This window comes from Bradyrhizobium sp. ORS 86 (genome assembly GCF_045571475.1).
GTDB lineage: Bacteria > Pseudomonadota > Alphaproteobacteria > Rhizobiales > Xanthobacteraceae > Bradyrhizobium.
The window spans coordinates 3,695,722-3,753,392 of sequence record NZ_CP120699.1; the positions used below are offsets into that span (position 1 = coordinate 3,695,722).

Annotated in this window: 53 protein-coding genes (2 of these 53 only partly in view); 45 read left to right on the plus strand and 8 right to left on the minus strand. The window is 64.4% G+C overall.

What is annotated here, in order from left to right; all coding sequences use genetic code 11:
- The 19 genes from P6U25_RS17030 to mtnK form a co-directional block, all read left to right on the plus strand.
- Positions 1–23, plus strand: the 3' end of a protein-coding gene (locus P6U25_RS17030; protein ID WP_407152270.1) for an NADH-quinone oxidoreductase subunit C. Its footprint begins 595 nt before the window's first position; only the last 23 of its 618 coding nucleotides appear in the window; its start codon lies off the left edge, out of view; the stop codon is at positions 21–23.
- The gene (locus tag P6U25_RS17035; protein WP_407152271.1) at positions 20–1,216 is read left to right on the plus strand and encodes an NADH-quinone oxidoreductase subunit D; all 1,197 of its coding nucleotides are present in this window, start codon (positions 20–22) and stop codon (positions 1,214–1,216) included. Before P6U25_RS17030 ends, P6U25_RS17035 begins: the two co-directional genes overlap by 4 nt.
- Positions 1,216–2,175, plus strand: coding sequence for an FkbM family methyltransferase (locus P6U25_RS17040; RefSeq protein ID WP_407152272.1), 960 nt, complete (start codon positions 1,216–1,218; stop codon positions 2,173–2,175). Before P6U25_RS17035 ends, P6U25_RS17040 begins: the two co-directional genes overlap by 1 nt.
- An 11-nt stretch (positions 2,176–2,186) precedes the next feature.
- Positions 2,187–2,798: an NADH-quinone oxidoreductase subunit NuoE gene (gene nuoE, locus P6U25_RS17045; RefSeq protein WP_407152274.1), complete on the plus strand. Its 612-nt coding sequence runs from the start codon at positions 2,187–2,189 to the stop codon at positions 2,796–2,798.
- Complete coding sequence (locus tag P6U25_RS17050) at positions 2,798–3,010, plus strand: hypothetical protein (protein WP_407152275.1); 213 nt, start codon at positions 2,798–2,800, stop codon at positions 3,008–3,010. The genes nuoE and P6U25_RS17050 overlap by 1 nt, the downstream gene beginning before the upstream one ends.
- Positions 3,011–3,029: 19 nt before the next feature.
- Positions 3,030–4,352, plus strand: a complete 1,323-nt coding sequence (gene nuoF / locus P6U25_RS17055) for an NADH-quinone oxidoreductase subunit NuoF (RefSeq protein ID WP_407152276.1) — start codon at positions 3,030–3,032, stop codon at positions 4,350–4,352.
- A gap of 30 nt (positions 4,353–4,382) precedes the next feature.
- Entirely contained in the window at positions 4,383–6,458 is a 2,076-nt protein-coding gene (gene nuoG / locus P6U25_RS17060; RefSeq protein ID WP_407152277.1) for an NADH-quinone oxidoreductase subunit NuoG, read from the plus strand.
- Positions 6,459–6,468: 10 nt separating this feature from the next.
- Complete coding sequence (gene nuoH / locus P6U25_RS17065) at positions 6,469–7,539, plus strand: NADH-quinone oxidoreductase subunit NuoH (RefSeq protein WP_407152278.1); 1,071 nt, start codon at positions 6,469–6,471, stop codon at positions 7,537–7,539.
- Positions 7,540–7,546: 7 nt separating this feature from the next.
- Positions 7,547–8,041, plus strand: a complete 495-nt coding sequence (gene nuoI, locus P6U25_RS17070; RefSeq protein WP_407152279.1) for an NADH-quinone oxidoreductase subunit NuoI — start codon at positions 7,547–7,549, stop codon at positions 8,039–8,041.
- Between the two features lie 9 nt (positions 8,042–8,050).
- Entirely contained in the window at positions 8,051–8,689 is a 639-nt protein-coding gene (locus tag P6U25_RS17075) for an NADH-quinone oxidoreductase subunit J (protein WP_407152280.1), read from the plus strand.
- Positions 8,686–8,994: an NADH-quinone oxidoreductase subunit NuoK gene (gene nuoK / locus P6U25_RS17080; RefSeq protein ID WP_027537255.1), complete on the plus strand. Its 309-nt coding sequence runs from the start codon at positions 8,686–8,688 to the stop codon at positions 8,992–8,994. The genes P6U25_RS17075 and nuoK overlap by 4 nt, the downstream gene beginning before the upstream one ends.
- Before the next feature lie 8 nt (positions 8,995–9,002).
- Complete coding sequence (gene nuoL, locus P6U25_RS17085; protein ID WP_407152281.1) at positions 9,003–11,075, plus strand: NADH-quinone oxidoreductase subunit L; 2,073 nt, start codon at positions 9,003–9,005, stop codon at positions 11,073–11,075.
- Positions 11,076–12,590 carry an NADH-quinone oxidoreductase subunit M gene (locus P6U25_RS17090; RefSeq protein ID WP_407152282.1) on the plus strand — a complete coding sequence of 505 codons (1,515 nt, stop codon included), beginning with the start codon at positions 11,076–11,078 and terminating at the stop codon, positions 12,588–12,590. It abuts the gene before it with no gap.
- A 10-nt stretch (positions 12,591–12,600) separates the two neighbouring features.
- Entirely contained in the window at positions 12,601–14,037 is a 1,437-nt protein-coding gene (gene nuoN / locus P6U25_RS17095; RefSeq protein WP_407152283.1) for an NADH-quinone oxidoreductase subunit NuoN, read from the plus strand.
- Between the two features lie 61 nt (positions 14,038–14,098).
- Entirely contained in the window at positions 14,099–14,902 is an 804-nt protein-coding gene (locus P6U25_RS17100; RefSeq protein ID WP_407152544.1) for a biotin--[acetyl-CoA-carboxylase] ligase, read from the plus strand.
- Positions 14,902–16,575 (plus strand): ribonuclease J, encoded by a 1,674-nt coding sequence (locus P6U25_RS17105; protein ID WP_407152284.1) that lies wholly within the window; start codon positions 14,902–14,904, stop codon positions 16,573–16,575. The genes P6U25_RS17100 and P6U25_RS17105 overlap by 1 nt, the downstream gene beginning before the upstream one ends.
- Positions 16,576–16,666: 91 nt before the next feature.
- Entirely contained in the window at positions 16,667–17,071 is a 405-nt protein-coding gene (gene mce, locus P6U25_RS17110) for a methylmalonyl-CoA epimerase (protein WP_407152285.1), read from the plus strand.
- 6 nt (positions 17,072–17,077) lie between these two features.
- Entirely contained in the window at positions 17,078–17,362 is a 285-nt protein-coding gene (locus tag P6U25_RS17115; RefSeq protein WP_407152286.1) for a DUF1467 family protein, read from the plus strand.
- A gap of 76 nt (positions 17,363–17,438) precedes the next feature.
- Positions 17,439–18,743 (plus strand): S-methyl-5-thioribose kinase, encoded by a 1,305-nt coding sequence (gene mtnK / locus P6U25_RS17120; protein ID WP_407152287.1) that lies wholly within the window; start codon positions 17,439–17,441, stop codon positions 18,741–18,743.
- A gap of 388 nt (positions 18,744–19,131) precedes the next feature.
- Here mtnK and P6U25_RS17125 read toward each other — a convergent pair whose 3' ends face one another.
- A complete protein-coding gene (locus tag P6U25_RS17125) occupies positions 19,132–19,572 on the minus strand; it encodes a hypothetical protein (RefSeq protein ID WP_407152288.1) in 441 nt (146 codons plus the stop codon).
- 9 nt (positions 19,573–19,581) lie between these two features.
- Between P6U25_RS17125 and P6U25_RS17130 the strand changes: the two genes are divergently transcribed.
- A complete protein-coding gene (locus P6U25_RS17130; protein WP_407152289.1) occupies positions 19,582–22,509 on the plus strand; it encodes an autotransporter domain-containing protein in 2,928 nt (975 codons plus the stop codon).
- A 370-nt stretch (positions 22,510–22,879) separates the two neighbouring features.
- Here the strand turns inward: P6U25_RS17130 and P6U25_RS17135 are convergent, their stop codons facing one another.
- The 4 genes from P6U25_RS17135 to P6U25_RS17150 all read right to left on the minus strand — a co-directional run bounded on the left by P6U25_RS17135 (position 22,880) and on the right by P6U25_RS17150 (position 26,988).
- Entirely contained in the window at positions 22,880–23,917 is a 1,038-nt protein-coding gene (locus P6U25_RS17135; RefSeq protein WP_407152290.1) for an ABC transporter permease, read from the minus strand.
- Positions 23,918–23,926: 9 nt separating this feature from the next.
- The gene (locus tag P6U25_RS17140; RefSeq protein WP_407152291.1) at positions 23,927–25,429 is read right to left on the minus strand and encodes a sugar ABC transporter ATP-binding protein; all 1,503 of its coding nucleotides are present in this window, start codon (positions 25,427–25,429) and stop codon (positions 23,927–23,929) included.
- A 9-nt stretch (positions 25,430–25,438) separates the two neighbouring features.
- Positions 25,439–26,461 (minus strand): sugar ABC transporter substrate-binding protein, encoded by a 1,023-nt coding sequence (locus P6U25_RS17145; RefSeq protein ID WP_407152292.1) that lies wholly within the window; start codon positions 26,459–26,461, stop codon positions 25,439–25,441.
- Positions 26,462–26,580: 119 nt separating this feature from the next.
- Positions 26,581–26,988 carry a globin gene (locus P6U25_RS17150; RefSeq protein ID WP_407152293.1) on the minus strand — a complete coding sequence of 136 codons (408 nt, stop codon included), beginning with the start codon at positions 26,986–26,988 and terminating at the stop codon, positions 26,581–26,583.
- A 455-nt stretch (positions 26,989–27,443) separates the two neighbouring features.
- Here P6U25_RS17150 and P6U25_RS17155 point away from each other — a divergent pair, with 455 nt between their 5' ends.
- From P6U25_RS17155 to P6U25_RS17200, 10 genes are all read left to right on the plus strand, one after another.
- Positions 27,444–27,815, plus strand: a complete 372-nt coding sequence (locus P6U25_RS17155; protein ID WP_407152294.1) for a DUF2946 family protein — start codon at positions 27,444–27,446, stop codon at positions 27,813–27,815.
- Positions 27,816–27,901: 86 nt separating this feature from the next.
- On the plus strand, positions 27,902–30,301 hold the full coding sequence (locus P6U25_RS17160) for a TonB-dependent receptor domain-containing protein (RefSeq protein ID WP_407152295.1): 2,400 nt from the start codon (positions 27,902–27,904) through the stop codon (positions 30,299–30,301).
- Positions 30,298–31,539 (plus strand): sialidase family protein, encoded by a 1,242-nt coding sequence (locus P6U25_RS17165; protein WP_407152296.1) that lies wholly within the window; start codon positions 30,298–30,300, stop codon positions 31,537–31,539. Before P6U25_RS17160 ends, P6U25_RS17165 begins: the two co-directional genes overlap by 4 nt.
- Entirely contained in the window at positions 31,536–32,033 is a 498-nt protein-coding gene (locus P6U25_RS17170) for a TlpA family protein disulfide reductase (protein WP_407152297.1), read from the plus strand. The genes P6U25_RS17165 and P6U25_RS17170 overlap by 4 nt, the downstream gene beginning before the upstream one ends.
- Before the next feature lie 37 nt (positions 32,034–32,070).
- Positions 32,071–32,598 (plus strand): copper chaperone PCu(A)C, encoded by a 528-nt coding sequence (locus P6U25_RS17175; RefSeq protein ID WP_407152298.1) that lies wholly within the window; start codon positions 32,071–32,073, stop codon positions 32,596–32,598.
- Positions 32,599–32,606: 8 nt separating this feature from the next.
- Positions 32,607–33,131, plus strand: a complete 525-nt coding sequence (locus P6U25_RS17180) for a YcnI family protein (RefSeq protein WP_407152299.1) — start codon at positions 32,607–32,609, stop codon at positions 33,129–33,131.
- A gap of 4 nt (positions 33,132–33,135) precedes the next feature.
- Positions 33,136–34,704, plus strand: a complete 1,569-nt coding sequence (locus P6U25_RS17185) for a copper resistance CopC/CopD family protein (RefSeq protein ID WP_407152300.1) — start codon at positions 33,136–33,138, stop codon at positions 34,702–34,704.
- Positions 34,705–34,869: 165 nt separating this feature from the next.
- Positions 34,870–36,189 carry a proline--tRNA ligase gene (gene proS / locus P6U25_RS17190; protein ID WP_407152301.1) on the plus strand — a complete coding sequence of 440 codons (1,320 nt, stop codon included), beginning with the start codon at positions 34,870–34,872 and terminating at the stop codon, positions 36,187–36,189.
- A gap of 71 nt (positions 36,190–36,260) precedes the next feature.
- Entirely contained in the window at positions 36,261–37,541 is a 1,281-nt protein-coding gene (locus P6U25_RS17195) for a lipoprotein-releasing ABC transporter permease subunit (RefSeq protein WP_407152302.1), read from the plus strand.
- 8 nt (positions 37,542–37,549) lie between these two features.
- A complete protein-coding gene (locus tag P6U25_RS17200; protein ID WP_407152303.1) occupies positions 37,550–38,248 on the plus strand; it encodes an ABC transporter ATP-binding protein in 699 nt (232 codons plus the stop codon).
- Between the two features lie 3 nt (positions 38,249–38,251).
- On the opposite strand, the gene P6U25_RS17205 is transcribed toward P6U25_RS17200, so the two are convergent.
- A complete protein-coding gene (locus P6U25_RS17205) occupies positions 38,252–38,518 on the minus strand; it encodes a DUF3551 domain-containing protein (protein ID WP_407152304.1) in 267 nt (88 codons plus the stop codon).
- Between the two features lie 119 nt (positions 38,519–38,637).
- Positions 38,638–38,931 (minus strand): DUF3551 domain-containing protein, encoded by a 294-nt coding sequence (locus P6U25_RS17210; protein ID WP_407152305.1) that lies wholly within the window; start codon positions 38,929–38,931, stop codon positions 38,638–38,640.
- Positions 38,932–39,226: 295 nt separating this feature from the next.
- On the opposite strand from P6U25_RS17210, the gene P6U25_RS17215 reads away from it, so the two are divergent.
- The 13 genes from P6U25_RS17215 (at position 39,227) to fabZ (ending at position 56,033) form a co-directional block, all read left to right on the plus strand.
- Positions 39,227–39,982 carry an outer membrane protein gene (locus P6U25_RS17215; RefSeq protein WP_407152306.1) on the plus strand — a complete coding sequence of 252 codons (756 nt, stop codon included), beginning with the start codon at positions 39,227–39,229 and terminating at the stop codon, positions 39,980–39,982.
- 464 nt (positions 39,983–40,446) lie between these two features.
- On the plus strand, positions 40,447–43,968 hold the full coding sequence (dnaE, locus tag P6U25_RS17220; RefSeq protein WP_407152307.1) for a DNA polymerase III subunit alpha: 3,522 nt from the start codon (positions 40,447–40,449) through the stop codon (positions 43,966–43,968).
- A 219-nt stretch (positions 43,969–44,187) separates the two neighbouring features.
- Positions 44,188–45,183 (plus strand): 30S ribosomal protein S2, encoded by a 996-nt coding sequence (locus P6U25_RS17225; RefSeq protein WP_407152308.1) that lies wholly within the window; start codon positions 44,188–44,190, stop codon positions 45,181–45,183.
- 127 nt (positions 45,184–45,310) lie between these two features.
- Positions 45,311–46,234, plus strand: a complete 924-nt coding sequence (gene tsf / locus P6U25_RS17230) for a translation elongation factor Ts (RefSeq protein WP_407152309.1) — start codon at positions 45,311–45,313, stop codon at positions 46,232–46,234.
- 67 nt (positions 46,235–46,301) lie between these two features.
- Entirely contained in the window at positions 46,302–47,018 is a 717-nt protein-coding gene (gene pyrH, locus P6U25_RS17235; RefSeq protein WP_407152310.1) for a UMP kinase, read from the plus strand.
- 51 nt (positions 47,019–47,069) lie between these two features.
- Positions 47,070–47,633: a ribosome recycling factor gene (gene frr / locus P6U25_RS17240; RefSeq protein WP_407152311.1), complete on the plus strand. Its 564-nt coding sequence runs from the start codon at positions 47,070–47,072 to the stop codon at positions 47,631–47,633.
- 78 nt (positions 47,634–47,711) lie between these two features.
- Complete coding sequence (locus P6U25_RS17245) at positions 47,712–48,470, plus strand: isoprenyl transferase (RefSeq protein ID WP_407152312.1); 759 nt, start codon at positions 47,712–47,714, stop codon at positions 48,468–48,470.
- Entirely contained in the window at positions 48,467–49,315 is an 849-nt protein-coding gene (locus tag P6U25_RS17250) for a phosphatidate cytidylyltransferase (RefSeq protein WP_407152313.1), read from the plus strand. The genes P6U25_RS17245 and P6U25_RS17250 overlap by 4 nt, the downstream gene beginning before the upstream one ends.
- Before the next feature lie 4 nt (positions 49,316–49,319).
- Positions 49,320–50,543, plus strand: coding sequence for a 1-deoxy-D-xylulose-5-phosphate reductoisomerase (gene dxr / locus P6U25_RS17255; RefSeq protein ID WP_407152314.1), 1,224 nt, complete (start codon positions 49,320–49,322; stop codon positions 50,541–50,543).
- A gap of 43 nt (positions 50,544–50,586) precedes the next feature.
- Positions 50,587–51,738, plus strand: coding sequence for an RIP metalloprotease RseP (gene rseP / locus P6U25_RS17260; RefSeq protein ID WP_407152545.1), 1,152 nt, complete (start codon positions 50,587–50,589; stop codon positions 51,736–51,738).
- Between the two features lie 175 nt (positions 51,739–51,913).
- Positions 51,914–54,481 carry an outer membrane protein assembly factor BamA gene (bamA, locus tag P6U25_RS17265; RefSeq protein WP_407152546.1) on the plus strand — a complete coding sequence of 856 codons (2,568 nt, stop codon included), beginning with the start codon at positions 51,914–51,916 and terminating at the stop codon, positions 54,479–54,481.
- 32 nt (positions 54,482–54,513) lie between these two features.
- Positions 54,514–55,575, plus strand: a complete 1,062-nt coding sequence (gene lpxD, locus P6U25_RS17270; protein WP_407152315.1) for a UDP-3-O-(3-hydroxymyristoyl)glucosamine N-acyltransferase — start codon at positions 54,514–54,516, stop codon at positions 55,573–55,575.
- Positions 55,575–56,033, plus strand: a complete 459-nt coding sequence (fabZ, locus tag P6U25_RS17275) for a 3-hydroxyacyl-ACP dehydratase FabZ (protein ID WP_407152316.1) — start codon at positions 55,575–55,577, stop codon at positions 56,031–56,033. The genes lpxD and fabZ overlap by 1 nt, the downstream gene beginning before the upstream one ends.
- Positions 56,034–56,046: 13 nt before the next feature.
- Here fabZ and P6U25_RS17280 read toward each other — a convergent pair whose 3' ends face one another.
- Entirely contained in the window at positions 56,047–56,367 is a 321-nt protein-coding gene (locus tag P6U25_RS17280) for a KTSC domain-containing protein (protein ID WP_407152317.1), read from the minus strand.
- Positions 56,368–56,503: 136 nt separating this feature from the next.
- Between P6U25_RS17280 and lpxA the strand changes: the two genes are divergently transcribed.
- A complete protein-coding gene (gene lpxA, locus P6U25_RS17285) occupies positions 56,504–57,298 on the plus strand; it encodes an acyl-ACP--UDP-N-acetylglucosamine O-acyltransferase (RefSeq protein ID WP_407152318.1) in 795 nt (264 codons plus the stop codon).
- A gap of 19 nt (positions 57,299–57,317) precedes the next feature.
- On the plus strand, positions 57,318–57,671 hold the 5' portion of the coding sequence (locus tag P6U25_RS17290) for an LpxI family protein (protein ID WP_407152547.1). 504 nt of this gene lie beyond the right edge of the window; 354 of the gene's 858 nt are visible here — the first part of the coding sequence; its start codon is at positions 57,318–57,320; its stop codon lies off the right edge, out of view.

Consider the following 57,671-nt stretch of genomic DNA (forward strand, 5'->3'; position numbering starts at 1 on the left):
CGAAGGCCGAGCCCAAATCATGAACGAGCAACCGCAAAACCTCCGCAACTTCACCATCAATTTCGGCCCGCAGCATCCTGCGGCGCACGGCGTGTTGCGTCTCGTGCTGGAGCTCGACGGCGAAGTCGTCGAGCGCGTCGATCCGCATATCGGGCTGCTTCACCGCGGTACCGAGAAGCTGATCGAGCACAAGACCTATCTGCAGGCGATTCCCTATTTCGACCGGCTCGACTACGTCGCGCCGATGAACCAGGAGCATGCGTTCTGCCTGGCGGCGGAGAAGCTGCTCGGCATCACGGTGCCGCGCCGCGGCCAGCTCATCCGCGTGCTCTATTGCGAGATCGGGCGCATCCTCTCGCATCTGCTCAACGTCACCACGCAGGCGATGGACGTCGGCGCGCTGACCCCGCCGCTCTGGGGCTTCGAAGAGCGCGAGAAGCTGATGGTGTTCTATGAGCGTGCCTCCGGCTCGCGCATGCACGCGGCTTTCTTCCGCGTCGGCGGTGTGCACCAGGACCTGCCGCCGAAGCTGATCGACGACATCGAGGCGTGGTGCGATCCGTTCCTCAAGGTGGTCGATGACCTCGATACGCTGCTTACCGGCAACCGCATCTTCAAGCAGCGCAACGTCGACATCGGCGTGGTGTCGCTGAAGCAAGCCTGGGAGTGGGGCTTCTCCGGCGTCATGGTGCGCGGCTCGGGTGCCGCCTGGGACCTGCGCAAGGCGCAGCCCTATGAGTGCTATGCCGAGATGGAATTCGACGTCCCGATCGGCAAGAACGGCGACTGCTACGACCGCTACCTGATCCGCATGGAAGAGATGCGGCAGTCGGTGCGCATCATGAAGCAGTGCATACAGAAGCTCAGAGCACCCGACGGGCAGGGGCCGGTCGTGGTCGCGGACAACAAGATCGCGCCGCCGCGCCGCGGCGAGATGAAGCGTTCGATGGAAGCGCTGATCCATCACTTCAAGCTCTACACCGAGGGCGTGCACGTGCCGCCCGGCGAAGTGTATGCCGCGGTCGAGGCGCCGAAGGGCGAGTTCGGCGTCTATCTGGTCGCTGATGGCACCAACAAGCCCTACAAGTGCAAGATCCGCGCGCCGGGCTTCGCCCATCTGCAGGCGATGGATCACGTCTGCAAGGGCCATCTGCTCGCCGACGTCTCGGCGATCCTCGGCTCGCTCGATATCGTGTTCGGAGAGGTCGATCGGTGATGGCGCAGCCGCCTATCCAGTTTGACCGTGCCTCGGGCGCCCTGGAAGGGGCCAACGCCTGGGAGCGCACGGCTGCGCTGGCGCTGGTGACGGGCGCGAAGATCTCCTCGCATTTCTCGCACATGGGCTTCATCGCGTGCGCCAACCTGCTGCGCAAGACGCTGCCGGAGCGTAACATCGCGGTGAAGCTCAACGAGGATGCGGTGTTCGAGTTTCCGTATGGCGACGGCTACTGGAGCAAGCTGCTCAATCGCGACTACACCTATGAGGACGAGCTCGAACTGCTATTCGAGGACTCTGCCGACGTGGACTATATGCTGGTCGATTGCGGCGCCAATTATGGCTACTGGTCGGTGCTGGCGTCGAGCAGGCCGTTCGGCGCCCACAAGGCGATCGCGATCGAGCCGTCAGAGCAGAACTATTCGAAGCTCACCAACAATGCGCGCGTCAACGGCAGTCGCTTCGAGACCATGAAGTGCGCGATCGGCGCCAGTCGCGGCACCGCGCGGCTGTCGGGCACCAAGCACGAGGCGTTCAGCATCGCCGGCGACAGCGCCGACGGCGAGGAAGTGCCGGTCATCGCGCTCGATGATCTGATCGAGGACCAGAAGATCCCGCCCAAGGGCAAATACCTGGTCAAGCTCGACGTCGAGGGCGTCGAGATCGATGCGATCAAGGGCGGACAGCGCCTGATGGAAACCGACAGCGTGCTGCTCTGCGAGGAGCACGGCAGCGACCGCAAGCACACCGTGTCCCGCTATATCCTCGAACAGACGCCCCTGAAGCTGACCGTCTTCGACCGCAGCACCCGTCGCCTTGAGACTGTGAACGAGCTTTCGATCCTCGATCGCATCAAGGTTTCCACCCATGTCGGCTACAACGTGTTCGGCACCGCGAGCGCCTTCTGGCAAGACCGGATCGATGCGCTGAGCGCCAAAGCCGCACGCCGTGTGCAATGAGAGACTGAACGATGTCCGTCCGCCGCCTTGCCCCGAAGGAATTGCAGCCCGCGAGCTTCACGTTCACGGACGAGAATCTGGCCTGGGCCAAGAAGGAGATTGCAAAGTATCCGCCCGGGCGTCAGGCCTCGGCCGCGATCGCCATCCTCTGGCGCGCGCAGGAGCAGCATGACGGCTGGATCTCGGAAGCCGCGATCCGCGCCGTCGCCGATCTGCTCGAGATGCCGCATATTCGCATGCTCGAGATCGCGACCTTCTACACGATGTTCCAGCTCTCGCCGGTCGGCAAGAAGGCGCATGTGCAGGTCTGCGGCACCACGCCGTGCCGGCTGCGCGGCGCCGGCGATCTGATCGAGGTGTGCAAGCATCGCATCAATCACGAGCCGTTCCATCTGTCGAAGGACGGCAACTTCTCGTGGGAGGAGGTCGAGTGCCTCGGCGCCTGTGTGAACGCGCCGATGGTGCTGATCTGGAAGGATACCTATGAGGATCTGACCAAGGAAAGCTTCGGCAGGGTGCTCGACGGCTTTGCCGCGGGCAATCCGCCGAAGCCCGGTCCGCAGGTCGATCGTCAGTTCTCGGCGCCGGCGGGCGGTCCGACCACGCTGAAGGAAACCACCTGATGCGCGGCGTCCAGGTGCAGGCGATCGGGACGGGGAGGGGCAGTGCGATGAAGGGCTGGCGCTACATCGCCCTGCACACGGCTGTGGCTGCGTGCTTCATCTTCCTGCTGCAGCGCTACGGGCTGAACGCCTCGCTGGAGAGCAGTCTGTTGTGGGCCGTTGTGTTCGGCGGTTGCGCCGCGGGGCTCGCCTATACCCAAGCCAATCGGTGATGTTCGGAAAGTTTTGAGCATGCTCGACGACAAGGACCGCATCTTCAAGAACCTCTACGGCCTCCACGATTGGGGCCTGGAAGGCGCGCGCCGTCGCGGTGCCTGGGACGGCACCAAGGCGATCATCGACAAGGGCCGCGACTGGATCATCAACGAGATGAAGGCCTCCGGTCTGCGCGGCCGTGGCGGCGCGGGCTTCCCGACCGGCATGAAGTGGTCGTTCATGCCGAAGGAATCCAAGGACGGCCGTCCGAGCTATCTCGTCGTCAACGCCGACGAGTCCGAGCCGGGCACCTGCAAGGACCGCGAGATCATGCGGCACGATCCGCATCTGCTGGTCGAAGGCTGCCTGCTCGCGAGCTACGCGATGGGCGCGCATGCCTGCTACATCTATATCCGCGGCGAGTTCATTCGCGAGCGTGAGCGCCTACAGGCCGCGATCGACCAAGCCTACGACGCCAAGCTGATCGGCAAGGACAACGTCAACGGCTGGCCGTTCGACCTCTACGTCGCCCACGGCGCCGGCGCCTATATCTGCGGCGAAGAGACCGCGCTGCTCGAGAGCCTCGAGGGCAAGAAGGGGCAGCCGCGGCTGAAGCCGCCGTTCCCGGCCAATGTCGGCCTCTACGGCTGCCCGACCACGGTGAACAATGTCGAATCGATCGCCGTCGCGCCCGACATCCTGCGCCGGGGCGCGGCCTGGTTCGCCAGCATCGGCCGTCCCAACAATGTCGGCACCAAGCTGTTCTGCATCTCCGGCCATGTCGAGCGGCCCTGCAACGTCGAAGAGGCGATGGGCATCCCGTTCCGCGAGCTGATCGAGAAGCATTGCGGCGGCATTCGCGGCGGCTGGGGTAACTTGAAGGCGGTCATCCCCGGCGGTTCGTCGGTGCGCATGGTGCCGGCCGAGCAGATCATCGACACGCCGATGGATTTCGATTCCCTGAGCAAGCTGCGCTCCGGTCTCGGCACGGCGGCCGTGATCGTGATGGACAAGTCGACCGACCTGATCCGGGCGATCGCCCGCATCTCCTATTTCTACAAGCATGAGAGCTGCGGCCAGTGCACGCCGTGCCGCGAGGGCACCGGCTGGATGTGGCGCGTGCTGACGCGCATGGCCGAAGGCCGTGCCCACAAGCGCGAGATCGACATGCTGCTCGAGGTGACCAAGCAGGTCGAGGGCCACACGATCTGCGCGCTCGGCGATGCCGCGGCCTGGCCGATCCAGGGTCTGATCGCGCATTTCCGTCACGAGATCGAGGAGCGCATCGACCAGTATTCGCACAGGGCCGATCTCGACGATGCCGGCGTCCGCGATCCCGTGCAGGTGGCGGCGGAGTGATGGCGGCGAAGCTGGGAAAGACTTGAAGACATGACCAAGATCATCATCGATGGCAAAGAGATCGATGTCGCCCCGGACTTCACGCTGTTGCAGGCGTGTGAGGCGGCCGGCGCCGAGATTCCGCGCTTCTGCTATCACGAGCGGCTGTCGATCGCCGGCAATTGCCGCATGTGCCTCGTCGAGGTGAAGGGCGGTCCGAAGCCGGTCGCGAGCTGCGCCTGGGCCGTGCGCGACTGCCGTCCGGGCCCGAAGGGCGAGCCGCCGGAAATCTCGACCCGTTCGCCGATGGTGAAGAAGGCGCGCGAAGGCGTGATGGAATTCCTGCTGATCAACCATCCGCTGGATTGCCCGATCTGCGACCAGGGCGGCGAGTGCGACCTGCAGGACCAGGCGATGGGCTATGGCGTCGACACCAGCCGTTTCGCCGAGAACAAGCGCGCGGTCGAGGACAAGTATCTCGGCGCGCTGGTCAAGACCTCGATGAACCGCTGCATCCAGTGCACGCGCTGCGTCCGCTTCTCCGCTGAGATCTGCGGCGCCCCCGAGATGGGTGCGACCGGACGCGGCGAGGACATGGAGATCACCACTTATCTGGAGTCCGCGCTGAGCTCCGAGCTGCAGGGCAATCTCGTCGACATCTGCCCGGTGGGTGCGCTGACCTCGAAGCCCTATGCATTCGCGGCACGGCCCTGGGAACTCGGCAAGACGCAGTCGATCGACGTCATGGACGGCCTCGGCTCGGCGATCCGCGTCGATACCCGCGGCCGCGAGGTGATGCGCATCCTGCCCCGCATCAACGAGGCGGTGAACGAGGAGTGGATCTCCGACAAGACCCGCCACATCGTCGACGGTTTGCGCACGCAGCGCCTCGATCGCCCCTATGTGCGCGAAAACGGCCAGCTCAGGCCGACGACCTGGCAGGACGCCTTCGCGGCGATCGCGGCCAGGACTGGGCGCAGCGACGGCAAGCGGATCGGCGCCATCGCGGGCGATCTCGCCGCGGTCGAGGAGATGTACGCGCTGAAGGAGCTGCTGGCGAAGTTTGGCTCGGTCAATCTGGCGGTTCAGGGCGGCGACGCATTCGACGCCAAGGCCGGCCGCGCCTCCTATATCTTCAATCCGACGATATCGGGAATCGAGCAGGCCGATGCGCTGCTGATCATCGGCTCGCACCCGCGCAAGGAAGCCGCCGTGCTGAACGCGCGAATCCGCAAGCGCTGGCGGACCGGCGGGCTCAAGGTCGGCATGATCGGCGCCAAGGCTGACTTCACCTATGACCTCGACTATCTCGGTGCGGGCCCCGAGACGCTCGCCGAGCTCGTGGCCGGCAAGCACTCTTTTGCCGACGTGCTGAAGAACGCCAAGAACCCGATCATTCTGGTCGGCGCCGGCGCCTATACCCGGCACGACGGCGCGGCGGTGCTGGCGCAGGCCGCCAAGCTCGCGGTCGACGTCGGCGCGCTCAAGGACGGCTGGAACGGTTTTGCGGTGTTGCAGGATACGGCGTCGCGGGCGGGCGCCCTCGACATCGGCTTCTCGCCGGCGGCCGGCGGCTTGACTGCGGCGCAGATGACGACCTTCGGCACGCTCGACGTGCTGTTCCTGCTCGGCGCCGACGAGATCAGCGCGCCGGACGGCACTTTCGTCGTCTATATCGGCACCCATGGCGACCGCGGCGCGCATCGCGCCGACGTCATCCTGCCGGCGGCGGCCTATACCGAGAAGTCCGGCATCTACGTCAATACCGAGGGCCGGGTGCAGATGGCCAACCGTGCCGCGTTCCCGCCGGGCGAGGCCCGCGAGGACTGGGCGATCATCCGCGCGCTGTCTGACGAGGTCGGCAAGAAGCTGCCGTTCGACTCCATGCAGGCGCTGCGCCAGGCGATGTTCAAGGCCTATCCGCACCTGATGCGGCTCGACCAGATCGAGGCCGGCAAGGCTGAAGACATCAAGGCGCTGGCGGGCAAGGGCGGCAGCGTCGACAAGGCGGCGTTCAAGCCGGCCGTCGAGGATTTCTATCTGACCAACCCGATCGCCCGGGCCTCTGCCGTGATGGCGGAATGCTCACGGCTGGCATCGGGCCGAATGCTGGCGGCGGCGGAGTGAGCGTGATCTGATGGCTGAATTCTTCGCAAGCTCGTTCTGGACCGGCTTTCTCTGGCCGCTGATCATCATGGTCGCGGAGAGCCTGTTGCTGCTCGTCGTGCTCCTGATCGCGATCGCCTACATCCTGCTCGCCGACCGCAAGATCTGGGCAGCGGTGCAGATCCGCCGCGGCCCCAATGTGGTCGGCCCGTTCGGGCTGCTGCAATCCTTCGCCGACCTGCTGAAGTTCGTGCTGAAGGAGCCGACGATCCCGGCCAGCGCCAACAAGGGCGTGTTCCTGCTGGCGCCGCTCGTCTCCTGTATCCTGGCGCTCGCCGCCTGGGCGGTGATCCCGATGGATTTCGGCTGGGTGATCTCCGACATCAATGTCGGCATCCTCTACATCTTTGCGATCTCGTCGCTGTCGATCTACGGCATCATCATGGCCGGCTGGTCGTCGAACTCGAAATATCCGTTCCTGGCCGCGTTGCGCTCGGCGGCGCAGATGGTGTCGTACGAGGTCTCGATCGGCTTCGTGATCATCACCGTGCTGCTCTGCGTCGGCTCGCTGAACCTGTCGGCGGTGGTGGAGGCGCAGAACACCCGCGGCTTCGCCAGCTTGATCGGGCTGCCGCAGCTCACCATCCTGAACTGGTATGTGTGGCCGCTGTTCCCGATGTTCGTGGTGTTCTACGTCTCGGCGCTCGCGGAGACCAACCGTCCGCCGTTCGACCTGGTCGAAGCGGAATCCGAGCTCGTCGCCGGCTTCATGGTCGAATACGGCTCGACGCCGTATTTGCTGTTCATGCTCGGCGAGTACGTCGCTATCACCACGATGTGCGCGATGGCGACGATCCTGTTCCTCGGCGGCTGGCTGCCGCCGGTGGCGCTGCCGCCGTTCACCTGGATCCCGGGGATCGTGTGGTTCGCGCTGAAGCTGTTCTTCATGTTCTTCCTGTTCGCGATGGCGAAGGCGATCGTGCCGCGCTACCGCTACGATCAACTGATGCGGCTCGGCTGGAAGGTGTTCCTGCCGCTGTCGCTGGCGATGGTGGTGATCGTGGCCGCTGTGCTGCAGTTCGCCGGCATCGCGCCGAAGTGAGGCCGTCATGAGTGTTAACGTCAACGCAACAGCCCGCTCGCTTCTGCTGTCGGAATTCGTCTCGGCGTTCTTTCTCGCCATGCGCTATTTCGTCCAGCCGAAGCCGACGCTGAACTACCCCTTCGAGAAGGGCCCGATCTCGCCGCGCTTCCGCGGCGAGCACGCGCTGCGCCGCTATCCGAACGGCGAGGAGCGCTGCATCGCCTGCAAGCTGTGCGAGGCGATCTGCCCGGCGCAGGCGATCACGATCGAGGCCGGCCCGCGCCGCAACGACGGCACCCGCCGCACCGTCCGTTACGACATCGACATGGTGAAGTGCATCTATTGCGGCCTATGCCAGGAGGCATGCCCGGTCGACGCCATCGTCGAGGGGCCGAACTTCGAATTCGCGACCGAGACCCGCGAGGAACTTTATTATGACAAGGCCAAGCTGCTCGCCAATGGCGACCGCTGGGAGCGCGAGATCGCGAAGTCGATCGCGCTCGACGCGCCGTACCGGTGAGGTGAGGGCATGATCCTTCCGGCGTTGTTCTTCTATCTGTTTTCCGCCGTCTGCGTGGCGTCGGCAGTGATGGTGATTGTCTCGCGCAATCCCGTGCACTCCGTGCTGTTCCTGATCCTGGCGTTCGTCAACGCGGCAGGCCTGTTCATCCTGATGGGGGCCGAGTTTCTCGGAATGATCCTGATCGTCGTCTATGTCGGCGCGGTCGCGGTGCTGTTCCTGTTCGTGATCATGATGCTCGACGTCGATTTCGTGGAGCTGCGTGAGGGCTTCATCCAGTACCTGCCAATAGGCATCGTGATCGGCGGCATCTTCATGTTCGAGCTGCTTTTGGTGGTCGGCGCTTGGGTGATCAATCCGGCGGTCACCAAGACGATCACGGCGGCGATCCCGACCAATGTGAGCAACACCGAGGCGCTGGGCCTCGTGCTCTACACGAAGTACATCCATTACTTCCAGCTCGCCGGCATGGTGCTGCTGGTCGCGATGATCGGGGCCATCGTGCTGACGCTGCGCCACAAGGCCAACGTCAAGCGTCAGAACATCAGCGTGCAGAACGCGCGCACGCCTGACATGGCGATGGCGTTGCGCAAGGTAGCGTCGGGGCAGGGACTGCAGGACGCCGACGCGGCGGAGTGGGTGAAATGACGATCGGGCTCGGGCACTATCTCGCGGTCGGCGCGATCCTGTTCACGCTCGGGATCCTCGGCATCTTCCTCAACCGCAAGAACATCATCGTCATCCTGATGTCGATCGAGCTGATCCTGCTCTCGGTCAACATCAACCTGGTGGCGTTCTCGACCTTCCTCGGCGACATCGTCGGCCAGGTGTTCGCGCTGCTGGTGCTGACGGTGGCGGCGGCCGAGGCCGCGATCGGCCTTGCCGTGCTGGTGGTCTATTTCCGCAACCGCGGTTCGATCGCGGTTGAAGACGTCAATCTGATGAAGGGCTAGGCGCAGTTATGGTACAGGCAATCGTATTCCTGCCTTTGCTGGGCGCCATCCTCGCAGGGATCATTTCGCTGGTCGGTGCGCATGCGCGCAATCCGAGCGGCGACATCGTCGAGCATCATGACGATGCACATGGCGATGCTCATGCCGCGGCGGCTCACGTCGAACACGGCCATGACGATCATGGTCACGACGACCACCATGTCTCGGACCCGCCAGCCGCCGGATCGCGGCTGGCCGAGCTGATCACCACCGGCCTCTTGTTCGTATCGGCGGCGCTGTCATGGTTCGCGCTCGTTGACGTCGGCTTCATGCACCATGACGCCCGCGTCGTGCTGCTGCCCTGGATCACCTCGGGCGACCTGCAGGTGGCCTGGACGCTGCGGGCCGACACGCTGACCGCAGTGATGCTGGTCGTGGTCAACACGGTGTCGGCGCTCGTTCACCTCTATTCCATCGGCTACATGGACGAAGACCCGAACCGGCCGCGCTTCTTCGGCTATCTCAGCCTGTTCACCTTCGCGATGCTGATGCTGGTGACCTCGGACAACCTCGTGCAGCTATTCTTCGGCTGGGAGGGCGTCGGTCTGGCGAGCTATCTGTTGATCGGCTTCTGGTATCAGAAGCCGTCGGCGAACGCCGCGGCGATCAAGGCCTTCGTGGTCAACCGCGTCGGCGATTTCGGCTTCGCGCTCGGCATCTTCGCGATCTTCGCGCTGGTGGGCTCGACCGATTTCGAAACCATCTTCCATACGGCGCCCGGGCTGACCGGCAAGACCATCGACTTCTTCGGCTGGCATGCCGATGCGCTGACGCTGACCTGCCTTCTGCTGTTCATGGGCGCGATGGGCAAGTCGGCGCAGTTCCTGCTGCACACCTGGTTGCCGGATGCGATGGAAGGCCCGACCCCGGTGTCGGCGCTGATCCATGCCGCGACCATGGTCACCGCCGGCGTCTTCATGGTGGCGCGCCTGTCGCCGCTGTTCGAGCTGTCGCCGACCGCGCAAGCCGTTGTGATGTTCTTCGGCGCGACCACCGCATTCTTCGCTGCGACCGTCGGTCTGGTGCAGAACGACATCAAGCGCATCGTCGCCTACTCGACCTGTTCGCAGCTCGGCTACATGTTCGTGGCGATGGGGGCGGGGGCCTATTCGGTCGGCATGTTCCACCTGTTCACGCACGCCTTCTTCAAGGCGCTGCTGTTCCTAGGATCAGGTTCGGTGATCTACGCGATGCATCACGAGCAGGACATCCGCAACATGGGCGGGCTGTGGCGCAAGATCCCGTACACCTTCGCGGTAATGTGCATCGGCACGCTGGCGCTGACCGGTTTCCCGCTGTTTGCAGGCTACTTTTCCAAGGACGCGATCATCGAGTCGGCCTATGCCGCGCATAATCCGATGGCGAGCTATGCCTATCTGCTGACGATCGCGGCCGCCGGCCTGACCTCGTTCTATTCCTGGCGCCTGATCTTCAAGACCTTCTTCGGCGAGCCGCACGACCACAAGCACTACGAGGCGGCGCATGAGAGCCCGATGTGGATGCTGGTGCCGATCGGCGTGCTGGCGGCCGGATCGATCCTGGCGGGCCTGCCGTTCAAGGAGCTGTTCGCCAGCCCCCACGGTGTCGAGGAGTTCTTCCGCGAGTCCGTGAAGATGAACCCGCATATCCTCGAGGACATGGAGCACATCCCGGGTTGGCTCGCGCCGCTGCCCACCGTCATGATGGTGATCGGCCTGTTCATCTCCTACATGTTCTACATCCGCAGGCCGTACCTGCCGGAAGAGCTCGCGAACCAGCAGCCGATGCTGTACCAGTTCCTGCTCAACAAATGGTACTTTGACGAGCTATACGACCTGATCTTCGTTCGCCCGGCGAAGTGGATCGGCTACACGCTCTGGAAGAAGGGCGACGGCTTCATCATCGACGGCTTCGGTCCCGACGGAGTCTCGGCCCGCGTGCTCGACGTCACCCGTAACGTCGTCAAACTGCAGACCGGCTACCTCTATCACTACGCCTTTGCGATGCTGATCGGGGCTGCCGGATTGATCACCTGGTTCATGTTCGGCTTGGGAGGCCAGTAAATGACAACCTGGCCAATCCTCTCCGTCACGACCTTCCTGCCGACCGTCGGCGCGATCCTGGTCTATCTGCTGGCGCGGGGCGGCGACGAGACCGCCAACCGCACGGCGCGCTGGATCGCGCTGTGGACGACAGTGATCACCTTCGTGATCTCGCTGATCCTGGTGGCGCGCTTTGATCCGACGCAGACCGACTTCCAGTTCGTCGAGAAGGCGTCCTGGCTTGCCACCGGCATCACCTATCACATGGGTGTCGACGGCATTTCGCTCCCGCTGCTGATCCTCACCACGGCAATCATGCCGCTGTGCATCATCGCGAGCTGGCGGGCGATCACGAGCCGGGTCGGCGAATACATGATGGCGTTCCTGATCCTGGAAACGCTGATGGTCGGCACCTTCTCGGCGCTAGATCTCGTGCTGTTCTACCTGTTCTTCGAAGGCGGCCTGATCCCGATGTTCCTGATCATCGGCGTCTGGGGCGGTCCGCGCCGGGTCTACGCGTCGTTCAAGTTCTTCCTCTACACGCTGCTCGGCTCGGTGCTGATGCTGCTTGCCATCATGGCGCTGTACTGGAACGCCGGCACGACTGATATCCCGACCCTGATGCAGACCGCGGTGCCGCGCGGCATGCAGACCTGGGCGTGGCTCGCCTTCTTCGCCTCGTTCGCGGTGAAGATGCCGATGTGGCCGGTGCATACCTGGTTGCCGGACGCGCACGTCGAGGCGCCGACGGCGGGCTCGGTGGTGCTGGCTGCGATCCTTCTGAAGATGGGCGGCTACGGCTTCCTGCGCTTCTCGCTGCCGATGTTCCCGCTGGCCTCGCATGACTTCGCGCCGTTCGTGTTCACGTTGTCCGTCATCGCCATCATCTACACCTCGCTGGTGGCGCTGATGCAGGAGGACATGAAGAAGCTGATCGCGTACTCGTCGGTCGCGCATATGGGCTTCGTCACCATGGGCATCTTCGCGGTCACGACGCAGGGTGTTGCAGGGGGCATGTTCCAGATGGTGTCGCACGGCATCGTCTCCGGCGCGCTCTTCCTCTGCGTCGGCGTGGTCTACGACCGCATGCATTCCCGTGAGATCGCGACCTATGGCGGCCTGGTGAATCGGATGCCGCTCTACGCGATGACGTTCATGATCTTCACCATGGCCAATGTCGGCCTGCCCGGCACCTCCGGATTCGTCGGCGAGTTCATGACGCTGCTCGGCACCTTCAAGGTCTCGCTGCCGACCGCGTTCTTCGCCACCACTGGCGTGATCCTGTCGGCGGCCTATGCGCTCTGGCTCTACCGCAAGGTGGTGTTCGGCGCCCTGGTCAAGCCGGCGCTGATGTCGATCAAGGATCTCACCTTCCGTGAGTGCGTGACGCTGTTCCCGTTGATCGCGCTGACCATCCTGTTCGGCGTCTATCCGAAGCCGGTGCTCGACATGTCGGCGGCCTCGGTCCAGCAACTCGTCAACAACTACAATACCGCCGTGACTGCCGTGAAGGCAGCCTCGCTGGTCGTGAAGTAAGGCCGCCGCCATGAGCTTTTCCAGTGCAGGTTATCAGTTGCAGCCGGTGCTGCCGGAGCTGGTGCTCGCGGTCGGCGCCATGGTGCTGTTGATGATCGGAGCCTATCGCGGGCAGGGGACGACGCGGCTGGTCACGGCGCTTGCCGTGTGCCTGCTGATCCTGACCGGCCTGTTGGAAGTGTGGCTGCCGGCCGGCAAGCTTGTCACCTTCGGCGGCAGCTTCATCGTCGACGATTTCGCCCGCTTCCTGAAGGTCCTGGCGCTGATCGGCTCGGCCGCGACCCTGCTCCTGGCGACCGAGTTCCTCTCGCAGCCGACCGGTCGTACCTTCGAGTTCTCCATCCTGGTGCTGCTGTCGACGCTCGGCATGATGGTGCTGATCTCCGCCGGCGACCTGATCTCGCTTTATCTCGGCCTCGAGCTGATGAGTCTCGCGCTCTATGTCGTCGCCGCGAGCCAGCGCGACAATGCCAAGTCGAGCGAGGCCGGCCTCAAGTATTTCGTGCTCGGCGCGCTGTCGTCGGGCATGCTGCTCTATGGCGCCTCGCTGATCTACGGCTTCACCGGCACGGTCAGCTTCGCCGGGATCGCCGCCGCGGCGACCACGGGCAGCATCGGCATCGTGTTCGGCCTCGTCTTCCTGCTCGTCGGCCTCTGCTTCAAGGTGTCGGCGGTGCCGTTCCACATGTGGACACCGGACGTCTATGAGGGCGCCCCGACGCCGGTGACGGCGTTCTTTGCGTCCGCGCCGAAGGTCGCCGCGCTAGCCGTGTTCACGCGCGCGACGCTCACCGCGTTCCCCGGCATCGTCACCGAGTGGCAGCAGATCCTGGTGTTCGTGTCGATCGCCTCGATGGCGCTGGGCTCGTTCGCGGCGATCGGCCAGACCAACATCAAGCGGCTGATGGCCTATTCGTCGATCGGCCACATGGGCTTTGCCCTGGTCGGGCTCGCTTCGGGCACGGTCGAGGGCGCGCAGGGCGTGCTGGTCTATATCGCGATCTATGTGGCGATGACGCTCGGTTCCTTCGCGATCATCCTGGCGATGAAGCGCAACGGCCAAGCGGTCGAGCAGATCAGCGATTTCGCCGGCCTGTCGCGCACCAATCCGCTGCTCGCCTTCTTCTTCGCGATGCTGCTGTTCTCGCTTGCCGGCATCCCGCCGCTCGCCGGCTTCTTCGCCAAGTGGTACGTCTTCGTCGCCGCGATCAAGGCCAACCTGTTCACGCTCGCGGTGATCGGCGTGCTGACCAGCGTGGTGGGCGCGTTCTACTACCTGTCGATCGTCAAGGTGATGTACTTCGATCAGCCGATCAGCAAGCTCGATCCGATCCGCGTCGAGGTGCGCATCGTGCTGGCGGTGGCGGGCATCTTCAATATCTTCTTCTTCGCCTATCCGGGGCCGCTCGTCAGCATGGCATCGGCGGCGGCGAAGTCGCTGTTTTAACGCGCATGATCCCGAAACGTGGAGGCTGGTTTTGGGAGATGATCATGTGCAAGACTTCAAAATGACCTTCACGCTCGGACCCCGGGCCATTGCGGCGGGCTACAAGCTCGCCGCCTTCGATCGGATCGGCTCGACCAACGCCGAGGCGCTCCAGCGCGCCCGCGACGGCGAGCGCGGGCCGATGTGGTTCGTGACCCCCGAGCAGACCGCGGGACGCGGTCGGCGCCAGCGCGCCTGGGTCGCGCCGCGCGGCAATCTCGCCAGCAGTGTCCTCGAGGTGATGGACGTCCAGCCCGCGATCGCGGCGACGCTCGGCTTCGCTGCCGGACTGTCGCTGGAGGCGGCGCTGCAAAAGGTCAGCATCGAGGCGGCGCTGCGGCTCGGGCGGAGCCCGGCATACACCCTGAAATGGCCGAACGACGTGCTGGCGGACGGCAGGAAACTGTCGGGCATCCTGCTGGAGGCCGAAGGACTCGGCGATCGCCTCGCGGTCGTCGTCGGGATCGGCACCAACGTGGTGGCGGCGCCCGAGGGCACCCCGACACCGGCCGTATCGCTGACGGCGCTCGGCGTCCAGATCGGTGCCGAGGAGCTGTTCGCAGCGCTGTCGGACGCCTGGGTCGAGTTTCGCGGCATCTGGGACAACGGCCGGGGCTTTGCCGAAATCCGCCGGCTGTGGTTGGAGCGCGCCGCCGGCCTGGGCGGCAAGGTCGCGATCCAGACCGGGACCGCGGCGCTGGAGGGGACCTTCGACACCATCGACGATACCGGCTGCCTGATCGTCCGCACCGCCGACGGCCAGCGTACGCCCGTGACGGCTGGCGAGGTCTATTTCGGCAACGCAGCCTCGGTGAGGGCGAACTGATGGCGCGCCCGGACGAACTGACCTTTGCGCCGCTCGGCGGCGTCGGCGAGATCGGCATGAACCTGTCGATCTACGGCCTCGGCAATCGGCATCAGCGATCCTTCCTCGCGGTCGATCTCGGCGTCTCCTTCGGCGATGAGGAGCATCTGCCCGGCATCGACCTGATCATGCCGGACATCCGCTTCCTGGAGAAGGAGCGCAACAATCTGATGGGCCTGGTGCTCACGCACGCCCATGAGGACCATTTCGGCGCCATCATCGATCTCTGGCCGAGGCTCGGCTGCAAGATCTACGCGACGCAGTTCAGCGCGTCGCTGTTCGAGGCCAAATGTGCCGCCGAGCGCAATCCGCCAAGGATTCCCATCACGGTGATCCCGTCGGGCGGCCGGGTCGACATCGGCCCGTTCAATGTCGAGTTCATTCCGGTTGCGCATTCGATTCCGGAGTCGCATGCGCTCGCGATCAAGACCGAGGTCGGCACCGTCTTGCACACCGGCGACTGGAAGATCGACCCGACCCCGATCATCGGGCTGCCGACCGATGAACGGCGGCTGCGCGAACTGGGCGACGAGGGCGTGCTGGCGCTGGTCGGCGATTCCACCAATGCCGTGCGCGACGGGCGTTCGCCGTCTGAGACCGAGGTTGCCGCCACGATCAAGAAGCTGGTCGGGGCGGCCAAGGGGCGGGTGGCTGTCACCACCTTCGCCTCCAACGTCGCACGCATGAAAGCGGTCGCCGACGCCGCCAAGGCTGCCGAGCGCGAGGTGGTCGTGGTCGGTCGCGCCATGGAGCGGGCAGTGCAGGTGGCGCGCGAGTGCGGCTATCTCGACGGCGTGCAGAACTTCCGCAGCACCGAGGTCTATGGTCACTTCCCGCCGGACAAGGTGCTGGCGTTGTGCACTGGCAGCCAGGGCGAGCCACGCGCGGCGCTGGCGCGGATCGCCAATGACGATCATCCGCAGATCACCCTCAACAAGGGCGACACCGTGATCTTCTCCTCGCGCACCATCCCCGGCAACGAGAAGGCGGTGGGCAGCATCATCAACGGGCTGGTCGAGCAGGGTGTGGAGATCATTACCGACCGCGACCATCTGGTGCACGTCTCCGGCCATCCGCGCCGCGAGGAACTGCGCGACATGATCTCCTGGGTGCGGCCGCAACTGCTGATCCCCGTGCACGGCGAGGCCCTGCATCTGGCCGAGCACGCCAAGCTGGCGCGCGCCGCAGGCGTCCCGAAGGTCCTGACCTGCCGCAACGGCGATATGGTCAAGCTCGGCCCTGGCGATCCCGGCATCATTGGCGAAGTGCCGGCCGGCCGGCTCTACAAAGACGGGAGCATCTTGGAGGACTCGAAGTCGCGCGCGGTGGTGGAGCGGCGGCGAATGGGATTTGCCGGCTGCGCCTTCGTTGCCATCGCGATGACCGAGCAGGGCGAGCTTGCCGACGACCCCGAGGTTGATCTCGTCGGCATGCCGGAGAAGAATGCCGCGGGCGAAATGCTCGACGACATCGTGTTCGATGTCGTGGTATCGACGATCGAAGGCTTGCCGCGGCCGCGGCGGCGCGATCCGGATGCGCTGGCGGAATCGGTGCGCCGTGCGGTGCGGGCGTTGCTGAACGAGCAATGGGGCAAGAAGCCGATCTGCCTTGTGCACGTTCTGACGGTCGGTTGAGTTGGTGCGGCAACCGAGGTTCACCTCTTCCCATCGGGGAGAGGCGAAGCGAATTCGCCGCCGTGGCGCGCGAGTACAAAGGGAGAGAAGCATGCTGGGCCGGCTCAATCACGTCGCCATCGCGGTCAAGGACGCCAAGAAGGCGGCAAAGATATACGGCACGGCATTCAATGCCGAGATTTCCGACGCCGTGCCGCTGCCGGAGCACGGCGTCATCACCGTGTTCGTGACGCTGCCGAACACCAAGATCGAGTTCATCGAGCCGCTGGGTGAGGCCTCGCCGATCGCAAAGTTCGTCGAGCGCAACGCCGACGGCGGCATCCACCATGTCTGCTACGACGTGCCCGACATCATCGCCGCCCGCGACCGTCTCGTCGCCGAGGGCGCGCGCGTGCTCGGCGACGGCCAGCCGAAGATCGGCGCCCACGGCAAGCCGGTGTTGTTCTTCCACCCCAAGGACTTCTCGGGCGCCTTGGTCGAGATCGAACAGGCCTGAGGCCGCATGGCGTACCAGATCTCCACGGGGCTTGCGATCTACTTCGTCCTTTGGTGGGTCGTGCTGTTCTTGACGCTGCCGTTCGGCGTGCGCAGCCAGCATGAGGACGGCATTGCTGCGCCCGGCACCGATCCCGGCGCGCCGGTGCTGGCGCGGATGGGCCGCAAGCTGCTTTGGACCACGCTGCTCTCGGCCGTGATCTTCACGATCGGGATGTGGGCCTATTACGCGGGCTATCTCTCGATCGAGCGGCTGTCGAGCCTGATGGGGATGCCGGCGTTCCACAACTGACAGGAAAAGGCCGGATCGGCCGAAGTGGGAGCGAGGATCAACCTCGCCCTGCGACATTCTGGAGGAGGCGACCACGATGAACCTGCAGGCACAACCAGGCTCCGGGCAGAGCCAATATCGAATCCTGCGCGAGGCCGATCTGCGGGACTACCTCGCGGGCTTGCCCGCGATCGTCGCGCACCTCGGCGCAGCGCCGGCCGATTGGTTGATCAGCGAGGTCGGCGATGGCAATCTGAACCTCGTCTTCATCGTCAAGGGCACGCGCGGCGGCATCGCCGTCAAGCAGGCGCTGCCCTATGTGCGCCTGGTCGGCGAGAGCTGGCCGCTGCCGCTCTCCCGCGCCCACTACGAGCACCTGGCGTTGGTGCATCAGGCGCGGCTGGCGCCGAAGCTGGTGCCGTCGGTGCTGCATCATGACGGCCCGCTCGCGCTCACCGCAATGGAGTTGCTCGAGCCGCATATCATCATGCGCAAGGGCTTGGTTGGCGCCACGCGCTACCCGCGCTTCGTCGAGGACATCTCGACCTTCCTCGCCCAGACTCTGTTCTTTTCGTCTGACCTTGCGCTGTCGGCCGCGGAGAAGAAGGAGGGGATCGCTGATTTCGCTGGCAACCACGCGCTCTGCAAGATCACCGAGGATCTGATCTTCACCGATCCCTACCGTATCGCCGAGCAGAACCGCTGGACCGCGCCCTACCTCGATGCGGCCGCGGCTGCCTTCCGCGACGATCTCGACCTGCATGTCGCGATCTCGCGGCTCAAGCTGAAGTTCATGGCGAGCCCCGAGGCGCTGATCCATGGCGACCTGCATACCGGCTCGATCATGGTCACCGAGCGGGAAACGCGGGTGATCGATCCCGAATTCGCTTTCTACGGACCGATGGGTTTCGATCTTGGCGCCGTGATCGGCAATCTCCTGATGGCCTACCTGGCCTCGGCCGGGCACGAACGTTCGGCCGGCGAGCGCGCCTCGTTCGAGGCCTGGCTGTTGGAGACGATCGAGGGCGTCTGGACCGAGTTTGCCCGGAAATTCCTTGCGCTGTGGCGCAACGACGCCAAGGGCGACGGTTATCCGGCATCACTGTTCGCAGGCGAGGCGGGCGCCGCGCGGCTGGAGGCGGAGCGGCAGGCTTACATGGCGCGGCTATTCCAGGACACAGTTGGCTTCGCGGCGGCCAAGACCATCCGCCGCATCCTTGGCCTCGCGCACAATATCGATTTCGAGTGGATCGCAGACGAGAAACAGCGCGCGATCTGTGAGGCGCGGGCGCTCAGGCTCGCACGCAACATGATGCTCGAGACGCCGTCGTTCACGACGATTGGCGCAGTCACCGCGGCGGCCCGAGAGGCGCGCAACTGGCAGCCGGAGTTTGCGGGATAGCTGGCCCCCGAAACGTCCGGAGGGCCGCTTCCGAAAAATCCGAAACTGTTCTCGCGGTATCCCGGGACAATGGGAAGCGCGAGGCGGTTCAACGCACACCCATATTTCGCTTGGGCGCGCACGAGTGGTGTTTGTAGGACGCACTCGCTGAACGACAGTCGCCGAACGGCGCTTACTTTCTTGCCTGATCTCACGCCGAACGCGTAGTGATGCAGCGTGAATGGGGCTGCATCGCCAAGACGCGATGCTGCAACCGGCGGGCTCGGTCCTTCCAGCGTGTTGCGCGCATGCGGTGGAACAGGAAGTCCCGCCGGCGGAATGAGCGGGTGGGCAAATGGGACAGTCCTTCGGGCGCGGCCTCACGTCGATGTCGGCGGGTGCAGCATCGTTAGTCCTGGTCACCCAGCTCTGTTGCTTGCCGGTCGCGCCGGCGCTCGCTGATGGCGGTCGGGGCGGCGACGCCCATCACGGTTCTCCTGTCGGCGTCGGCATAGGCGGCGCGGGCGGGGCGGATGGCGTGGCGGGAGACGCTGGCTCGGATGCCGCCGCCAACACCGCTAGCGGCGGTGGAGGTGGTGGCGGCGGCGGTGCTGGAGGGGCGGCCGGTGGACTGGGCGGACATGGAGATACTGTTGGCTCGCTTGGCGCAGTCGGCGGCGACGGTGGCGCGGGTGGAGCTGGAGGGTCCAATACACAATCGATCTCTCAAATCGACAACGCTGCGCCGATCGTCGGAGGCGTCGGCCAGACTGGCGGCGCCGGCGGCAACTCGAACGGCGGTTCTGGCGCCGACGGCGGGGGTGGCGGTGGCGGCGGATCGGGTGGGCATGCCCTGGTCGTGACCGGAGCCGCCGCGAGTTCGAACGGCTCGGCGCTAACGGGCGGCGTCGGCGGAGCGGGCGGCTCTGGCGGCACAGGCGCTGCTACAGGTGGCAACGGCGGCAATGGCGGCGATGGCGGGGCCGGCCTCAAGCTCGGCGGTTCGGGGATCGTCTTCACCAACACCGGCACCATCCAAGGAGGTCTGGGCGGTATCGGCGGGCTCGGGGCCAATGGCAGTGGCAGAGGCGGCATTGGTGGCAATGGCGGAGCCGGCGGCGTGGGCGTCCTCGACGTCGCTTCGCATGCCGTGTTGATCAACGCCGGTGTGATCCGCGGTGGCGATGGCAGTATTGGCGGTCTGGGCGGCAGCGGTATTGAAAACGGCGCGTCCGGCGCGGTGGGTGCAGGCGGGATCGGTATTTCGGGAGCCGATCTTACCGTGATCAACAGCGGCACGATCTCCGGCGGACGTGGCAATCTCGGCGCTGGCGCCCAGGCCAATGCAGTCGTCTTCACCGGCGGCACCAATATCCTGGAGATTCAGGCAGGCGCGAGTTTCGCCGGCAATGTTGTCGCCTTCAGCAGCGCCGATACGTTGCGGCTCGGCGGCGCGACCGACGCCACTTTCGACGTCTCGCAGCTCGGTTCGCTCTATCAGGGTTTCGGCGTGTTCCGGAAGACCGGCACCAGCACCTGGACGCTTCTGGGTTCGACGGCAGCCCTCACGCCGTGGAGCATAGACCAGGGCGTCTTGTCGATTTCATCGGACGCGGCTCTCGGCAGCGTCTCGGGAAAGCTGAGCTTTAATGGCGGCGTCTTGCAGACGACTTCCGCCATCTCGACCACACGCGATGTCGCGCTGAACTCCGGCGGCGGCACCTTCCAGGCCGATGCCGACCTGACACTCGGTGGCGCGATCTCGGGCCAGGGCTCCCTCACCAAGACCGGTGCAGGTACGCTGGTCCTCACCGGCTCCGGCACCTATCAGGGAGCGACGGCCGTCAATGCTGGCAGGCTGCAGGCGGGCGCGGCCAATAGCTTCTCAGCCGGCAGTGCCTTTACGGTGGCGAGCGGAGCGGTCCTCGATCTCAACAGCTTCAACCAGACCGTCGGTTCGCTGGCCGGTGCCGGCGCAGTCGCGCTCGGTTCGGCGACGTTGACGACCGGTGGCGACGGCACCAGCACCACGTTTTCCGGCAGTATCTCCGGGAGCGGCGGGCTGACCAAGAGCGGCGCGGGCACGTTGGTTCTCACCGGGAGCAGCGGCTATACGGGCGCGACCAACGTCAATGGCGGCGTGCTGCAGGTCGATGGCGCTATCACAAGCTCCTCAGCGGTCAACGTCGGCGCCGGCGGCACTTTGACCGGCACGGGTCTTGTCGATCCTCCGAACACGGTGAGCATTGGCTCCGGCGCGACGCTCGCGCCCGGCAATGCCACGCCGGGGTCGTCGATGACGATCGCCGGCAATCTCGCCTTTCAGTCCGGCGCGCTGTACGTGGTCAATCTCAATCCGGCAACCGCGTCCTTCGCCAACGTCACCGGCACGGCAGCGCTCGGCGGGGCGACCGTCAATGCGATCTTCGCCAATGGCAGCTACGTCGCTAAGCAGTACTCCATTCTGACGGCGAGCGGCGGCGTCAGCGGGACCTTCGCCGGCCCGGTCAATACCAATCTGCCTGCGGGATTCAGCTCCTCCCTCAGCTACGACGGTAACCACGCCTTCCTCAATTTGGCGCTGAACTTCACCGGTCTCACCATTCCCGGCGGATTGAACGCCAATCAGCAGGCCGTTGGAAATGCGCTCTCCGATTCCTTCGCCAGCGTCGGTACGATTCCGCTTGTCTTCGGTGCGCTCACGCCGGCAGGGCTGACGCAAGCCTCCGGCGAGCTCGCAACCGGCTCCCAGCAGACAACGTTCGATGCGATGAACCTGTTTGTCGGGTTGCTGACTGACCCCTTCATGGCGCGCAACGGAGGCAACGGCTCCGCGGGCGGCGCCACCGGTTATGCGGAAGATGCCTATGCGGCGGCGAGCCGGCGGACCGATGCCTTCGCGATGGTCACCAAGGCGCCGCCGCGCCTGGCGGTCGAGCCGCGCTGGAGTGTATGGGTCTCCGGCTTCGGCGGCTCGCAATCGACCGACGGCAATGCCGCAATCGGCTCGAACAACACGACGAGCCGCATCTATGGAACGGCGGTCGGCGTCGATTATCTGATCTCACCGAACACGCTGGCGGGTTTTGCGCTGGCCGGTGGCGGCACCAATTTCAGCGTCAACGGTCTCGGCTCCGGCCGCTCCGACCTGTTCCAGGCCGGTGCATACGTCCGCCACACCAACGGCCCGACCTATCTCACCGCCGCGCTCGCCTATGGCTGGCAGGATATCACCACCGATCGCTTCATGACGATCGCGGGCGTCGATCATCTGCGCGCGGAGTTCAACGCCAACGCCTGGTCCGGCCGCATCGAGGGCGGCTACCGCTTCGTGTTGCCATGGGCGGGCGGCATCGGGATCACGCCTTACGCCGCAGGCCAGTTCACCAGCTTTGAGCTGCCGGGCTACGCGGAGACGGCTGTCTCCGGTGCGAGCGCCTTTGCATTGGCTTACAACGCCAAGAGCGTCACCGACAGCCGCAGCGAACTCGGCCTGCGCGCCGACAGGTCCTTCGCGATGCAGGACGGCATCTTGACGCTGCGCGGCCGCGCCGCCTGGGCGCATGATTTCAATCCGGATCGCTCGATCGCTGCGACCTTCCAGACGCTGCCGGGCGCGAGCTTCATCGTCAACGGCGCCGCGCAAGCGTTCGATTCCGCGCTCGCCACCGCATCCGCTGAGATGAAGTGGATCAACGGCTGGTCGGCCGCCGCGACCTTCGAAGGCGAGTTCTCGAACGTGACGCAGAGCTACGCCGGCAAAGGCACGCTGCGGTACACCTGGTAGGCAGTGCCGCCAAGCCCAGTCTCGCCGGGGCGAGCACGTATAAGCCGTAACCCATCGCGCAGGGAAAGCCGGAGTGTTTCCGGTTTCACCTGTGGTCCTACCCCCGGTGCTTTTTTGTTGCACCGGGCCTATCGGTGCGATCGGCACCCGGCTTTCCCTGCGCCTCTACGAGAGGAGGGCGGAATGAAGAGCAAAGCTCGGGCAATTCATGTCGCGAGAATACGGAGCTGCGTCCGCAACTACACCTGTCATCGCCCGGCCCGACCGGGCGATCCAGTACGCCGCGGCCTCTCGGCTCAAGCCCCGACGTCTCTGGAATACTGGATCACCCGCCTTCGCGGGTGATGACATCGATAGCGCGTCCGCGCCCTCACTCCGCTGCCCGCTCGCGCAGCCGCTGCGCATAGACGTTGATGATCAGGGCGGCGAGCAGGATCAGACCGCGGATAAGGATCTTCAGGAAGCTGTCGATGTTGACATGGTCGAGGCCGTTGTTGAGCACGCCGAGCACGAACAGGCCGACGATGGTGTTACCGATGCCGCCGCGGCCGCCGAACAGGCTGGTGCCGCCGACCACCACGGCCGCGATCGAGTCCAGGAGATAGGTGTCGAACTCGTTCTGCTGTGCGCTGCCGAAATGCGCCACTCCGAGCATGCCGCCGATCCCCGAGCAGACCGCCGAGATCACCATCACGCTGCCGAGGATCAGCTTGACGTTGAGGCCGGAAAACTCCGCGGCCTCGCGATTGCCGCCGACCATATAGACGTAGCGGCCGAACCGCGTGTAGGTCAGCACCAGATGGCCGCCGAGCAGCATCACGGCGGCAACGATCACGATCCAGGGGATGCCGCCGATCGAACCGGAGCCGAGCGTCGTGATCAGGTCCGGCACCTTGTAGGCGATCTGGCCGCGCACCAGCAGCGCCGAGACGCCGGCGGCGATCTGCATCATCGCCAGAGTCATGATGAAGGAGGGGATGCCGATCATGGTCAGCCCCAGCGCATTGACGACGCCGAGCAGCGCACACAGCGCCAACGCCAGCAGGATCGCGGCCCAGCCGGGCATCGGAACGTTGGCGATGTTGACGTAGGACTCCTGCAGCGTGAAGTAGGCGACCGCGATGCCGGTCACATTGGCGATGCTGGCGATCGAGAGGTCGATCTCGGCGCACAGGATGACGAAGGTGAGGCCGACCGCGATGATGCCGGTCACCGAGACTTGCGTGAGGATGTTGCCGACATTGTCGAGTGTCGCAAACGACGGGCTCGCGATGGCAAAGAATGCGCTGAGAAAGATCAGCGTCAGGAACGGCGCGATGTTGCGCATCTGCGAGCGCAGGAAGGGCGCCAGCCCGCGCGACCGCTGGTGATCCCCTCGCGCTGTCGCGCTGTCAGTGCTTGTCATCATGTATCCCCGTCACGCCGCTTCCAACAGGCGGTCCTTGCTCACCGCCTCGCCGGCAAATTCTCGCACCACCGCGCCCCGCTTCAGGACCAGGATCCGGTCGGCCAGCGACAGCACCGTCTCCGGCTCCGTCGACAGTACGATGATTGCGAGCCCCTTGGCTCTGAGGTCGCGGACGATGTTGATCACGTCATTCTTGGCGCCGACATCCATGCCGCGGGTCGGCTCGCACAACACCAACAGGCGAGGCGGGTAGGTCAGCCATTTCGCCAGCGCCACTTTCTGCTGGTTGCCGCCGGAGAGCATGCCGAGGTCGAGGCCGACGACCGGCGGCCGGATCTGCAATTGCTCGACCTGCCGCTGCGCGATCGTGCGCTCGCGGACCGGCTTGAGCAGCAGGGCGGAGATCCGGTCGAGAATGCTGATCGAGACGTTCTTGTAGACCGGCTCCTGGTGGAACAGCATCGCGCGCCGGCTTTCCGGCACCAGCGCGACACCGGCACGCCGCGCCGCTGCGGTGCTGCGGAGCGTCTTGGCGACGCCGTCGACCACCAGCCTGCCGCCGTCCGGCCGCAGCTTGCCGAACAGGATGCGCGACAGCTCCAACTGGCCGCAACCCATGAAGCCGTAGATTCCGAGCACCTCGCCGGCGCGGGCCTCGAACGAGACGTCCTGGAGGCTGCGGCCGAGCGAGAGCTGGTCGACCTTCAGGACCACCGAGCCGACGCCCGATTGCGGCAGCATCAGGTCATCGGTGTAGCTGTGCTCCAGCACTTCGCCGCCGCGGCCGATCATGGCCTCGATCAGGGCGCCCTTGGTGGTGCTGGCGGAGGCGGTCTCTGCAACTTTCCGCCCGTTCCGGAACACGGTCACGGTGTCGGAGACACGCAGGATGTCTTCGATGAAATGCGAGATGAAGACGATGCTGGTGCCTTCGTCGCGCAGCCTGCGCAGCGTCGCAAACAGACGCTCGACCTCGGGCGGGGAAAGCGCCGAGGTCGGCTCGTCCAGGATGACGATGCGCGCGCCGGAGAACAGCACGCGGGCGATCTCGATCAATTGCTGCAAGCCGATCGGCAGGTCGCCGAGCCGGCTCATCGGATCGACGTCGATGCCGAAGCGGGCGAGCTGCTCGCCGGCCTCGCGCGCCATGCGGCGCCATTGCACCAGCCCGAGCCGGTTGGTCGGCTGGTTGCCGAGGAAGACGTTCTCGGCCACCGTCAGGTCGGGCGCGACGCTGAGCTCCTGATGTACCATAGCGATGCCGGCTGCGTGCGCGTCGCGGGCCGAGTGGAAGCGGGTCTCCTTGCCATCCAGCATGAAGCGGCCGGAGAACTCCGGATGCACGCCGGCGATGATCTTCATCAGCGTGCTTTTCCCGGCGCCGTTTTCGCCGACGAGGCCATGGATCTCGCCGGCATAGAGCGAAAAGTCCACCCCACGAAGGGCTTCGACACCGCCGAAGGCCTTCGTGATCTGGTTCAACTCGAGGATCGGGGAACGTCCCTGCGACATGAGGGCCGCTCAGATCAGGAAGTGGTCCTCCATCCATTGCATGCCGGGGGCGTTGGCCTTGGTCACCACGGGGCCATCAGTCACGACGTTCTTCGGGATGCCCTGGCCGCTCTTCTCGCCGCTGACGACGGCGGCGACGCCTGCGATGATGGCGCCGCCATGGATGCGGCAGGATGGATTGCGGACGGTGGCAAACATCCGGCCCTCGCTGACAGCCTGGATCGCCGGCGGCATGGCGTCGACGCCGCCGATCAGGATGTTGGTGCGGTTGTGCGCCTTCATGATGTTGTAGGCGGCGAGCGCCATGTCGTCATTGTGGAAGAAGGCCGCGTCGATCTGCGGGTATTTGGTCAGATAGGTTTCCCAGAGGCGGGCGGTCTTGGAGACGTCCCAGTCGGCGGGCTGGGTGTCCAGCACCTCGATGTTCGGGAATTGCTTGATCACCGAGTTGAAGCCCTTGGCGCGGCCCTGCGCACCGGTGTGGCCGAGCGCGCCCTGGGTCATGATCATCTTGCCCTTGCCGCCGATCGCGTTGCACAGCGCCTGCGTCACCGAAGCGCCCATGAACTCGTTATCGGGGGCGAGGAAGGAGTGGACGTTAATTTGATCGAGCGGAGCAATCAGCGTGTCCATGTCGATCACGGGAATGCCGGCGTCGATCATCTTCTGCACGGGCTGGGTGAGGGTGCCGATGCCGAACGCCTGGATCGCGACGAAATCCCATTTCTGCGATGCCATATTGTCGATCGCGGCGCGTTGCTTGACGGCGTCGAGCTGGCCGTCGAACCAAGTGACCTCGACGTTGAACAGCTTGCCCCAGAACTCGGCCGCCTTCTTGCCCTGCGCGCACCACGTCGCCTGCAATCCGGCGTTGGAAAATGCGGCCTTCAGCGGCTTTTCCGAGCGGCCCATCTCGGCGGCAAGCGCCGGGTTGACGCCCATTCCACCGAACAATGCGGCTGCCGCCCCACCGGCTGCCGCCATCTGCAGAAGATCGCGTCGTGTCGTCGGAGTTTTATCCATCCCTGGCATTGGTGTTTGCTCCCTCTTTCATTTTTCTGGCCGTCGGCATCAGTTGCACGCGCCGCGGATAAAGGGAGTGTGTCACAATCGGAACGGCGACGCTACGCCCTCGCGGTGACGCGATGTTGCTAACCCGGCTGCTGCCGAACGACGGCCTCGAGGTCGCAGAGCAGCTTGTGCCACGCAGCATCGATCTCGTCAGACCATTGCTCGCCGAGAAGCTCGCGCAGGGTTGCGGCAATTACGCCGAAGAATGCGACGAACAGCTCGCGCGGCGTACCGTAGGCATCATGCGAGGACACCTCGCATTCGATCAGCCGGAAATGTCCGGTGCGCTCGCCGGCAAAGTCGAGGAGAGCCTCGATCGTGAGCGACAGCATCGAGCCCCTCACCGGCTCGCTGCCTTCGCTGCGAAACATCACCTGCGCCTCGGGGTGTTCGCGAAACAGGCGGCGATAGACCAGCGGCGTGAGATCATCGCAGGCCGCGGCGGCGAGCTCGAAGCTGTGTTCGATCGGGTTCGTTGATGAGGTCATTGCCGGTTGCGATCATCACACAAAAAAAGAGCAGGGCTCCGAGCCCTGCTCCAAAAATTGTGTCGACCCTATTGCCCCAAAAATACGATTTGATCTTGATTGATGGGGTGGCGCTGCTTGTGCGCGCCGGGCTCCTCCCGAGACTTGGACCACCAAGACTAACCTTGCGGCTGGCCTAGGGCCGAATTGGTAGACCATCTTTCCAGGCTTGTCACCATTTTCGGCAACGAATGTTCAAAATTCGAGCAATTTGCGAAATGATTGAGATGATGCCACTGTCGGTTGCAGAAGGAGCTCGAAAGCGCGCGATGGGGTAAGGGGATATGGCGGCCGGCGGCGTCTGTGGCGCAATCATCACGGCGTGCGATTTCATGCCGCCGGAATAGACAGAGGCCGTACGGTGTCTCGACTTCCAGGGTCCGTGATGGTTAGTTCCCTCCCAAATGGGTTTCGCGATGCGCCGGCGGCTTAAGAATTTCCTGCCCATAGTCCTGGTTGCCCTGCTGGTGCAGATTTTCGCGCCGATCGGGGCCTGCTGGGCGGCGAGCCTTGCCGCGTCCGACCCGCTGGCCGCTGCCGACATCTGCCACGCCGACCCGGGCTCCGGGGGCGGGCAAGGCGACCAGAGCGGTCAGCACGCCCATGACGGCTGTTGCGCGGTGTGCAGCGTGCTGCAGACCGGGGCCCCAATCGATACGCCGCAAGCATCGGCGTCGTCCGTCGAGCGCGCGGCGAGCCAGGTCGCCTGGCATGATTTCGCCTCCGAGGTCGCTCGCTCCGGCGTCGGTTCGCACGCCCAAGCGCGCGCTCCACCATTCCTGTCCTGACGACACTCTCGCAGCCGGTGCGTCTTACGCGCCGGTGAATTTGCCCTTGAGCAGACCGGCCGATGCGCCGGCGTCGGGATTCATCCATGTTTCGTCATCATGCCCGCGGTGGCGTGAGCGCGCTCGCACTGAGCTCTGCGCTGTCCGCGATTCCATCTCCGGCGGGGGCCCAGACAGCGGCTGTCGCGCTGCCGCCGGTCACTGTCGAGGCGCCCCAGGCGACCGTGCGGGCCAAGCCCACTGGGCCGAAGCCGAGGGTACGTACCGCGTCCGCCCCGAGACCCACGATGCCGCCACGAGCGAGCACTGTGGCGGCTACCTCGCCGCGGCAGGGGGTGACGCCGCTCGCGGCGCGCGACAGCCTGAACCGGGCGCCCGCCGTCCAAACGCAAACCACAATCGACCGGAGCCAGTTCGACGACCGCCCGTCGTTCTCGGTCGCCGACGTGCTGCGGGATAGCCCGGGCATCTCGATCAAGCAGGGCAACGGGCCCCGCGATTTCGGCATCTCGATTCGCGGATCGAATGCACGGAACGGCTTCGGCATCCGGAATCTGGTGATCTTCGACGACGGGTTCCCGGTCACGCAGCCGGACGGCCTGTCTCGCAGCGATCTGATCGATCCGCACGCCTATGGCGCCATCGACGTGATCCGCGGGCCTTCGTCGGCACTCTACGGCAACTACGCGACCGGCGGCGCGCTGAACTTCCGGACCCGGCCCGGCGCCACGATCGATGGCGTCGAGTATGGCGTCGACGGGGGCAGCTTCGGATACCTCAACAACTATCTCGCCGCCGGCAAGAAGGTCGGCAACTTCGAAGGTTCACTGTTCGCAAGTGACGCCCACGGCGATGGCTTTATCGGCAACAGTTGGTTCAACACGCAGACCGTCAATTTCCTCGGCACCTTGCAAGCGACGCCTGACGACCGCTTTACGGTGAAGCTCATCAACAACGATCTGACGGCGCGCCTGCCGATCCGCTCGTCGCTCAATCAGTTCTACCAGAATCCGTTCCAGCAGGGATGCACGACCGGAGCCACCGCCGCACCGGGATGCGGGACCGTCACGTTGTTCAACAACGGGTTCAATTCGGCAGCAGGAACCGACAAGGAAACCGCCCTCCAGGCCGGCCTCGGACGCGACGATCGTCGCACCATCGTTGGTGGTCGCTGGGAGCACGATTTCGGCAATCAGACGACCTGGCGCAACCAATTCGTCTTCGATGACCGCAATATCAATCAGCCGACGGGATCGACGAGCGCGATCGGCGACTTCCCGTCCTACAACTACATGAGCGACGTCGTCAGACGCGGTGAGATATTCGGGATGGAGTCGACCGCCTATTTCGGCGGCTTTTACAATACGCTTTCGGCTTCAAGCGATACCCGCAACGTGATGCCGGGCGGCAACGCAACGTTGGGAAGGTTGTCCAGCAACCTGTTCAGCGACACGACGAACTATGGTCTTCGTGCGCGCGAGGAGCTGAAGCTCACGCCCGCTCTGACGGCGATTGCCGGCATAGGCTGGGAGACCACCAATTTGACCGGCCGAAACACCGCCTACATCTATGTTGGCCCTGCCGGGGCCACCACTACAGCGATCACCACTGCAGATCGGCAATTCCAGAATACCGCGCCCGAGCTTGCGCTGCTCTACAGGCTGAACAGCGAGTGGCAATTTCGCGGGCGGGTGGCGACCGGATATGGCACGCCGCAGGTCAGCAACCTGTTCGTGCTTCCGGACGGCTCCTCGGGCAACAACACCCAGCTTCGGACTCAGAAGAACCTTGGATACGATATCGGGGCGGACTGGACGCCGAACAATGCGCTCAAGCTGAGCGTCACGGGCTTTTACGAGTTCTTCAGGGATGAACTCGTTTCGCAAGCGACGCCGCTTGCAGGGATCACCTATACCTTCAACGCGCCGCGATCGGAGCATCGCGGCGTCGAACTGGCTGCGGACTGGAAATTCCTGCCCGGCTGGCGGCTCTCCGCGGCCTACACCTATCTCGACGAGGTCTACACCGAATACACGGAAAATATCACCAACGGTGCGGTGTTCAGCTTCAATCGCGCCGGCAACAAGATTCCCGGCATCTCGCCCAACGAGCTAACGACGCGGCTTGGTTACGACCAACTCTCCGGTCCGTTGCAGGGGCTCGGCGGGTTCGTCGAGGTCCAATGGAAGGATGCCTTCTACATGGACAATGCGAACCTCCTGAAGGCACCCGGCTACGAGCTGGTCAATCTCAACCTCCACTACAGGACCGATCTCGTCTCCGATTACTTCAAGGCGCTCAACCTGTATGTCGAAGTGCGGAACGTCTTCGATCGGACCTACGTGGCTTCGGCGAACAACATTGCGAACTCGGTGACCCCAGCAGGCGTTCAAAATCCCGCGAGTATATTGGCGAACACCACCGGCTCGATCTATGCCGGGTCGCCGCGCGCCTTCGTGGCGGGCATGAAGATCGCGTTCAAATGAGGAGCGCATCCGTGACATCTGGCAAACCGACGATCCGGGCGGCTATGGCGGCGCTCATCCTAGCGGCCTTGCCGGGCCTCGCTGTTGCGCAGATGAGCCATCAACACGGCTCCGAAGCTGCGTGCGAAGAGACCACGCTGCGGTGCGCGACGAAGGTCACTCCCGCCTTTGGCAGGGACGGGACGTTGTGGCTCGTCTGGATGGCCGGCGGCCAGATTTCGGTCGCGAATTCCAAAGATCACGGCAGGAGCTTCTCTGCGCCTGTTCAAGTGACACAGGAGCGGCTTAACCTGGATTGGGGGCCCGATGCCCGACCCAAGCTCGCGATCGACGCGAAGGGCAACATCGCGTTGGCCTTTTCAATCTTCCGCGATCAGGCTTTCAACGGCGAGGTGCTCACCACGCGATCGACCGACGGCGGCCGGAGTTTTGCTCCGCCGAGGCCGATCACAGCGAATAAGGAAAGCCAGCGATTCGAGGCGATCGGCATCGATCCCGGCGGCACGGTGTTCGTGGCCTGGCTCGACAAGCGCAATCGTGTGCCGGCGCAGCAGAGCGGCCAGAAGTACGACGGTGCGGGGCTTTTCTTTGCGACCTCAGGTGATGCTGGTGCGACCTATTCCGGGGCCCGGCTGGTCGCGGACAACACCTGCGAGTGCTGTCGTCTCGGGCTTGCCTTCGATGGCGCTGGCCATCCGGTGGTTGTGTTCCGAAATATCTTCGAAGGCGGGGTGCGGGATCATGCGATCGTGACGTTCACCGATCTGGCGACGCCCGGAGAGGTGCACCGGGTCAGCCGCGACGACTGGCAGATCGCAGCATGCCCGCATCACGGACCGAGCCTGACCATTTCGCCTGAAGGGACCTACCACGTGACATGGTACACCAACGGCAAGGCACGCAAGGGGCTGTTCTACGCCCAGTCGCGTGACGGCGGGAAGACATTCTCGAACCCGCTGCCGGTCGGTCAGCCGAACCGGAGCCCGTCGCGTCCCCAGATCATCTCCGGGCCGCACGGGTTGGTGATGGTGTGGAAGGAATTCGACGGGCAAAAGACGTCAGTCAATTTGATGACGTCGCGTGATGATGGTGCGACCTGGTCGAACCCGAGGACGATCGCCGATACCTCCGATAGTTCGGACCATCCGCTGCTCGTCTCGGACGGACAACGGACTTACCTGTCGTGGATGACCAAGGCCGACGGCTATCACTTTCAGACAATCGAGGGTGAACCATGAAGCGTCATCTGCTTGCGTCGCTCATTATTCTGATCACACTGCAGTCCGGGTTGGCTTCGGAGGAAGGCGTGCTGCGGCCGTTCGAACGCGGAAGCTGGCAGAAGTTGCTGCATGCCCATGCGGGACGTCCCACGCTTGTGCATTTTTGGGGCGTGACCTGCGGACCGTGCAAGGTCGAACTCCCGCAACTCGGCCAGTTCATGAAGGATCATCCGGCAATCGACGTCGTCACCATCAGCGCCGATCTGATTCCCAACCTTCCGGACGCGACGCGATCGATGTTGGCTCGGGCAGGGCTCTCGTCGGCGGAGAACTGGATCTTCAATGATGGCTTCGCCGATCGACTGAGGTTTGAGATCGACCCTGCCTGGCAGGGCGACATCCCGCGTACGATGCTCGTCGCGCGCGACGGGGCGATTACGACGATCGAAGGATCGGCGGAGATCGCCGATCTGCAGAAATGGTCTGATGCGCAGGCCGCAGCAACTCACTAGCAAGCCCGATTTAACCCAAACCAAGGAATCAATCAGCATGAATACCTTCTCACGCATTCTCGCTCTCGCAGCCTTCGCCGTGGCATTCGTCGCCGCGCCTGTGTCCGCGGAGGACATCAAGGCGGGCGATCTCGTGATCACGCAGGCCTGGGCGCGCGCCACCCCGAACGGCGCGAAGATCGGCGGCGGTTACCTGACCATCGAGAACAAGGGGACCGCGCCCGACCGCCTGCTCGGCGGCACCGGCGACATCGCGGGCAAGATGGAAATCCACGAGATGGCGATGGACAACGGCGTGATGAAAATGCGCCCGATCGACAAGGGCCTGACCATCGAGCCCGGCAAAACCGTCAAGCTCGCACCCGGCGGCTACCACCTGATGATGTTCGACCTGAAGAGCCCGCTGAAGCAGGGCGACAAGGTGCCGGTCACGCTCGAATTCGAGAAGGCCGGCAAGGTCACGGTCTCGCTCGATGTCCAGGCCGTCGGCGCGCAGGCACCCGGCGGCGGTGATAAGTCCGGGCATGGCGATCATTCCGGTCACATGGACATGAAGAAGATGTGAGGACGAACATGAGACGTGTTCTTCTGGCGGGCGCCATCTCGGCGCTCGCGATGTCGCCCGCCGTCGCGCATATCACACTCGAGGGAAAGCAGGCGGCGATCGGCTCTTATTACAAGGCGGTGTTCGCCGTACCGCACGGCTGCGCGGGCTCGGCGACGGTCAAGATCCGCGTGCAGATTCCGGACGGCGTGATCGCGGTGAAGCCGATGCCGAAACCCGGCTGGAACGTCGAGTCGATCAGCGGCAAATATGCGACCGAGTATGATTATCACGGACGGAAGCTCTCCGAGGGCGTGAAAGAGGTCGCCTGGAGCGGCGGCAAGCTCGCGGATCAGAACTACGATGAGTTCGTGATGATGACGTTCCTCACCGACACTTTGAAGCCGAACACCACGCTGTATTTCCCTGTCGTCCAGGAATGCGAGCAGGGTGTCAGCCGCTGGATCGACATCCCGGCTGACGGCTCGGGGAATGGCCACGGCCAAGGCAGCAAGACGCCGGCGCCCGGCGTCAGGCTGCTGCCGAAGTCATAGAGCCATGCGGCCGGTCGCACGTCTTGCCGCGCTGCTGCTCGCAGTGTGTCTTGCGACCGCGGCCCATGCCCACGCGGTGCTGGTCGGTGCCGAGCCGGCAGACGGCAGCGTGCTGGAGGTGGCGCCGAAGACGGTGGAACTGCGCTTCAACGAGGCGGTGGCGCCGACTGCGGTCAGCCTGCTCGATGCCACTGGCAAGCCGCGCGACGTCGCGATTGAGGCCGTCGATCAATCCGTACGGGTGACGCTGCCGGCCGATCTGCCGCAGGGCACGCAGGTGGTCAGCTTTCGCGTGGTGTCGCAGGACGGCCATCCTGTCGCCGGCTCGCTGTTGTTCTCGATCGGTGTCGTGACCGGCTCGGCGGCGCCGTCCGGCGACAGCGCGGTCGATCCGCTGATCTGGCTGGCGCGGATCGGCGTCTATCTCGGACTGTTCGTCGGCGTCGGTGGCGCGTTCTTCGCGGCATGGATCGGACGGAGGCGCGCGGGCAGCGCGGTGATCCCTGGATCGCTCGCCATTGGGCTCGTCAGTGCGATCGTCTCGCTCGGCCTTCAGGGCATCGATCTCTTGAACCTGCCGATCACGGGGCTCGCGACGCGCGCCCCGTGGGCGAGTGCGCTCGCCACCAGTCTTGGTCCCTCGATGCTGATTGCGATCGCCGCGATGCTGATCGCCGCGGTCGGCTGGCGACGCCCGTCGGGCGGAGCGGCGTGGATCGCGACCGCCGCCGCGATGGTCGGCGCAGGCGTGACACTTGCTACGAGCGGGCACGCGGCGACGGCATCACCGCAGTGGCTGACGCGGCCGGCGGTCTTCGTTCACGGCGTCGGTCTGGCCTATTGGGTCGGCGCGCTCGCGCCGCTCGCGGCGATGATGTGGCGGCGGAATGACGACAGCCTCCCACAGACGCTCCGCCGCTTTTCCAACGTTGCGGTGCCGGTGGTCGGGTTGATCGCGCTGTCGGGACTGACACTCGCAATCATCCAGCTCGAGAGTTTTGGTGCGCTGATCGACACACGATACGGCAACATCCTTGCATTCAAGCTCGGATTGGTCCTGTTGCTGCTCGTGCTGGCCGCGCTGAACCGGTTGGCGTTCACGCCGGCCGTTGTGCGCGATAGCCGCAAGACGAAGCCGCTGTTGCGATCAGTCGTGGGGGAGTGCGTGCTCGCGCTTGCGATTTTCGCGCTGGCGGCGGGCTGGCGCTTCACGCCGCCGCCGCGCGCGCTCGCGATGTCGACCGACGACGTTCCGCTCGCGGTCCATATCCACGCCGATGCCGCGATGTTCCAGGTCCTGATCGGGCCGGGCAAGGTCGGACAGAACGATTTCGTGTTGCAGTTGATGAATGACGATGCGAGCCGTCTTGTCGCCAAGGAGGCGACGTTGACGCTCAGCCTGCCCGAGCGCGGTATCGAGCCGATGGAACACAGCGCGGCGCTTGGACCCGATGGCTATTGGCACGTCCGCAAGGTGGCGTTGCCGTTCCCGGGCCGCTGGCACATGCAGATCGACGCTCTTGTGACCGACTTCAAGAAAGTGACGCTGGAAGACGATTTCGAGGTGAGGTAAAGGCGACCCGGTGCGACGGACTGCGTTTGGAGGACGCCTTGCGCTCAAATGGCCGAAAATCGCCTGATTTGATGGGTTTTTCGCAAGTGCCGGCCTTGTATTTTCGCACCCGATCCGGTTTCACTGCAGCTCTTCTCAGGCTTTCCTGATTCTCCGAGTAACCCCATGCGATTGTCGCGATTTTTCCTGCCTATCCTGAAAGAAAATCCGAAAGAGGCGGAGATCGTCTCGCATCGCCTGATGCTGCGCGCGGGCATGATACGGCAGGAGGCGGCCGGAATTTATGCCTGGCTGCCGCTCGGCTTCCGGGTGTTGAAGAAGATCGAGCGGATCGTTCGCGAGGAACAGGATCGCGCCGGCGCGCTCGAGCTGTTGATGCCGACGCTGCAACTCGCCGATCTCTGGCGGGAAAGCGGCCGCTACGACGCCTATGGTCCGGAGATGCTGCGCATCGTCGATCGTCACAAGCGCGAGCTGCTGTACGGGCCGACCAACGAGGAAATGATCACGGAGATCTTCCGCTCCTACGTCAAGTCGTACAAGAACCTGCCGCTCAACCTTTATCATATCCAGTGGAAGTTCCGCGACGAGCAGCGGCCGCGGTTCGGCGTGATGCGCGGTCGCGAGTTCCTGATGAAGGACGCGTATTCGTTCGACCTCGACGAGGCCGGTGCGCGCCGCTCCTACAACAAGATGTTCGTCGCCTACTTACGTACCTTTGCGCGGATGGGGCTGCAGGCGATCCCGATGCGGGCCGAGACCGGCCCGATCGGCGGCGACCTCAGCCATGAATTCATCGTGCTCGCGGCGACCGGCGAGTCCGGCGTCTACATCAATCGCGACGTACTCGATTTGCCGGTGCCGGGCGCGGACGTCGATTATGACGGCGACCTGACGCCGATCATTAAGCAGTGGACCTCAGTCTATGCGGCGACGGAGGACGTACACGATGCGGCGCGCTTCGAGCGGGAGGTGCCCGAAGCCAAGCGCTTGAACACCCGCGGCATCGAGGTCGGCCAGATCTTCTATTTCGGCACCAAATATTCCGACACCATGAAGGCGCTGGTGGCTGGACCCGATGGCGTCGACGTGCCGATCCATGGTGGCTCCTACGGCGTCGGCGTGTCGCGTCTGGTCGGTGCGATCATCGAGGCCTGTCACGACGACGCCGGCATCAAATGGCCCGAGGCGGTTGCGCCGTTCCGCGCTGCGATCCTCAACCTCAAGCAGGGCGATGCCGCCGTGGATGGCGCCTGCGAGCAGCTCTACCGCGATCTGACGGCAAAGGGCGTCGACGTGCTGTACGACGACACCGATCAGCGGGCCGGTGCGAAGTTCGCCGCGGCCGACCTGATCGGCATTCCCTGGCAGATCCTCGTCGGTCCCAAGGGACTCGCGGATGGCAAGGTCGAGGTGAAGCGTCGCAGCGACGGTTCTCGCGACAACATGAGCCCTGCCGACGTGGTTGCGAAGCTCGCGGGTTAAAGTTTATCCACCTCGCGCCGTCCGCAGGGTAATGCGGCCACATTTGCCCCGAATCATGGGATTATCGACAGATGGATGAGACCATGAACGAGCCAGTCCGTACCCGGCCATTTGCGCCATTCGAATGGCTGCTGTCCGGTCGCTACCTGCGGGCACGCCGCAAGGAAGGGTTCATTTCGGTCATCGCCGGCTTTTCCTTCCTGGGCATCATGCTCGGCGTCGCCACGCTGATCGTCGTGATGGCGGTCATGAACGGCTTCCGCAAGGAACTGCTGGACAAGATCCTCGGCCTCAACGGGCATATCCTCGTGCAACCGCTGGAATCGCCGCTGACCGACTGGAAGGATGTCGCCGACCGGATCAGCCAGGTCCCGGGTATCCGCCTGGCCGCGCCGGTCGTTGACGGCCAGGGGCTCGGGTCGTCGCCGTTCAACGCGGCCGGTGTCTTCATCCGCGGCATTCGCGCCGATGATCTCAACAACCTCACCTCGATCGCCAAGAACATCAAGCAGGGTTCGCTTGAGGGCTTTGACGAGGGGCAGGGGGTTGCGATCGGCCGCCGGCTCGCCGATCAGCTCTCGCTGCATGCCGGCGACAGCATCACGCTGGTCTCGCCTAAGGGAGCCGTGACGCCGATGGGCACCACGCCGCGGATCAAGCCATACAAGATCGCCGCGGTGTTCGAGATCGGGATGTCGGAATACGATTCGACCTTCGTGTTCATGCCGCTGGCCGAGGCCCAGGCCTATTTCAACCGCAACAATGATGTGTCTTCGATCGAGGTCTTCACCACCAACCCGGACAAGATCGGCACCTACAGCAAGCTGGTGACCGAGGCGGCGGGGCGACCGGTGTTCCTGGTCGACTGGCGGCAGCGCAACTCGACCTTCTTCAACGCGCTGCAGGTCGAACGCAACGTGATGTTCCTGATCCTGACCATGATCGTGCTGGTGGCGGCGCTCAACATCGTCTCGGGTCTCATCATGCTGGTGAAGGATAAGGGCCAGGACATCGCGATCTTGCGCACCATGGGCGCCTCGCAAGGCTCGATCATGCGCATCTTCCTCATTACCGGCGCCTCGATCGGCGTGGTCGGGACGCTGACCGGCTTCCTCGTCGGCATGCTGATCTGCCTGAACATCGAATCCATCCGGCAGTTCCTGTCATGGCTCACCAACACCGAGCTGTTCTCGCCAGAGCTCTATTTCCTCTCCAAGCTGCCGGCGGAGGTCGATTTCGGCGAAACGCTGGCCGTCGTGATCATGGCGCTGACGCTATCTTTCCTGGCGACGCTCTACCCGTCGTGGCGCGCCGCGCGCCTCGATCCGGTCGATGCGCTCCGGTACGAGTGAGGGCGCGCATGGCGGAGGGGGCGGAAGAAGTACCGGTCATCTATCTCCACGAGATCAGGCGGGAATACAAACAGGGCGAAGCGACGCTGACGATTCTGAACGGCGCGAAGCTCGCGCTGTGGCCGGGTCAGTCGGTGGCGTTGGTGGCGCCGTCAGGGTCGGGCAAATCGACCTTGCTGCACATCGCGGGTCTGCTGGAAAGCCCTGACGACGGCGAGGTCTATGTTGCGGGCACGCCGACCTCGCAATTGTCGGATGTCGACCGCACCCAAATTCGCCGCACCGATATCGGCTTCGTCTATCAGTCGCATCGGTTGTTGCCGGAATTCTCGGCGCTCGAGAACGTCATGCTGCCGCAGATGATCCGCGGCCTCAAACGCTCCGAGACGATCAAGCGGGCGACCGAGATCCTGGGTTATCTCGGCCTTGGGGATCGCATCACGCACCGGCCGGCTGAACTGTCGGGCGGCGAGCAACAGCGCGTGGCGATCGCGCGCGCCGTTGCCAACGCGCCGCGTGCGCTGCTTGCGGACGAGCCGACCGGCAATCTCGATCCTGTTACCGCCGATCATGTCTTCAACGCGCTGATGCAGCTCGTGAAGGCGACGCGAGTCGCGATGCTGATCGCCACCCACAACATGGATCTGGCGGCACGGATGGATCGTCGGGTGTCGCTGTCGAACGGACAGGTCGTCGAGCTCGATTAGCCCTCAATAGGCAGGCCGTCGTCGTCTAAGCGGCTCCTGCACGTGATCTGCGGGCGGCCCGGCGTAATAAGGATTGTTGAAGCACATCGCTGGAAGGCCGGAGGCCGTTGCTCGGCACTGCTCCATCGATGCGTAGCCACAATCGGTATCTTCGCCACCCCATCGGTAGTTGGTCTTGCAGACGGGAGAGATCGAATCGTATTTTTGCGCGCTGGCCGGCGCGCTTGCGAGGACGCCTGCGGCGAACAACGCCAGAATCAAATTGCGCATCGAAAATCTCCTGCCGATCAGGCGTCCGCAGCCGCGGCCGATCGAACTCGCGGGAAGCAGTCCGTCCCGCCCAGCCCGACGTCAAATCACGTTCCCGAGCCGGTATGGCCGGTCCGGCGTCAATGGATGAACAGCTCGAAGAAGTTGCCCTCGCGGCGCTCGCGCGGCGGGACGTTGAGATAGGAGCGGGGGTCGCTGTCACCGGCATAGAAGGGGTTGGCGACGCAGTTCTGCCCAATCCCATCAGCGGTCGCCCGGCACTGCTGATACGATTCGTATGCGCAGTTGCTGAGACCCGGATATCGATCGCCCTGGATGCAGAACGGATAGCGGACGCCGACCGCGTGCGCGGGAGTTCCGGTGAATGATACCAGCGCGCTGACCGACGCTGCCGCAAGAATCAGTCTGCGCATGGGCATTCCTTTGGTGCGATGACGTGAAGAATTGCGGTGATCCAAACCGGACAAGCGGGTTCCCGTCAACATGCTCTCACGCGCATCGCGCACGCAGATTTGAATTGTGAAAATTGTGCGGCGATCGTGTGGCGAAATGTTCAAGAAGTGCCTGTAACACAACGTTAACTTACAATTTGAGCAAAGTCGTTTCGCCCTTCCTGTTGCAGCCAAGTTACAGCAATTCCGCACGAGGCTGATATGAGCATGTCCCGAGGCCTTGGGGGCCAGTAGAAAAGTTGGAACGGGAAAAAGAATGAAAAAGGTTTTGCTTGTTACGGCCAGCCTGATCGCGCTCGGCGCGGTTGCGCCGGCCTCCGCGGCTGATCTCGCGGCTCGGCCTTACACCAAGGCTCCGCCGCCGGTGGTCGCCTCTGTCTATGACTGGACCGGCTTCTACATCGGTATCAACGGCGGTTGGGGATCGAGCCACAATAGCTGGACCAACACGGCGGTTGCTGGCGTTGCGTTGACGCCGTTCGGCGAAGGCAGCCATGACGCGTCCGGCGGCACGGTCGGTGGTCAGATCGGCTACCGCTGGCAGGCCGGTGGCTGGGTGTTCGGCCTCGAAGCTCAGGGCAACTGGGCTGACTTCAGCGGCTCGAACGCCAGCGCTGCTTTCGCGCTGCTCAACAACCGCACCAAGATCGACTCGTTCGGTCTGTTCACCGGTCAGATCGGCTACGCTTGGAACACCACCCTGTTCTACGTGAAGGGCGGTGCTGCGGTGACCGACAGCAAGTACGAAGGTCTGACCACGGCCGGTGCGCTGGTCGACAGCGCGTCCGACACCCGCTGGGGCGGCACCGTCGGCGTCGGTCTGGAATGGGCGTTCGCTCCGGGATGGTCGGCTGCTGTCGAGTACGATCACCTGTTCATGGGCAACAACAACTACACGCTGGTCACTCCGACCGGCCTCAACAGCCGCAACGACGACATCAAGCAGGATGTCGACCTCGTCACGGTCCGCCTGAACTACAAGTTCGGTGGCCCGGTCGTTCCGCGCTACTGATCGCTCGCTAAGCTGGAGCGGCATCGAAAGCCCCGGGCCTCGGCCCGGGGCTTTTTTCGTTGGCGTGACGGATTAACCATCGGCCGCGATCGCGGCGCAGGCTCTCCTGGGCTCGCTTGACTCCGAGAACAAAAAAGGAACAATGTTCTGCATACGTTCCAGTTCACGGAGGCGGCCATGTTGAAGATTTTCGTGGAAGAGGCGGCGGCGCTGGCATCGATCACGCTGTTTGTCGGAATGATCGCCGTTTGGGCCCAGCTCTTCACACAGTTCTGAAATGGGCGAACAAGAACAGCCGCATAGGGCGCCCCTTGGGAAAAGCAGGAGGAGGGGCCGCCATGCGGCGTTCCGCGTGGACTTGGCTGAACGCAAGCGTCACCATGGCGCAGCGAGTCGGGCCTGACGTATCCAAGCGTTCGGCCGACGCTTCACTTCATCCCCGACGCAGTGATTCCTGAGCAGCCATGTCGAATGCCGGATTCGTTCATCTTCACGTTCATTCGGCCTATTCGCTGCTGAAGGGCGCGATCAAGATCGCCAAGCTCGGCGAGCTCGCGAAGGCCGACCGCCAGCCGGCGCTGGCGCTGACCGACACCGACAATATGTTCGGGGCGCTGGAATTCTCCGACAAGATGGCGGGCTACGGCATCCAGCCGATCGTGGGTTGCGAGCTCGCGGTGGATTTCGGCGACGTCGATCCCAACGCGCGCAGCGTGCTGGCGGCGGGGCCCGCGCGAATCGTCCTGCTGGCGGCGCGTGAGCGCGGCTACCGCAGCCTGATGCGGCTGAACTCGCGGGCGTTCCTGGAGACGCCCGTCAACCAGACCCCGCATATCAAGTTCGACTGGCTCACTGATGATGCCGAAGACCTGATTGCGCTGACCGGCGGCCCCGACGGGCCGATTGCGCTCGCGCTCGGCGCCGATCAGGCTGCGCTGGCGGGCAGCCGCTGCGATCGTCTGGCCAGCCTGTTTGGCGACCGGCTCTATGTCGAGTTGCAGCGCCACGGCGTGGACAAAGAGCGCCGCACCGAGGGCGGTCTGATCGATCTCGCCTATAGCAAAGGCCTGCCGCTGGTTGCGACCAACGAACCGTATTTCGCGACCACCGACGACTACGAGTCACATGATGCCCTGCTGTGCATCGCCGGCGGTCATCTGATCGCCGAGACCGATCGCGTGCAGCTCACCCCCGATCACCGCTTCAAGACCCGTGCGGAAATGGCGGTGCTGTTCGCCGACATTCCGGAGGCGCTGGCATCGACCGTGGAGATTGCTGAGCGCTGCTCGTTCCGGCCGAAGACACGCAAGCCGATCCTGCCGTTCTTCACCGTCGGTGCCGCGCAGAGTTCGGATGCCGCTGCCGACGAGGCGGCCGAGCTTAAGCGGCAAGCCGAGGAGGGGCTCGCGAAGCGCTTGAAGGTGCATGGCCTCTCGCCCGGAATGACCGAGCTGGATTACAGCAAGCGGCTCGCTTTCGAGCTCGACGTCATCACCCGCATGAAATATGCGGGCTACTTCCTGATCGTGTCCGACTTCATCAAGTGGGCCAAGGCGCAAGGCATTCCGGTCGGGCCGGGCCGCGGCTCCGGCGCGGGCTCGCTGGTCGCGTGGGTGTTGACCATCACCGACCTCGATCCGATGCGCTTCGCGCTGCTGTTCGAGCGCTTCCTCAATCCCGAACGCGTCTCGATGCCGGACTTCGACATCGACTTCTGTCAGGATCGCCGCGGAGAGGTGATCCAGTATGTGCAAGAGCGTTACGGCCGCGATCAGGTCGCGCAGATCATTACCTTCGGTACGCTGCAGGCGCGCGGCGTGCTGCGCGACGTCGGGCGCGTGCTGCAGATGCCATATGGTCAGGTCGACAAGCTGACCAAGCTGGTGCCGCAGAATCCCGCGGCCCCGGTGACGCTGGCGCAGGCAATTGAAGGCGAGCCCAAGCTGCAAGCGTTCCGCGACGAGGATCCGGTGGTGGCGCGCGCCTTCGACATTGCGCAACGGCTCGAGGGCCTGACCCGCCACGCCTCGACTCACGCCGCTGGTATCGTGATCGGCGATCGGCCGCTCAGCGAGTTGGTGCCGCTTTACCGCGATCCGAAATCCGACATGCCGGTCACCCAGTTCAACATGAAATGGGTCGAGCCGGCAGGGCTGGTGAAGTTCGACTTTCTCGGCCTGAAGACGCTGACCGTGCTCGACGTCGCGGTGAAGCTGCTCAAGCAGCGCGACATCCACGTCGATCTCGCGACCCTGCCGATCGACGACGCGGCGAGTTACCAGATGTTGGCGCGGGGCGACGTGGTCGGCGTGTTCCAGGTGGAAAGCCAGGGCATGCGGCGCGCGCTGATCGACATGCGGCCGGACCGGTTCGAGGACATCATCGCGCTGGTGGCGCTGTACCGTCCGGGTCCGATGGCGAACATCCCGACCTATTGCGCGCGCAAGCATGGCGACGAGGAGCCCGAATATCTGCACCCGATCCTGGAGCCGATCCTGAAGGAGACGTTCGGCGTCATCATCTACCAGGAGCAGGTGATGCAGATCGCGCAGCAGATGGCGGGCTATTCGCTCGGCCAGGCCGACCTGCTGCGCCGCGCGATGGGCAAGAAGATCCGCGCCGAGATGGACAAGCAGCGCGATATCTTTGTCGCCGGCGCGATGAAGAACAACGTGCCGAAGGCGCAGGCGGAGACGATCTTCGAGCTGCTCGCCAAGTTCGCCGACTACGGCTTCAACAAGAGCCACGCGGCGGCCTACGCGCTGGTATCTTACCACACCGCCTACATGAAGGCGCATTACCCGGTCGAGTTCCTGGCAGCGTCGATGACGCTCGAACTCAACAACACCGACAAGCTCTCGGAATTTCGTTCCGAGGCGCAGCGTCTCGGCATCAAGGTCGAGGCGCCCAATATCAATCGGTCGGGTGCGACCTTCGAGGTCGGCGACAAGACGATCTACTACGCGCTCGCCGCGCTGAAAGGCGTCGGCCTGCAGGCGGTCGAGCAGATCGTGGAGGAGCGCAAGAAGGGCGCGTTCACCTCGCTGGCCGATTTCGCCGCGCGCGTGAGCCCGCGCGCGATCAACAAGCGCATCATCGAGAGCCTGGCGGCCGCGGGCGCCTTCGACACGCTCGAGCCCAATCGCGCCCGGGTGTTCGCCGGCGCGGACGCGATCCTCGCCGCCTGCCAGCGCGCCCACGAGGCCGCGACATCGGGACAGAACGATATGTTCGGCGGCGCGGCGGATGCGCCGAGCATCATTCTGCCGCAGGTCGAGCCGTGGCTGCCGGCGGACCGGCTGCGCCGCGAATATGATGCGATCGGCTTCTTCCTGTCGGGTCATCCGCTCGACGATTACGCGACCGCCTTGAAGCGGCTTCGCGTGCAGTCCTGGGCCGAGTTCTCGCGCGCGGTCAAAACCGGCGCGACCGCGGGCAAGGTGGCGGCGACCGTGGTGTCGCGCATGGAGCGCCGTACCAAGACCGGCAACAAGATGGGCATCATGGGCCTGTCGGACCCGACCGGCCATTTCGAGGCGGTGCTGTTCTCCGAGGGGCTCGCGCAATATCGCGACGTGCTCGAGCCCGGCGCTGCGGTGCTGCTGCAACTGGGCGCCGAACTGCAGGGCGAGGACGTACGGGCGAGGGTGCTGCACGCCGAACCGCTGGATCACGCCGCGGCCAAGACGCAGAAGGGTCTGCGCATCTTCGTCCGCGACACCAAGCCACTCGATTCGATCGCCCGCCGGCTCAACATGCCGGAAGCGGCTCCCGCCACGCCGGGCGCCGGGGGGAAGGCGGTCGCGGCGAAGCCGACGCCGGCAGCGCCGCCCGCGGCCGGCGCCGATGGCGACGTTTCGCTGGTAATGATGCTCGACCTCGAAACGGAGGTGGAGATGAAGCTGCCCGGCCGCTACAAGGTCTCGCCGCAGATCGCCGGAGCGATCAAGGCCGTCGCCGGGGTGGTCGACGTGCAAACGCTGTAAATGGGCCGCGGACGGGTCGAATAGGGGCCTTTCGGGCCGAATCCGGCCCTTCGGGGCGGCTTGGCCGGGCATATTTCCTTGCTTCTGGCGCAAATCGCGCTATATAGCGCGCCATCTCACACGGAAACATGGCTCTCAAAGGCCGTCCGGTGGCAACCGGGCCAGTCCAGGCGCGTTTGCTCACACGTTTCCGGAGGAACCAACCGGAGAACTAAACCTATGGCGCTGCCTGAATTCAATATGCGTCAGCTCTTGGAAGCTGGCGTTCACTTTGGCCACCAGTCTCACCGCTGGAACCCGAAGATGGCCGATTACATCTTCGGTGCCCGCAACAACATCCACATCATCGATCTCGCGCAGACCGTGCCGATGCTGCATCGCGCGCTGCAGGCCGTGAGCGACACGGTCGCCAAGGGCGGCCGCATTCTGTTCGTCGGCACCAAGCGCCAGGCCCAGGACGGCGTCGCCGATGCGGCGAAGCGTTCGGCCCAGTACTTCGTCAATTCGCGCTGGCTCGGTGGCACGCTGACCAACTGGAAGACGATCTCCGCCTCGATCAAGCGGCTGCGTCACCTCGATGAGGTGCTGTCGTCAGGCGAAGCCAACTCCTACACCAAGAAGGAGCGGCTGACGCTGCAGCGCGAGCGCGACAAGCTCGATCGTTCGCTCGGCGGGATCAAGGACATGGGCGGTCTGCCCGACATGATCTTCGTGATCGACACCAACAAGGAAGACATCGCGATCCAGGAAGCGCAGCGGCTCAACATTCCGGTCGCCGCGATCGTCGACACCAACTCCGACCCGAAGGGCATCACCTATGTGGTGCCGGGCAATGACGACGCGGGCCGCGCGATCTCGCTGTACTGCGATCTCGTCGCGCGCGCTGCCATCGACGGCATCTCGCGTGCGCAGGGCGATTCCGGGATCGATGTCGGCGCATCGGCCGAGCCGGTGCAGGAAGAGATCCCGTCTGCGGTGGGCACCGCGGGCTTCCAGGGCCTCGCCGGTCCGCGCGGCACCGCCGACAACCTCAAGAAGCTCACCGGCGTGTCCGGTGCGATCGAGAAGAAGCTCAACGACCTCGGCGTCTTCCACTACTGGCAGCTTGCCGAGCTCGATCACGACACCGCGCACAAGATCGGCGAAGAAGTCGGTCTTCCGAGCCGTGCCGACGCCTGGGTCGCGCAGGCCAAGACGCTCGCCGAAGCGGAATAACGGTTACGCGGCGCGGCCGGGCTGGTCCCGGCCGCAGCCTCTATTCCACGAACAACGATTTCCCTGTCGCTGATAGCGGTGCCACCGGGCGCCGCGGTTTCTCCACAGGCAAGAAGGACATTGAACAATGGCAACGATCACAGCAGCGATGGTCAAGGATCTCCGCGAGTCGACCGGCGCGGGCATGATGGATTGCAAGGCGGCGCTGACCGAGACCGGCGGCGACATGCAGGCTGCGCAGGATTGGTTGCGCAAGAAGGGCTTGTCCAAGGCCGCCAAGAAGGCCGGTCGCGTCGCGGCCGAAGGTCTGATCGGTGCGCTGACGTCGGGTACCAAGGGCGTGCTGGTCGAGGTCAATTCGGAGACCGACTTCGTCGCCCGCAACGAGCAGTTCCAGGGCCTCGTGAAGATGATCGCGCAGGTCGCGCTCCACAGCGGCGCCGATGTCGACAAGATCAAGGCCGCCAAGGTCGGCGATGTCACCGTCGAGACCGCGATCTCGGACGCGATCGCGACCATCGGCGAGAACATGACTCTGCGCCGCGCCGCTTCGCTCGAAGTGAGCAAGGGCGTGGTGTCGAGCTACGTCCATAACGCCGTCGTCGATGGCGCCGGCAAGATCGGCGTGATCGTGGCGCTGGAATCCGCCGGCAAGGCCGACGAGCTCGCGGTGCTCGGCCGCCAGCTCGCGATGCATGTGGCTGCGGCAAAGCCGCTGGCGCTCGATCCGGCCGGGCTCGATGCCGAGACCGTCAAGCGCGAGAAGGACGTGCTCGCCGACAAGTACCGCCAGCAGGGCAGGCCGGAGAACGTCATCGAGAAGATCGTCGATTCCGGCCTGAAGACCTACTACAAGGAAGTCTGCCTGCTCGATCAGGCCTTTATCCACGACAGCGGCAAGTCCGTTGCCCAGGCGGTGAAGGAAGCTGAGGGTAAGGTCGGCGCGCCGGTCAAAATCACCGGCTTTGTGAACTATGCTCTCGGCGAGGGAATCGAGAAGCAGGAAAGCGATTTCGCCGCTGAAGTCGCGGCCGCCAGCGGCAAGAAGTAACCGCTGACCTCAGGCTTCCGGTACGTGCCGGAAGCCTGCCTGCGCGAGACAAGGAAGCGATCGCATCATGGCTGAGCCGGTCTATCGTCGCGTGGTGGTCAAGCTGTCCGGCGAATATCTGGCCGGCTCCCAGGCTTTCGGTATCGACCAGCCGACCGTCGATCGCGTCGCCGACGACCTGATCGCGGCGCGCCAGCTCGGCGTCGAGGTGGCGGTGGTCATCGGCGGTGGCAACATCGTCCGCGGCGTGGAGGTTTCCTCGCGCGGCGTATCCCGACCGACCGGCGACACCATGGGCATGCTCGCCACGATGATGAACTGCCTCGCGCTCGAGGCCGCCATCGAGCGCAAGGGCACCCCGGCGCGGACGTTGTCGGCGTTCGTGATGCCGGAGATTTCCGAGCTGTTCACCCGCAGTGCGACGCACAAATATCTCAGCGAAGGTCGGATCGTGCTGCTCGGTGGTGGAACCGGCAACCCGTTCTTCACGACCGACACCACCGCCGTGTTGCGGGCGGCCGAGATCGGCGCGGAAGCGGTGCTCAAGGCCACCAATGTCGACGGCGTCTACAGCGCCGATCCGAAGAAGGATCCCAAAGCCAAGCGTTTCGACCGCCTGACCCATTCGCAGGCGATCGAGGGCGGCTACAAGGTCATGGACGCGACCGCTTTCGCGCTTGCCCGCGAGACGTCGCTGCCTATCATCGTGTTCTCGATTGCGGAGCCCGGTTCGATCGGTGCGATTCTGCGCGGTACCGGACACGGCACGGTCGTCGCCGGCTGATTGCAGCGCCACTCGGCGTCGACAACCGGTTTCTTGAAAAGGGAGAACGTCATGGCCGCACCAGGTTTTGACATCAACGAAGTGAAGCGCCGGATGCAGGGCGCCACGCAGTCGCTCAAGCACGAACTCGGCGGTCTGCGCACCGGCCGGGCCGCGGCTTCCATGCTGGAGCCTGTCCAGGTCGAGGCCTATGGCTCGCATATGCCGCTCAATCAGGTTGCGACCATCAGCGTGCCCGAGCCGCGGCTGCTCTCGGTCCAGGTCTGGGACAAGTCGATGGTGAAGGCAGTGGAGAAGGCGATTGTCGATTCCAACCTTGGCCTGTCGCCGGCGACCGAGGGGCAGGTCCTGCGGTTGCGGATTCCCGAACTCAACGCGGAGCGCCGCAAGGAACTCGTCAAGGTCGCGCACAAATACGCCGAGCAGGCGAAGGTCGCCGTGCGCCACGTGCGCCGCGACGGTCTGGATATCATCAAGAAGCTCGAGAAGAATCACGAGATCTCCGAGGACGATCAAGAGCGCTTGTCGAACGACGTGCAGAAGGCGACCGACGGCGTAATCGCCGAGATTGATCAGCTCCTTGCCGCCAAGGAAAAGGAAATCCTGACGGTTTGACGCGATCCTTGATCTGACGCGTTGTCTTCATGCGGGCCGGTATCGAGGTTCGCCTGAGGACGCTACGGAAAACAGCCGATGTCCAAAGCCGCTGCCCCAGCAACTGACGTACCGGATCGCTCCGGCGGTCCGTTGCATGTGGCTGTCATCATGGATGGCAACGGGCGCTGGGCTGCCGCGCGCGGCCTGCCGCGCGCCGAGGGCCATCGTCGCGGCGTCGAGGCGCTGCGCCGCGTCGTGCGCGCGGCGCATGAGCTCGGCATCCTCTATTTGACGATCTTCTCGTTCAGCTCCGAGAACTGGTCGCGGCCAGCAACCGAGATCGGCGATCTGTTCGGCCTGTTGCGCCGCTTCATCCGCAACGATCTGGCGACCTTACATCGCGACGGGGTGAGGGTGCGCGTGATCGGCGAGCGCGACGGGCTCGATCCCGACATCTGCGCGCTGCTCAACGAGGCCGAGGATCTGACCAAGGCCAACACCAAGCTCAACCTTGTCGTCGCCTTCAACTACGGCTCGCGCGCGGAGATCGCATCGGCCGCGCGGCGCCTGGCGCGCGAAGTCGCCGAGGGCAAGCGCGAGCCTGATACGATCGATGCCGATACGCTCGGCAAATATCTCGATGCGCCCGATATTCCCGATCCAGATCTGATCATCCGGACCAGCGGCGAGCAGCGTCTGTCGAATTTCCTGATGTGGCAGGCGGCCTATAGCGAACTTGTGTTCGTGCCGATTCACTGGCCGGATTTCGACAAGGCGGCGCTGGAAAGCGCGATCGCGGAATACGGCAAACGCGAGCGCCGGTTCGGCGGCCTCGCTGCGAAAACCGGCTCGTGACCGAGGGCAAAGCCGCGCCGGCGGTGCCAAGCGAGCAGGGGTCGCGCAATCTCGTGATGCGCGTGGTCGCGGCCTTGGTGCTGGCACCGGTCGCAATTGCATTGGCCTATGCCGGCGGCATCGCCTGGTCTTTGCTGGTGACCCTGGCGGCGATTGGGCTGTTCGCCGAATGGCTGATGATCACGGGCCTTGTGCGCGAGCTTCGCATCGTGGCGCCGGGCGTCGTCATTCTGCTCCTCGTTGGCCTTTGCCTGATGGCGGGCCGAAGCAAGGCGGCGTTGGTCGTTTTCGTCGTCGGCGCCTTCGCATTGGCGCTGATCTCGGGCGCGCGACGCAACTGGGCGACGGCAGGCCTCCTCTATGCGGGGGCCGCCGAGATCGCGGCGATCCTGGTCCGCCTCGATCCGGCCAAGGGCTTCGCCGCGCTGATGTTCGTGCTGCTGGTCGTCTGGGTCACTGACATCGGCGGCTATTTTGCCGGCCGGAGCATCGGTGGGCCGAAACTCTGGGTTCGGGTCAGCCCGAAGAAGACCTGGGCCGGTGCCATCGGTGGCTTCGTGGCGAGCCTGCTGGTTGCTGGCGGTTTCGCCGTCTTCGAGATCGGCACAACCGGGCCGCTGCTCTTGCTTGGCGCCGCGCTGTCAGTGGTCTCACAGCTCGGTGATCTCTTTGAATCGGCGGTGAAACGGCGGTTCGGGGTGAAGGATTCGAGCCACATCATTCCCGGCCATGGCGGCCTCCTGGACCGCCTGGACGGATTTGTCGCAGCCGTCATCGTGGCGGCAATTTTCGGCTTTCTTCGCGGCGGCGCAGATGGCGTCGGGCGCGGTCTTATGGTTTGGTGACGAGATGAGCGCAGTTCCATTGCGTAACAACAAGGCCGCGGCGGCAGCCGTGCGGACCGTGAGCGTCCTGGGTGCCACCGGATCGATCGGCGACAGCACCATGGATCTCCTGCGCGGGGCTCGGGACCGCTATCAGGTCGAGGCGCTGACCGCGAATGGCAATGTCCAAGGGCTCGCCAAGCTGGCGAAGGAATTCGGTGCGCGCTTTGCCGCGACGGCCGATCCGGCCCGGTTGTCCGAGCTCAAGGAGGCGCTGGCCGGCACGCGCATCGAATGCGGGGCCGGGGAGAGCGCAATCATAGAAGCCGCGGCGCGGCCGGCGGATTGGGTGATGGCGGCGGTCAGCGGCGCCGCCGGACTGAAGCCCGCACTTGCAGCCGTCGACCGCGGCGCGACCGTTGCGCTTGCCAACAAGGAGTGCCTCGTCTGCGCCGGCGATTTCTTCATGGAACGCGCGGCGAAGGCAGGGGCGCGCATTCTGCCAGCGGATTCCGAGCATAACGCGCTGTTCCAGGCGCTCAGTTCCGGCAACCGCGAAGAACTGGTGCGGGTGATCATCACCGCGTCCGGCGGGCCGTTCCGCACCTGGGCTCCCGCCGATATTGAGCAGGCGACGCTTGAGCAGGCGCTGAAGCACCCTAACTGGAGCATGGGCCAGAAGATCACCATCGATTCCGCATCGATGATGAACAAGGGCCTCGAAGTGATCGAAGCGTCCTATCTGTTCGGATTGGCGCCCGACGAGATCGATGTTCTGGTGCATCCGCAATCGATCATTCATGGGATGGTCGAATTCTCGGACCGCTCGGTGGTGGCGCAGCTCGGCACGCCTGATATGCGCATCCCGATCGCCCATTGCCTGGGATGGCCCGACCGAATTGTCGGACCGTCGGCGAAGCTCGATCTCGCCAAGATCGGCCAGTTGACCTTCGAGGCGCCAGACTTCGAGCGCTTCCCAGGGCTACGGCTGGCCTACGAGGCGCTGCGAACCGGGCGGGGCGCGACGACCGTCTTCAATGCTGCCAACGAGGTTGCGGTGGCCGCCTTCATCGCGGGCAAGATCAAGTTCGGTGCGATCGCGCGCCTGGTCGAGGCGACCATCAACGATTGGATGCGGTCAGGGAATCTGGCACCGCTGGCATCGGCGGACGAGACGATTTCCGTTGACCATAACGCGCGAAATAGAGCTGCCGCCCTATTGCCTCAAATTGCCTTAAAGGCAACCTAGAGGGTTGGAGACGGAGCTTTCGGCTCTTGTCGAGAGGAAACGAATGCCCGAGTTTTTTCTTCATAGTTTCAATACGTTGAGCCATGGGCTCGTGGGCTACATTATCCCCTTCCTGTTCGTCCTGACGATTGTCGTTTTCTTTCACGAACTGGGTCATTTTCTGATTGCGCGCTGGGCCGGCGTGAAGGTGCTGACGTTCTCGCTCGGGTTTGGGCCGGAGCTCGTCGGCTTCAATGATCGGCACGGCACGCGCTGGAAGATTTCCGCGGTTCCGCTCGGCGGCTACGTCAAGTTCTTCGGCGACGACACTGAAGCCTCCACACCTGCCGCAGCGGCGCTCGCCGCGATGACGGCGGAGGAGAGGGAAGGCAGCTTCCATCACAAGAGCGTTGGAAGGCGCGCCGCGATCGTCGCGGCAGGTCCGTTTGCGAATTTCATCCTGGCGATTGCGATCTTCACCTGCCTGTTCACCTTCTTCGGCAAGCCGAGCACCTCGGCACGGGTCGACAAGGTGGAAGCCAACAGCGCGGCGGCGGCCGCCGGGTTCCAGGTCGGTGACATCGTCACCGCGATCGACGGCACGAAGATCGACAGCTTCTCGGATATGCAACGCGTCGTCAGCATCAATGCCGGTGACGCGCTGACCTTTACGGTCAAGCGGGGCAATTCAACCGTGCAGCTCCACGGTACCCCGGAACTGCGTGAAGTGAAGGATCCCTTCGGCAATACCCACCGTATGGGTGTGATGGGCATCACACGCGCGACCGCGCCCGGCGACGCCGTGACCGAGAAGGTCGATCCGGTGACCGCGCTCGGGCTGGGCGTCAAGGAAACCTGGTTCGTGATCGATCGGACCCTGGCCTATATCGGCGGTATCTTCACCGGCCGGGAGGCGGCCGACCAAGTCGGCGGGCCGCTTCGGATCGCCCAGATCTCAGGACAGGTCGCCACCATCGGCGTGGCGGCCTTGATCCACCTGGCCGCGGTTCTTTCGATCTCGATCGGTCTCCTGAACCTGTTCCCGGTTCCGCTACTCGATGGCGGGCACCTTCTGTTTTACGCCATCGAGGCCGTGCGCGGCCGCCCGCTGTCGGAGCGGGCGCAAGAAATGGGGTTCCGAATCGGGCTGGGTTTGGTGTTGATGCTGATGGTCTTTGCTACCTACAACGACATCCTGCATCTGGCGGCGTCCTGAAGTGGGCTTTTTTGAGGCGTTGCTCTAGGGCAACGTCTTGGAACGAAAATGGAAATGCACTGCGGTAGTAAGTTTGCCCCCATGGCAAAGTTGGCTACAAGCTGGGCAGAAGGTTGGGAATCTGTCGGGGCGTTGGGGAACGACCCGGCATCGGAAGGATAAGGGCGCGTTGCGCATGATGTTTGGAATGCGAGTGAGGGGGGGCTTGTTCGCTGCCCTGGTCATGTTCGCCGTGCCGGTGGCTGCCACCTTGGCGGCCGTTGCTGTGTCTGCGCCTGCAGCCGCTCAGAATGTCAACGCGATCACGGTGGAGGGGAACCGGCGCGTCGAAGTTGAGACCATCCGCTCCTATTTCCATGCCGGCCCGGGTGGTCGGCTGAGCCAGGCCGATATCGACGACGGCCTGAAGGCGCTGATCGAGACCGGCCTGTTCCAGGACGTTCATATCGACCAGCGCGGCGGGCGTCTCGTCGTCGTCGTGGTCGAAAACCCGGTGATCGGCCGCGTTGCCTTCGAGGGCAACAAGAAGATCAAGGACGAGCAACTGACCGCCGAGGTCCAGTCCAAGCCGCGTGGCACGTTCTCGCGTCCGATGGTTCAGTCGGATGCGCTGCGAATCGCCGAAATCTATCGCCGTTCGGGCCGCTACGACGTGCGGGTGAATCCGGAGATCATCGAGCAGCCGAACAACCGCGTCGACCTGGTCTTCGAGATCAATGAAGGCGTCAAGACCGGTGTCCGCTCGATCGAGTTCATCGGCAACAACGCCTATTCGGCGTCGCGCCTGCGCGACGTCATCAAGACCCGCGAATCGAACATCCTCAGCTTCCTTGGCGGCAACGACGTCTACGACCCCGACCGCGTCGAGGCGGACCGCGACCTGTTGCGCCGGTTCTATCTCAAGAACGGCTATGCCGACGTCCAGGTGGTGGCGGCGCTGACCGAGTACGACCCCGAGAAGAAGGGGTTCCTGGTTACCTTCAAGATCGAGGAGGGCCAGCAGTATCGCGTCGCATCCGTGAACTACACGTCGTCGATCGCAACCCTCAATCCGAATTCGCTGAGCTCGTTCTCACGCGTCAGCGTCGGCTCGCTCTACAACGCCGAGGCGCTGGAGAAGTCGGTCGAGGAGATGCAGATCGAGGCATCGCGCCGCGGCTACGCCTTCGCGATCGTCCGGCCGCGCGGTGACCGCAATTTCGAGAATCACACGGTGTCGATCACCTTCGCAGTCGACGAAGGGCCGCGCACGTATATCGAGCGCATCAATATCCGCGGCAACACCCGCACGCGTGACTACGTAATCCGCCGTGAGTTCGACATATCCGAAGGCGACGCCTACAACCGCGCGCTGGTCGACCGCGCCGAGCGCCGGCTGAAGAACCTCGACTTCTTCAAGACCGTGAAGATCACCACGGAGCCTGGATCCTCGAGCGACCGCGTGATCCTGGTCGTCGATCTCGAGGAGAAGTCGACCGGCGACTTCTCGGTCTCGGGCGGCTACTCGACCACCGACGGTGCGCTGGCCGAAGTCAGCGTCTCCGAGCGCAACCTGCTCGGCCGAGGCCTGTTCGCAAAGGCATCGGTAACCTACGGCCAGTATGCCCGCGGCTATTCGCTGTCCTTCGTCGAGCCCTATCTGCTCGACTACCGCATCGCGCTCGGTCTCGACCTGTATCAGCGCCAGCAGTTGTCCAACAGCTACATCTCGTACGGCACCAAGACGCTGGGCTTCAGCCCCCGGCTCGGTTTCCAGCTCCGTGAAGACCTCTCGCTGCAGCTCCGCTACTCGATCTATCAGCAGGAAATCACGCTGCCTTCGACGTTGGCGAATTGTAACAACAACCCGGGCAACGGCCTGTTGGCGTTCAATCCGACTCCGGCCTTTGCATTCGCGAACGGGTTCCCCGCGGGTGGCTCGGCGACTGTGGGTGGTCAGACCGCCACCGACAGCTCGGGCATCGGCCTGTGGTGCTTCAGCGACGGCGAAGCCTCGCTGCCGGTCCGCAAGGAGCTGGCGGGTGGCAGGACGTTGACCTCGGCGCTCGGCTACTCCCTGAACTACAACACCCTCGACAACAACAAGAACCCGACCGACGGCCTCCTGATCGACTTCAAGCAGGACTTCGCCGGTGTCGGTGGCGACGTCAGCTACATCAAGACCGCGATCGATGCGAAGTACTACACCCCGCTGGTCGCTGATATCGTCGGCGTGATCCACGCGCAGGGCGGCGTCCTGAACAAGATGGGCAGCAACGAGCTGCGCATGCTGGATCACTTCCAGATGGGCCCGAACCTGGTCCGCGGCTTTGCGCCGAACGGCATCGGTCCGCGCGACATCAATCCCTACGGCACGATGGACGCGCTGGGCGGCACCAAATACTGGGGCGTGTCGGCGGAACTGCAGATGCCGTTCTGGTTCCTGCCGAAGGAAGTTGGCCTCAAGGGCGCGATTTACGCCGATGCTGGCGGTCTCTACGATTACCAGGGACCGACCTCGTGGGCGGCGACGGGCGAAGTCAACACGCCCGGCTGTGTCAAGCCGACGCAGAACCCGCCGTCTCCGGGAACCTGTCTTGGCTTGCAGTTTGACGACAGCAAGGTGGTCCGGACGTCGGTCGGTGTCGGCTTGATCTGGCAGTCGCCGTTCGGTCCGCTGCGCTTCGACTACGCCATACCGCTCACCAAGGGTCAGTTTGACCGCGTGCAAGAATTCCGGTTTGGCGGTGGTACAACGTTCTAAGAACGTTTGCCGGCCGGACTGCGACGGATGGAATGGCGCAGCCGATTTTCTTCAAGAGTCCCCCTTCGTCAACGCTGGCTGACATAGCCGCGCTGACGAAGGCGCATTTGGTCGATCCTGCGCGGGGTGCGCAGCAGATCAGAGGACTGGCTTCGCTCGACGAGGCCGGTCCGATGCATCTCGCCTTCTTCGACAACCTCAAATACGCCGATCAACTGGCGGCCACCAAGGCCGGCGCGTTGCTGGTCCAGCAACGCTTCGAGGCGCGGGTGCCAGAGGGGGTTGCCGTATTGCGGGCAGCCAAGCCGTTCCATGCCTTCGTCCAGATCGCGCGCGAATGGCACGGCGATGCGCTGCGGCCGCAATCCTGGTTCAACACCGAGGGCATCGCGCCATCGGCGATCATCGATCCCACCGCGCAGCTCGAAGACGGCGTGATCGTCGATCCGCTGGTTGTGATCGGCCCCCGGGTCGAGATCGGCTCGGGCACCGTGATCGGGGCCGGCGCGGTGATCGGGGCCGACGTCAAGATCGGCCGGGACTGCAATGTGGGTGCCAAGACCACCATCCAGTTCGCCCTGATCGGCAACAATGTCCTGATTCACCCCGGCTGCAATATTGGCCAGGACGGCTACGGGTTCATTTTCTTCGGGCCGGCCGGCCATGTGAAGGTGCCGCAGACCGGCCGCGTGCTGATCCAGAACGATGTCGAGGTCGGCGCCGGTTCGACCATCGATCGCGGTTCCCTGCGCGACACCGTGATCGGCGAGGGCACTAAAATCGACAATCAGGTCCAGATCGGCCACAATGTGACGATCGGTCGGCACTGCCTGCTCGCGGCCCAAATCGGGCTCGCAGGCAGTCTGACGATCGGCGACAATGTCGCGCTCGGCGCCAAGGTGGGCATCAACAACCATCTCAAGATTGGTGATGGCGCTCAGGTCACGGCGATGAGTGCGGTGAAGGACGACATCCCGGCCAACGGCCGCTGGGGCGGGCACTTTGCCAAGCCGACCAAGCAATGGTTCAGGGAAATCATCGCAGTCGAACGCCTGGTGCGCGACAGCGAAACGAAGGGTGAGGGGAAGGAGTGATGGAGGAGGCACCGGTCAGGTTCGAGCTGGTGGATATCAACGATATCCTGAAGACGCTGCCGCATCGCTTTCCGATGTTGCTGATCGACCGGGTCATCAAGATCCGCACCGACTACAGCGGTATCGGCATCAAGAACGTCACCTTCAACGAGCCGCCGTTCCAGGGGCATTTCCCCGAGCGCCCCGTCTATCCCGGCGTGATGATGATCGAGGCGATGGCGCAGACCGCTGGCGTGATCGGCATCAAATCCGTCGAGGGCACCGAGAAGCCACGCGCGGTCTATTTCCTCACCATCGACAAGTGCAAGTTCAGGAAGCCGGTGCTGCCCGGCGACACCATCGAGTACCACATGCGTTCGCTCGGGCGGCGCAAGACGATGTGGTGGTTTCACGGCGATGCCAAGGTCAATGGGCAGATCGTTGCCGAGGCGGATGTCGGCGCCATGCTGACGGACTGAGCCGGCGCGGCCGTTATGTCCTGCAGGTGTATCGGCCGTCCGCGCCGGCGATCCGCAACACGCGATTGAAGTACAGGCCCATCGACGGAGCGTTCATCAGCGCATCGAACGTCGCGGCGGACACACCGCAATAGTGCTGGTAGCTGCCCCTCACGGCGACTAGGAGCATTCGCTGCCCAGCGTCGTAGCAAACGCGCTGGACGATGGTGCTGCGACGGATGTCGCGACACTCGAAGGTCGATAGATCGACGCTGCCGCCGTTGCCAATGTCGATCGTCTCGGGGCCGATCGGCGCTGTGAGCAGGCTGAAGATCAGCGCGGCGGCTCGGACCATGGGTCGGCTGCGCTCCTGTCGGTTGCAACAGGCGGTCATGATACGTCACTGGACAGGGCAGGCAAAGTCGCGCTAACGACCGCCAAACCCGACACTTTAGCGCCTTGGCGCCGTTAACGAATTCCGGACCTCCTCCATGAGCATGATCGATCCCACTGCGCGCGTTGCGGATGGCGCCGTGATCGGAGCCGGCACCGAGGTCGGTCCGTACTGCATCATCGGCCCCAACGTCGTGATCGGCGAAGGCTGCAAGCTGATCGCGCATGTCACGGTCAGCGGGCATACGAGCATCGGCGCCGGCTGTGTCATCTCGCCGTTTGCTGCGCTTGGCGGTGCGCCGCAGGACCTCAGCTATCGCGGCGAGCCGACCCGTCTCGAGATCGGCGATGCCTGCACGATCCGCGAGGGCGTGACCATGAACATCGGCACCGTCAAGGGCGGCGGGCTCACGCGGGTCGGTGATCGCGGCTTCTTCATGAACAACAGCCATGTCGGGCACGACTGCACCGTCGGCAACAACGTGATCTTCGCCACCTCGGCGACGCTCGGCGGCCACTGCGAGATCGGCGATTTCGTCTATATCGGCGGCCTGTCGGCGGTGCACCAGTTCACCCGCGTCGGTCCGCAGGTGATGATCGGCGGCGTCTGCGGCGTGCGCGGCGATATCATCCCGTTCGGGCTCGCCAACGGCCAGTATGCCGTGCTCGAGGGGCTCAACATCATCGGCATGAAGCGCCGCCAGTTCACCAAGCAGCGGCTGGCGACGGTGCGGGCGTTCTATCAAAAGCTGTTCCACGGCCCGGGCATCTTTGCCGAGCGGCTGGCGTCCGCGCAGCCGCTGGCCAGCGAGGACCCCGCGATCGCCGAGATCCTCACCTTCATCGACGGCGGCAAGCATCGCGCGCTTTGCCTTCCTGCGAATACCAACTGAGCACGACATGGCCGCCAGCATGACTTCAGCGGCGCCTTCGATCTCCTCGCCGGTCGGCGTGATCGCCGGCGGCGGCGCCATGCCGTTTGCGGTGGCGGATTCGCTTGTCGCGCGCGGCATCACGCCGGTGCTGTTCGCGTTGCGCGGTGCCTGCGATCCGGCGCGCGCGCAGCGGTTTCGTCACCGCTGGATCTCGGTCGGTCAGCTCGGGCGTGCCACCAGGCTATTCCGCGACGAGGGCTGCCGCGACCTGATCTTCATCGGCACCCTGGTGCGCCCGGCGCTGTCCGAGATCCGGCTCGACTGGGGTACGCTGCGTGTGCTCGGCCATGTCGTGCGTGCGTTTCGCGGCGGTGACGATCACCTGCTGTCG

Bases quoted from the DNA above. Each gene is read 5' to 3' on its own strand.
- P6U25_RS17035 (WP_407152271.1), top strand. From the start codon at position 20: ATGAACGAGCAACCGCAAAACCTCCGCAACTTCACCATCAATTTCGGC.
- P6U25_RS17040 (WP_407152272.1), top strand. From the start codon at position 1,216: ATGGCGCAGCCGCCTATCCAGTTTGACCGTGCCTCGGGCGCCCTGGAA.
- nuoE (WP_407152274.1), top strand. From the start codon at position 2,187: ATGTCCGTCCGCCGCCTTGCCCCGAAGGAATTGCAGCCCGCGAGCTTC.
- P6U25_RS17050 (WP_407152275.1), top strand. From the start codon at position 2,798: ATGCGCGGCGTCCAGGTGCAGGCGATCGGGACGGGGAGGGGCAGTGCG.
- nuoF (WP_407152276.1), top strand. From the start codon at position 3,030: ATGCTCGACGACAAGGACCGCATCTTCAAGAACCTCTACGGCCTCCAC.
- nuoG (WP_407152277.1), top strand. From the start codon at position 4,383: ATGACCAAGATCATCATCGATGGCAAAGAGATCGATGTCGCCCCGGAC.
- nuoH (WP_407152278.1), top strand. From the start codon at position 6,469: ATGGCTGAATTCTTCGCAAGCTCGTTCTGGACCGGCTTTCTCTGGCCG.
- nuoI (WP_407152279.1), top strand. From the start codon at position 7,547: ATGAGTGTTAACGTCAACGCAACAGCCCGCTCGCTTCTGCTGTCGGAA.
- P6U25_RS17075 (WP_407152280.1), top strand. From the start codon at position 8,051: ATGATCCTTCCGGCGTTGTTCTTCTATCTGTTTTCCGCCGTCTGCGTG.
- nuoK (WP_027537255.1), top strand. From the start codon at position 8,686: ATGACGATCGGGCTCGGGCACTATCTCGCGGTCGGCGCGATCCTGTTC.
- nuoL (WP_407152281.1), top strand. From the start codon at position 9,003: ATGGTACAGGCAATCGTATTCCTGCCTTTGCTGGGCGCCATCCTCGCA.
- P6U25_RS17090 (WP_407152282.1), top strand. From the start codon at position 11,076: ATGACAACCTGGCCAATCCTCTCCGTCACGACCTTCCTGCCGACCGTC.
- nuoN (WP_407152283.1), top strand. From the start codon at position 12,601: ATGAGCTTTTCCAGTGCAGGTTATCAGTTGCAGCCGGTGCTGCCGGAG.
- P6U25_RS17100 (WP_407152544.1), top strand. From the start codon at position 14,099: ATGACCTTCACGCTCGGACCCCGGGCCATTGCGGCGGGCTACAAGCTC.
- P6U25_RS17105 (WP_407152284.1), top strand. From the start codon at position 14,902: ATGGCGCGCCCGGACGAACTGACCTTTGCGCCGCTCGGCGGCGTCGGC.
- mce (WP_407152285.1), top strand. From the start codon at position 16,667: ATGCTGGGCCGGCTCAATCACGTCGCCATCGCGGTCAAGGACGCCAAG.
- P6U25_RS17115 (WP_407152286.1), top strand. From the start codon at position 17,078: ATGGCGTACCAGATCTCCACGGGGCTTGCGATCTACTTCGTCCTTTGG.
- mtnK (WP_407152287.1), top strand. From the start codon at position 17,439: ATGAACCTGCAGGCACAACCAGGCTCCGGGCAGAGCCAATATCGAATC.
- P6U25_RS17125 (WP_407152288.1), bottom strand. From the start codon at position 19,572: ATGCCCACCCGATCCGCCGCCACCGCCACCCCCGCCGTCGGCGCCAGA.
- P6U25_RS17135 (WP_407152290.1), bottom strand. From the start codon at position 23,917: ATGATGACAAGCACTGACAGCGCGACAGCGCGAGGGGATCACCAGCGG.
- P6U25_RS17140 (WP_407152291.1), bottom strand. From the start codon at position 25,429: ATGTCGCAGGGACGTTCCCCGATCCTCGAGTTGAACCAGATCACGAAG.
- P6U25_RS17145 (WP_407152292.1), bottom strand. From the start codon at position 26,461: ATGCCAGGGATGGATAAAACTCCGACGACACGACGCGATCTTCTGCAG.
- P6U25_RS17150 (WP_407152293.1), bottom strand. From the start codon at position 26,988: ATGACCTCATCAACGAACCCGATCGAACACAGCTTCGAGCTCGCCGCC.
- P6U25_RS17155 (WP_407152294.1), top strand. From the start codon at position 27,444: ATGCGCCGGCGGCTTAAGAATTTCCTGCCCATAGTCCTGGTTGCCCTG.
- P6U25_RS17160 (WP_407152295.1), top strand. From the start codon at position 27,902: ATGTTTCGTCATCATGCCCGCGGTGGCGTGAGCGCGCTCGCACTGAGC.
- P6U25_RS17165 (WP_407152296.1), top strand. From the start codon at position 30,298: ATGAGGAGCGCATCCGTGACATCTGGCAAACCGACGATCCGGGCGGCT.
- P6U25_RS17170 (WP_407152297.1), top strand. From the start codon at position 31,536: ATGAAGCGTCATCTGCTTGCGTCGCTCATTATTCTGATCACACTGCAG.
- P6U25_RS17175 (WP_407152298.1), top strand. From the start codon at position 32,071: ATGAATACCTTCTCACGCATTCTCGCTCTCGCAGCCTTCGCCGTGGCA.
- P6U25_RS17180 (WP_407152299.1), top strand. From the start codon at position 32,607: ATGAGACGTGTTCTTCTGGCGGGCGCCATCTCGGCGCTCGCGATGTCG.
- P6U25_RS17185 (WP_407152300.1), top strand. From the start codon at position 33,136: ATGCGGCCGGTCGCACGTCTTGCCGCGCTGCTGCTCGCAGTGTGTCTT.
- proS (WP_407152301.1), top strand. From the start codon at position 34,870: ATGCGATTGTCGCGATTTTTCCTGCCTATCCTGAAAGAAAATCCGAAA.
- P6U25_RS17195 (WP_407152302.1), top strand. From the start codon at position 36,261: ATGGATGAGACCATGAACGAGCCAGTCCGTACCCGGCCATTTGCGCCA.
- P6U25_RS17200 (WP_407152303.1), top strand. From the start codon at position 37,550: ATGGCGGAGGGGGCGGAAGAAGTACCGGTCATCTATCTCCACGAGATC.
- P6U25_RS17205 (WP_407152304.1), bottom strand. From the start codon at position 38,518: ATGCGCAATTTGATTCTGGCGTTGTTCGCCGCAGGCGTCCTCGCAAGC.
- P6U25_RS17210 (WP_407152305.1), bottom strand. From the start codon at position 38,931: ATGCGCAGACTGATTCTTGCGGCAGCGTCGGTCAGCGCGCTGGTATCA.
- P6U25_RS17215 (WP_407152306.1), top strand. From the start codon at position 39,227: ATGAAAAAGGTTTTGCTTGTTACGGCCAGCCTGATCGCGCTCGGCGCG.
- dnaE (WP_407152307.1), top strand. From the start codon at position 40,447: ATGTCGAATGCCGGATTCGTTCATCTTCACGTTCATTCGGCCTATTCG.
- P6U25_RS17225 (WP_407152308.1), top strand. From the start codon at position 44,188: ATGGCGCTGCCTGAATTCAATATGCGTCAGCTCTTGGAAGCTGGCGTT.
- tsf (WP_407152309.1), top strand. From the start codon at position 45,311: ATGGCAACGATCACAGCAGCGATGGTCAAGGATCTCCGCGAGTCGACC.
- pyrH (WP_407152310.1), top strand. From the start codon at position 46,302: ATGGCTGAGCCGGTCTATCGTCGCGTGGTGGTCAAGCTGTCCGGCGAA.
- frr (WP_407152311.1), top strand. From the start codon at position 47,070: ATGGCCGCACCAGGTTTTGACATCAACGAAGTGAAGCGCCGGATGCAG.
- P6U25_RS17245 (WP_407152312.1), top strand. From the start codon at position 47,712: ATGTCCAAAGCCGCTGCCCCAGCAACTGACGTACCGGATCGCTCCGGC.
- dxr (WP_407152314.1), top strand. From the start codon at position 49,320: ATGAGCGCAGTTCCATTGCGTAACAACAAGGCCGCGGCGGCAGCCGTG.
- rseP (WP_407152545.1), top strand. From the start codon at position 50,587: ATGCCCGAGTTTTTTCTTCATAGTTTCAATACGTTGAGCCATGGGCTC.
- bamA (WP_407152546.1), top strand. From the start codon at position 51,914: ATGATGTTTGGAATGCGAGTGAGGGGGGGCTTGTTCGCTGCCCTGGTC.
- lpxD (WP_407152315.1), top strand. From the start codon at position 54,514: ATGGCGCAGCCGATTTTCTTCAAGAGTCCCCCTTCGTCAACGCTGGCT.
- fabZ (WP_407152316.1), top strand. From the start codon at position 55,575: ATGGAGGAGGCACCGGTCAGGTTCGAGCTGGTGGATATCAACGATATC.
- P6U25_RS17280 (WP_407152317.1), bottom strand. From the start codon at position 56,367: ATGGTCCGAGCCGCCGCGCTGATCTTCAGCCTGCTCACAGCGCCGATC.
- lpxA (WP_407152318.1), top strand. From the start codon at position 56,504: ATGAGCATGATCGATCCCACTGCGCGCGTTGCGGATGGCGCCGTGATC.